Origin of the sequence: Nocardia sp. NPDC005366 (assembly GCF_040606855.1) — a bacterium.
GTDB lineage: Bacteria > Actinomycetota > Actinomycetes > Mycobacteriales > Mycobacteriaceae > Nocardia.
Window position 1 is genome coordinate 1 of sequence record NZ_JBEXFQ010000043.1, and the last position, 44,275, is coordinate 44,275.

General features: G+C 66.4%; 43 protein-coding genes and 1 pseudogene. 24 read left to right on the forward strand and 20 right to left on the reverse strand.

Features of this window, described 5'->3' with window-relative positions:
* Together ABZS43_RS32205 and ABZS43_RS32210 are read right to left on the reverse strand one after the other, a co-directional pair.
* Nucleotides 1–110, reverse strand: a 110-nt coding sequence (locus tag ABZS43_RS32205; protein WP_355039804.1) for an SDR family NAD(P)-dependent oxidoreductase, incomplete at its 3' end; no start/stop codon positions are given.
* 148 nt (nucleotides 111–258) lie between these two features.
* Nucleotides 259–1,725 (reverse strand): aldehyde dehydrogenase, encoded by a 1,467-nt coding sequence (locus ABZS43_RS32210; protein ID WP_355039765.1) that lies wholly within the window; start codon nucleotides 1,723–1,725, stop codon nucleotides 259–261.
* A gap of 387 nt (nucleotides 1,726–2,112) precedes the next feature.
* Between ABZS43_RS32210 and ABZS43_RS32215 the strand changes: the two genes are divergently transcribed.
* The 7 genes from ABZS43_RS32215 (at nucleotide 2,113) to ABZS43_RS32245 (ending at nucleotide 9,327) form a co-directional block, all read left to right on the forward strand.
* The gene (locus ABZS43_RS32215; protein ID WP_355039766.1) at nucleotides 2,113–2,337 is read left to right on the forward strand and encodes a ferredoxin; all 225 of its coding nucleotides are present in this window, start codon (nucleotides 2,113–2,115) and stop codon (nucleotides 2,335–2,337) included.
* Nucleotides 2,337–2,888, forward strand: coding sequence for a nuclear transport factor 2 family protein (locus tag ABZS43_RS32220; protein WP_355039767.1), 552 nt, complete (start codon nucleotides 2,337–2,339; stop codon nucleotides 2,886–2,888). The genes ABZS43_RS32215 and ABZS43_RS32220 overlap by 1 nt, the downstream gene beginning before the upstream one ends.
* 5 nt (nucleotides 2,889–2,893) lie before the next feature.
* Nucleotides 2,894–4,138, forward strand: a complete 1,245-nt coding sequence (locus ABZS43_RS32225; protein WP_355039768.1) for a hypothetical protein — start codon at nucleotides 2,894–2,896, stop codon at nucleotides 4,136–4,138.
* A 20-nt stretch (nucleotides 4,139–4,158) separates the two neighbouring features.
* Nucleotides 4,159–5,775, forward strand: coding sequence for an acyl-CoA synthetase (locus ABZS43_RS32230; protein WP_355039769.1), 1,617 nt, complete (start codon nucleotides 4,159–4,161; stop codon nucleotides 5,773–5,775).
* 3 nt (nucleotides 5,776–5,778) lie between these two features.
* A complete protein-coding gene (locus ABZS43_RS32235; protein WP_355039770.1) occupies nucleotides 5,779–6,897 on the forward strand; it encodes a dihydrodipicolinate reductase in 1,119 nt (372 codons plus the stop codon).
* On the forward strand, nucleotides 6,894–7,979 hold the full coding sequence (locus ABZS43_RS32240) for an S-(hydroxymethyl)mycothiol dehydrogenase (RefSeq protein WP_355039771.1): 1,086 nt from the start codon (nucleotides 6,894–6,896) through the stop codon (nucleotides 7,977–7,979). Before ABZS43_RS32235 ends, ABZS43_RS32240 begins: the two co-directional genes overlap by 4 nt.
* A gap of 121 nt (nucleotides 7,980–8,100) precedes the next feature.
* Nucleotides 8,101–9,327 (forward strand): cytochrome P450, encoded by a 1,227-nt coding sequence (locus tag ABZS43_RS32245; protein WP_355039772.1) that lies wholly within the window; start codon nucleotides 8,101–8,103, stop codon nucleotides 9,325–9,327.
* A 92-nt stretch (nucleotides 9,328–9,419) separates the two neighbouring features.
* Here the strand turns inward: ABZS43_RS32245 and ABZS43_RS32250 are convergent, their stop codons facing one another.
* On the reverse strand, nucleotides 9,420–10,787 hold the full coding sequence (locus tag ABZS43_RS32250) for a cytochrome P450 (protein WP_355039773.1): 1,368 nt from the start codon (nucleotides 10,785–10,787) through the stop codon (nucleotides 9,420–9,422).
* A 297-nt stretch (nucleotides 10,788–11,084) separates the two neighbouring features.
* Here ABZS43_RS32250 and ABZS43_RS32255 point away from each other — a divergent pair, with 297 nt between their 5' ends.
* Nucleotides 11,085–12,212 (forward strand): MCE family protein, encoded by a 1,128-nt coding sequence (locus ABZS43_RS32255; RefSeq protein WP_355039805.1) that lies wholly within the window; start codon nucleotides 11,085–11,087, stop codon nucleotides 12,210–12,212.
* Nucleotides 12,213–12,263: 51 nt separating this feature from the next.
* Here the strand turns inward: ABZS43_RS32255 and ABZS43_RS32260 are convergent, their stop codons facing one another.
* Nucleotides 12,264–13,019, reverse strand: a complete 756-nt coding sequence (locus ABZS43_RS32260) for a hypothetical protein (RefSeq protein WP_355039774.1) — start codon at nucleotides 13,017–13,019, stop codon at nucleotides 12,264–12,266.
* Between the two features lie 114 nt (nucleotides 13,020–13,133).
* Nucleotides 13,134–13,322: pseudogene (locus tag ABZS43_RS32265) on the reverse strand (cold shock domain-containing protein); the annotation flags it as partial.
* Between the two features lie 769 nt (nucleotides 13,323–14,091).
* Here ABZS43_RS32265 and ABZS43_RS32270 point away from each other — a divergent pair.
* The 3 genes from ABZS43_RS32270 to ABZS43_RS32280 all read left to right on the forward strand — a co-directional run bounded on the left by ABZS43_RS32270 (nucleotide 14,092) and on the right by ABZS43_RS32280 (nucleotide 16,546).
* Nucleotides 14,092–14,583, forward strand: coding sequence for a hypothetical protein (locus tag ABZS43_RS32270; RefSeq protein WP_355039775.1), 492 nt, complete (start codon nucleotides 14,092–14,094; stop codon nucleotides 14,581–14,583).
* A 274-nt stretch (nucleotides 14,584–14,857) separates the two neighbouring features.
* Entirely contained in the window at nucleotides 14,858–15,517 is a 660-nt protein-coding gene (locus tag ABZS43_RS32275) for a hypothetical protein (RefSeq protein WP_355039776.1), read from the forward strand.
* Between the two features lie 240 nt (nucleotides 15,518–15,757).
* Nucleotides 15,758–16,546, forward strand: a complete 789-nt coding sequence (locus ABZS43_RS32280) for a hypothetical protein (protein WP_355039777.1) — start codon at nucleotides 15,758–15,760, stop codon at nucleotides 16,544–16,546.
* A 210-nt stretch (nucleotides 16,547–16,756) separates the two neighbouring features.
* On the opposite strand, the gene ABZS43_RS32285 is transcribed toward ABZS43_RS32280, so the two are convergent.
* Nucleotides 16,757–17,254 carry a DUF6764 family protein gene (locus ABZS43_RS32285; RefSeq protein WP_355039778.1) on the reverse strand — a complete coding sequence of 166 codons (498 nt, stop codon included), beginning with the start codon at nucleotides 17,252–17,254 and terminating at the stop codon, nucleotides 16,757–16,759.
* Nucleotides 17,255–17,719: 465 nt separating this feature from the next.
* A complete protein-coding gene (locus ABZS43_RS32290; RefSeq protein WP_355039779.1) occupies nucleotides 17,720–18,049 on the reverse strand; it encodes a hypothetical protein in 330 nt (109 codons plus the stop codon).
* Nucleotides 18,050–18,501: 452 nt separating this feature from the next.
* Here ABZS43_RS32290 and ABZS43_RS32295 point away from each other — a divergent pair, with 452 nt between their 5' ends.
* The 6 genes from ABZS43_RS32295 to ABZS43_RS32320 all read left to right on the forward strand — a co-directional run bounded on the left by ABZS43_RS32295 (nucleotide 18,502) and on the right by ABZS43_RS32320 (nucleotide 22,747).
* Nucleotides 18,502–19,422 (forward strand): ABC transporter substrate-binding protein, encoded by a 921-nt coding sequence (locus ABZS43_RS32295; RefSeq protein WP_355039780.1) that lies wholly within the window; start codon nucleotides 18,502–18,504, stop codon nucleotides 19,420–19,422.
* 3 nt (nucleotides 19,423–19,425) lie between these two features.
* The gene (locus tag ABZS43_RS32300; protein ID WP_355039781.1) at nucleotides 19,426–20,379 is read left to right on the forward strand and encodes an amino acid ABC transporter permease; all 954 of its coding nucleotides are present in this window, start codon (nucleotides 19,426–19,428) and stop codon (nucleotides 20,377–20,379) included.
* Nucleotides 20,380–20,432: 53 nt separating this feature from the next.
* Nucleotides 20,433–21,185, forward strand: a complete 753-nt coding sequence (locus ABZS43_RS32305; RefSeq protein ID WP_355039806.1) for an amino acid ABC transporter ATP-binding protein — start codon at nucleotides 20,433–20,435, stop codon at nucleotides 21,183–21,185.
* Nucleotides 21,186–21,391: 206 nt separating this feature from the next.
* Nucleotides 21,392–22,276, forward strand: coding sequence for an SPFH domain-containing protein (locus tag ABZS43_RS32310; RefSeq protein ID WP_355039782.1), 885 nt, complete (start codon nucleotides 21,392–21,394; stop codon nucleotides 22,274–22,276).
* Between the two features lie 8 nt (nucleotides 22,277–22,284).
* Nucleotides 22,285–22,461: a hypothetical protein gene (locus ABZS43_RS32315; RefSeq protein ID WP_355039783.1), complete on the forward strand. Its 177-nt coding sequence runs from the start codon at nucleotides 22,285–22,287 to the stop codon at nucleotides 22,459–22,461.
* A gap of 85 nt (nucleotides 22,462–22,546) precedes the next feature.
* Complete coding sequence (locus ABZS43_RS32320; protein WP_355039784.1) at nucleotides 22,547–22,747, forward strand: cold-shock protein; 201 nt, start codon at nucleotides 22,547–22,549, stop codon at nucleotides 22,745–22,747.
* A gap of 229 nt (nucleotides 22,748–22,976) precedes the next feature.
* Here the strand turns inward: ABZS43_RS32320 and ABZS43_RS32325 are convergent, their stop codons facing one another.
* Entirely contained in the window at nucleotides 22,977–23,828 is an 852-nt protein-coding gene (locus tag ABZS43_RS32325; protein WP_355039785.1) for a class I SAM-dependent methyltransferase, read from the reverse strand.
* A 297-nt stretch (nucleotides 23,829–24,125) separates the two neighbouring features.
* On the opposite strand from ABZS43_RS32325, the gene rpsA reads away from it, so the two are divergent.
* Together rpsA and ABZS43_RS32335 are read left to right on the forward strand one after the other, a co-directional pair.
* The gene (gene rpsA / locus ABZS43_RS32330; RefSeq protein WP_355039786.1) at nucleotides 24,126–25,592 is read left to right on the forward strand and encodes a 30S ribosomal protein S1; all 1,467 of its coding nucleotides are present in this window, start codon (nucleotides 24,126–24,128) and stop codon (nucleotides 25,590–25,592) included.
* Nucleotides 25,593–25,738: 146 nt separating this feature from the next.
* Nucleotides 25,739–26,371 carry a TetR family transcriptional regulator gene (locus ABZS43_RS32335; protein ID WP_355039787.1) on the forward strand — a complete coding sequence of 211 codons (633 nt, stop codon included), beginning with the start codon at nucleotides 25,739–25,741 and terminating at the stop codon, nucleotides 26,369–26,371.
* Here ABZS43_RS32335 and ABZS43_RS32340 read toward each other — a convergent pair.
* Complete coding sequence (locus tag ABZS43_RS32340; protein ID WP_355039788.1) at nucleotides 26,343–28,580, reverse strand: MMPL family transporter; 2,238 nt, start codon at nucleotides 28,578–28,580, stop codon at nucleotides 26,343–26,345. The two genes, ABZS43_RS32335 and ABZS43_RS32340, sit on opposite strands and share 29 nt — an antisense overlap.
* A gap of 198 nt (nucleotides 28,581–28,778) precedes the next feature.
* On the opposite strand from ABZS43_RS32340, the gene ABZS43_RS32345 reads away from it, so the two are divergent.
* The gene (locus ABZS43_RS32345; protein WP_355039789.1) at nucleotides 28,779–30,167 is read left to right on the forward strand and encodes an SPFH domain-containing protein; all 1,389 of its coding nucleotides are present in this window, start codon (nucleotides 28,779–28,781) and stop codon (nucleotides 30,165–30,167) included.
* Between the two features lie 110 nt (nucleotides 30,168–30,277).
* Here ABZS43_RS32345 and ABZS43_RS32350 read toward each other — a convergent pair whose 3' ends face one another.
* The 4 genes from ABZS43_RS32350 to ABZS43_RS32365 form a co-directional block, all read right to left on the reverse strand.
* A complete protein-coding gene (locus ABZS43_RS32350; protein WP_355039790.1) occupies nucleotides 30,278–32,344 on the reverse strand; it encodes a copper-translocating P-type ATPase in 2,067 nt (688 codons plus the stop codon).
* Nucleotides 32,345–32,445: 101 nt separating this feature from the next.
* On the reverse strand, nucleotides 32,446–33,123 hold the full coding sequence (locus ABZS43_RS32355) for a DUF305 domain-containing protein (protein WP_355039791.1): 678 nt from the start codon (nucleotides 33,121–33,123) through the stop codon (nucleotides 32,446–32,448).
* Between the two features lie 88 nt (nucleotides 33,124–33,211).
* Nucleotides 33,212–33,667, reverse strand: coding sequence for a hypothetical protein (locus ABZS43_RS32360; protein ID WP_355039792.1), 456 nt, complete (start codon nucleotides 33,665–33,667; stop codon nucleotides 33,212–33,214).
* 107 nt (nucleotides 33,668–33,774) lie between these two features.
* Nucleotides 33,775–33,987 carry a hypothetical protein gene (locus tag ABZS43_RS32365; protein WP_355039807.1) on the reverse strand — a complete coding sequence of 71 codons (213 nt, stop codon included), beginning with the start codon at nucleotides 33,985–33,987 and terminating at the stop codon, nucleotides 33,775–33,777.
* A 316-nt stretch (nucleotides 33,988–34,303) separates the two neighbouring features.
* On the opposite strand from ABZS43_RS32365, the gene coaE reads away from it, so the two are divergent.
* The gene (gene coaE, locus ABZS43_RS32370) at nucleotides 34,304–35,494 is read left to right on the forward strand and encodes a dephospho-CoA kinase (protein ID WP_355039793.1); all 1,191 of its coding nucleotides are present in this window, start codon (nucleotides 34,304–34,306) and stop codon (nucleotides 35,492–35,494) included.
* A 13-nt stretch (nucleotides 35,495–35,507) separates the two neighbouring features.
* Here coaE and ABZS43_RS32375 read toward each other — a convergent pair whose 3' ends face one another.
* The 6 genes from ABZS43_RS32375 to ABZS43_RS32400 form a co-directional block, all read right to left on the reverse strand.
* A complete protein-coding gene (locus tag ABZS43_RS32375; RefSeq protein WP_355039794.1) occupies nucleotides 35,508–35,951 on the reverse strand; it encodes an SRPBCC domain-containing protein in 444 nt (147 codons plus the stop codon).
* Nucleotides 35,952–35,984: 33 nt separating this feature from the next.
* Nucleotides 35,985–36,509 carry a pyridoxamine 5'-phosphate oxidase family protein gene (locus tag ABZS43_RS32380; RefSeq protein WP_355039795.1) on the reverse strand — a complete coding sequence of 175 codons (525 nt, stop codon included), beginning with the start codon at nucleotides 36,507–36,509 and terminating at the stop codon, nucleotides 35,985–35,987.
* Nucleotides 36,506–36,844: a metalloregulator ArsR/SmtB family transcription factor gene (locus tag ABZS43_RS32385; RefSeq protein ID WP_355039796.1), complete on the reverse strand. Its 339-nt coding sequence runs from the start codon at nucleotides 36,842–36,844 to the stop codon at nucleotides 36,506–36,508. Before ABZS43_RS32385 ends, ABZS43_RS32380 begins: the two co-directional genes overlap by 4 nt.
* 95 nt (nucleotides 36,845–36,939) lie before the next feature.
* Complete coding sequence (locus tag ABZS43_RS32390) at nucleotides 36,940–37,464, reverse strand: DUF402 domain-containing protein (protein ID WP_355039797.1); 525 nt, start codon at nucleotides 37,462–37,464, stop codon at nucleotides 36,940–36,942.
* Nucleotides 37,465–37,520: 56 nt separating this feature from the next.
* A complete protein-coding gene (locus ABZS43_RS32395) occupies nucleotides 37,521–38,141 on the reverse strand; it encodes a hypothetical protein (protein ID WP_355039798.1) in 621 nt (206 codons plus the stop codon).
* 199 nt (nucleotides 38,142–38,340) lie between these two features.
* The gene (locus ABZS43_RS32400; protein WP_355039799.1) at nucleotides 38,341–39,645 is read right to left on the reverse strand and encodes a cytochrome P450; all 1,305 of its coding nucleotides are present in this window, start codon (nucleotides 39,643–39,645) and stop codon (nucleotides 38,341–38,343) included.
* A 190-nt stretch (nucleotides 39,646–39,835) separates the two neighbouring features.
* Between ABZS43_RS32400 and uvrB the strand changes: the two genes are divergently transcribed.
* Complete coding sequence (uvrB, locus tag ABZS43_RS32405; RefSeq protein WP_355039800.1) at nucleotides 39,836–42,025, forward strand: excinuclease ABC subunit UvrB; 2,190 nt, start codon at nucleotides 39,836–39,838, stop codon at nucleotides 42,023–42,025.
* Nucleotides 42,026–42,045: 20 nt separating this feature from the next.
* Here uvrB and ABZS43_RS32410 read toward each other — a convergent pair whose 3' ends face one another.
* Nucleotides 42,046–42,528, reverse strand: a complete 483-nt coding sequence (locus tag ABZS43_RS32410) for a VOC family protein (protein ID WP_355039801.1) — start codon at nucleotides 42,526–42,528, stop codon at nucleotides 42,046–42,048.
* A gap of 52 nt (nucleotides 42,529–42,580) precedes the next feature.
* Between ABZS43_RS32410 and ABZS43_RS32415 the strand changes: the two genes are divergently transcribed.
* Together ABZS43_RS32415 and ABZS43_RS32420 are read left to right on the forward strand one after the other, a co-directional pair.
* A complete protein-coding gene (locus ABZS43_RS32415; protein ID WP_355039802.1) occupies nucleotides 42,581–43,462 on the forward strand; it encodes a helix-turn-helix domain-containing protein in 882 nt (293 codons plus the stop codon).
* A 318-nt stretch (nucleotides 43,463–43,780) separates the two neighbouring features.
* Complete coding sequence (locus ABZS43_RS32420; protein WP_355039803.1) at nucleotides 43,781–44,233, forward strand: universal stress protein; 453 nt, start codon at nucleotides 43,781–43,783, stop codon at nucleotides 44,231–44,233.
* Nucleotides 44,234–44,275 lie beyond the last annotated feature (42 nt).

Below are 44,275 nucleotides of genomic sequence, written 5' to 3' on the forward strand. Positions count from 1 at the left end.
TCGGCGACGACGACGTGCGCGCCTTCGGCGGCGAGGGCTTGTGCGTAGGCCGCGCCGATGCCCTGTGCGGCTCCGGTGACGATGACGGATCTTCCGGTGAAACGAGACATGAACCAGCTCCTGCTGATCGGTGCGGCGAACGGGTGGGACCGGATCAACCGGCGGTGGTGATGGCCGGGATCAACCGGCGGTGGTGATGGCCGGGATCAACCGGCGGTGGTGACGAGCCGGATCAACCGGCGGTGGTGACGAGCCGGATCAACAGGCGGTGGCGATGAGTTTGGTTTCGAGGTATTCCTCGAAACCGGCGACGCCCATCTCACGACCGTTGCCCGATTGTTTGTAGCCGCCGAACGGCGCGTCGGCGGAATACCAGATACCGCCGTTGACGCCGAGTGTTCCGGTGCGAATACGGCTGGTGACGTGATCGATGCGGGCCGGATCGGTGCCCCAGACCGATCCGGACAACCCGTAGGGGGAGTCGTTGGCCAGGCGGATGGCGTCGTCGTCGCCGTCGTGCGGGATGACGACCAGGACCGGCCCGAAGATCTCCTCGCGGGCGGCGGTGGCCTGATTGTCGAGATCGGCGATCAGCGTCGGTTCGATGAAGAACCCCCGGTCGAGTCCGGCGGGCCTGCCGCCGCCGACGACGACGCGTCCGCCTTCGGCGCGAGCGAGCGAGAGGTAGTGCTCGACGCGGGAGCGCTGGGCCGCGGAGATGAGGGGACCGCAGATGGTGCCGGGTGCGGTGGGGTCGCCGGGGCGGATTCCGCCCATGGTGGCCGCCGCGGCCTCGATGGCCTGCTCGTAGGAGGCGCGGGGGACGAGCAGGCGGGTGGTGAGCGCGCATCCCTGTCCGGCGTGCACGCAGACCGAGAAGGCGGCGACATTCGCGGCGGTGGCGATATCGGCGTCGTCGAGGATGACGAAGGCGGATTTGCCGCCGAGTTCGAGGAAGGTCTTCTTGAGCGTGGCCGCGGCGTTGGTCATGACGGCGCGGCCGGTGGCGGTGGAGCCGGTGAAGCTGATCATGTCGACGCGGGGGTCGGTGGTGAGTCTGCTGCCGATCTCGTGGGCGGAGGAGGTGATGATGTTGACCACGCCCGCGGGGATATCGGTGTGTTCGGCGATGATCGCGCCGACCGAGGTGGCGCACCAGGGGGTGTCGGGCGCGGGTTTCAGGATGACGGTGTTGCCCGCGGCGAGCGCGGGTCCGAGTTTGGCGAAATTGATCTGGTGCGGGAAGTTCCACGGGGTGATCGCGCCGACGACCCCGATCGCCTCGCGGCGTATGACCCGTGAACTCTTGATGCCCATCGGCGTCGCGGTACCGAGATCGGTTTCCCAGGAATAGCTTTCGGCGAGTCCCGCGGCGTATTCGAGATCGTCTACGGGACCCTCGAGCTGCGGGCCTCTGGTGAGCATGAGGGGCGCGCCCGCTTCGGCGATGGTGATCTCGCGCAGCGCTTCGGCGTTGGCCTGCAGCGCGGTGCGCAGCTGGCGCAGGCAGTGGGCGCGAAAGGCGTGGTCGCGGGACCAGTCGGTGTCGTCGAAGGCGGTGCGGGCGGCGCCGATGGCGGCGTCGAGGTCCTCGGCGTCGGCGTCGGCGGCGTGGCCGAGGATTTCCTCGGTGGCCGGATTCACTGTCGCGAAGGTGCCGCCGCCTCCGGGCCGCAGCTCACCTCCGATGAGGAGCTGCGAACTATCGGCGGTCAGAAGGCTCATGGACTACTCCCACAGTGTCTGGACAGGTGTACGGAATATAGTCCGGACTTTTGGGGGTATGCAAGAACATGTTCTTGTTCCGCAGCGTATCGGATGGGCGGCGTTGCCGGTTTTCATCCGGACCACCCCCGTCTGTTCCATGATGTCTCGGACGGATTCCGGAAATTCAATGCTGGCCCGTTGTCCTGGATCATAGTCGGTGGTACCGTCCAGACACATGTCCAGCTACGTGTCTCTAGAGCGTCTCGCGGGGGCGCTCTCACTGGGGAACGTGTTATCGAAATCGGGGTGTGCGATGACAGCCGCTTCCTGGCATATGCGTAGACGCAGGCAGGTCGGCACGGGCTTCGCCGCACATGCTCGCACGGCGGAGGGCGGGTAGCCGTCGTGAAGGTTTCCGTCGACGTCGATCTATGCCAGGGGCATGCCGTCTGCCAAGCCGAAGCCCCGACCGTCTTCGCCGTACCCACACGCGGCCATGTCGAAATCCTCGATGCCTCACCGGGTTCCGATGTGAGCGCGGAAGTCGAGAACGCGGTCCGTTATTGCCCGACCCAAGCTCTCTCGCTCGCCGACGGCGGCGATGCCCCCTCCCCGAAAGGTACCGACTGATGCCCGATTTCGATCGCGCCGAACTCGACGAGATGATCGAGCGCTGGATTGCCGAGAACAAGCGCTGCGAGGAGAAAGGCGACTGGAAGCCGCTGGCGCAGATGTACACCGTCGACGCCACCTACGGCTGGAACTACGGCCCCACCCAGGAATTCATGGCTGTCGGCCGCGACGAGATCCGCGATATCGCCCTCGGCCAGGAAATGGACGGCCTCGAGGGCTGGACCTACCCGTATCAGGATTTCGTCGTGGACGATCGCAGCGGCAATGTCATCGGCCTGTGGAAGCAGATGAGCGACGCCACGCGGGCCGACGGGAGCCACTACACGGTCAACGGCATCGGCGGCAGCTGGTTCCGCTACGGCGGCGACTTCCAGTGGTCCTGGCAGCGTGACTTCTTCGACTTCGGCAATGTCTCGGCCTTGTTCATGGAGATGATCACGGCCAACGCGCTGTCCCCCGGAATGCACAAGCGCATCGAACGCTCGGTCTCGGGCAAGCGGCTGCCCGGCTGGTACCGCATCGGTGAAGCCCCGGTCGCCCTGTGGTGAGCGACGTGCCGACGAGCGGATATCAGGGGCTCTCGCGCGCGGACCTGGCGGTGCTCGTGCCCGAACTCCTGCTGTGCGGTCACCTCATCGACCGCTCCGGGATGGCGCATTCGATCGCCGCGTTCGGTCGCGACGGCATGGCCGAGGTCGCTATCGAGGAATGGCAACTGGCCAGTCCGGTCTACACCCGGCGCATGCAGCGAGCGCTCGGATTCACCGGGGACAGTGTGGAAACCATTTTCAAGGGGCTCCAACTCGATATCGGCGCGCCCCCGCAGTTCATGGATTTCCGCTTCCGTGTCGACGATCACGACCACGGCGAGTTCTGGCTCGATCACTGCGGCGCGCTCGCCGACGTGGAGCCGATGGGCGAGGATTTCGTCGTCTCGATGTGTCACGACATCGAGGATCCGACGTTCGACGCCACCGCTCTCGCGACCAATCCCCACGCGCAGGTTCGTCCGATCCACCGTCCACCGCGTCAACCGGCCGACCGCCACCCCGTATGCGCGTGGACCGTCGTCATCTCCGATTCGCATGTGCCGCCGCCGGTTCCGGCCAATGCCGCGCTCGTCGCCGAATCCGTCGCGGCGGGTGTGGAACTCGCGGACGTGGACACCTCCTCGGAAGGGATGTCCGACTACGCGGGCCCGCTGCTGAGCGATCTGCGCTTCCCCGATTTCTCCCACTCCGCACTCGTGCGGATGGCGGAGGAGGTCTGCCTGCAACAGCATCTGCTGACCCTGGGATTCATGATCGCCGTCCGGTCGCGCACCGATGCGGCCGCCGCGGCCGACATCGGTCGCAAGCAGTTCACCGGAATCGCGGGCCTGACCTCCGAACGCATTCGCGACAGCCTGCGCTTGGGCGAGGACACCCGCTCCCTCGCGCAGGTGCTGCGATTGCATCCGGCATTGAATCCGTTGTCCTACACGGGAGTCGAGATCACCGAGACGCCCGACGCGGTGCGACTGCGCGTACCGGCCGACACCGGCGCGCAGCGAGACGGCGCCTGGCCCGCCATGCTGACCCCGGAACATCCGGCCCCGCTGGAGGCGATGGTGCGCGGGGTGAATCCACGCTTCACCCCGCGAGTTCTCACCGCGTCCCCGGAGGGTTTCACCGTCGAGATCACCCTCGGCGAGAAGATATTCCGCGAGGCGTCGGAGGTGGCCATCACCCGGTTCAGCACCGGCGCCGATTTCGCCTTCACCGATCGTGGCATTCCCCTGCCCCTGACGGTCGTGTGACGGACCGGAGATGAATTGACATGGCCAACAACTTCGCCGACCTGTTCGAACATGCCGTCGACGCGATGCCCGATCGGGTGGCGCTGATCCACGACGATCGCCGGATCAGTTTCCGCGATCTGGACGCCAGGGCCAATCGGTTGGCCGACCACCTGGCCAGCGTTGGCGTCGGCAACGGCACCCACGTCGGATTCCAGATGCACAACAGCATCGAAACCATCGAAACGCTCATCGCCTGCTTCAAACTGGCGGCCGTCCCGATCAATATCAACTATCGCTACGGCGCCGCGGAGTTGTCCTACCTGTACGAGAACTCCGATATCGCTGTCCTCGTCTACCACGCCTGCTATGGCGATGCGGTCGCGCAGGCGCGTTCCGCCGCGCCGCTGCTGCGCTACGTCATCCAGGTGGACGACGATTCCGGCAGCGCCGTGCCCGCCGCGGAATCCGGTGTCGCGCACTATGACACCGTCATCGCGACGGGATCGCCGTCGCGGCCCGCCGTCGCACGCACCGGCGACGACCTGTTCATGATGTACACCGGCGGCACCACCGGAATGCCCAAGGGCGTGATGTGGCGCCAGGAGGATATGTGGCGGGTACTCGGCGGCGGAATCGATTTCTACACAGGAGAACCGGTCGCCGACGAGTACCAGCAGTCGCGTACCGGAGCGCAGAACGAACCGAGTACGTGGTTCGTCCTGCCGCCGCTGATCCACGCCGCGGCCATGATGCCCACCTTCACCGCGCTGTGGACCGGCAATGCGGTCGCTCTCGCCGCCAGATTCGACGCGAGAGCCATCTGGCAGGCGGTGCGGGCGAATCGGGCCCAGGTGCTGGTGATCACCGGCGACGCGATGGCCCGTCCCCTGCTCGACAGCTATACCAGCGAACCGGTCGACGCCTCCTCGCTCGTCGCGATCGCCTCGGGCGCGGCCCTGCTGTCACAGCCGGTGAAGAACGCGCTGCTCGAACTGTTTCCGTGGGCGGTGGTCTCCGATTCCATCGGATCGTCCGAAACCGGTTTCGGCGGTATCGGATTCGCCCAGAAGGATGACGATCCCGCACGCGGGCCGCGAGTGCAGACCGGGCGCGGCGCGGTGGTGGTCGACGGCGACGGCACCCCGGTCGCGCCGGGAACCGAGGGCTGGCTGGCCAAAACCGGCTCGGTGCCGATCGGCTACTACAAGGATCCGGTCAAGACCGACAAGCTGTTCAAAACTGTCGACGGCGCGCGCGTCGTGGTGACCGACGATCGCGCCCGCGCCGAACTCGACGGCACGATCACGCTGCTCGGACGCGGCAATATGGTGATCAACACCGGCGGCGAGAAGGTCTTCGTCGAAGAGGTCGAAGGCGTGGTGAAATCGCACGACGCGATCTACGACGCGGTCGTCGTCGGGGTCGCGCACGAGCGGTGGGGGCAGCAGGTCGCGGCGGTGGTGTCCACCGTCGAACGCGGTCCCGTCGAATTCGCCGCCGTCCTCGCGCATGTCCGGCGCCATCTGGCCGGATACAAAGTGCCGAAGAGGATCTGGATCACCGACGCCATCGTGCGCTCACCCAGCGGCAAACCCGACTACGGATGGGCCAAGGGCTACGTCGCCGCCCGTCCGCCGGATCACCAGGCGGACTGAGCGATGCTACGAGTCGTTCAGTGGGCGACCGGTGGACTCGGGCAAGCCGCGATCGGAGCCGTCCTCGACCATCCCGACCTCGAACTGGCCGGGGCGTGGGTGCACAGCGCGCACAAGGACGGCGTCGATCTGGGCGAGTTGATCGGCCGCGAGCCGGTCGGCGTCCGCGCGAGCACCGATATCGACGCATTACTGGCCCTCGACGCCGACTGCGTGCTGTACAGCCCGTTCATGGCCGATCCCGCGGTGCTGCGTGCCATCCTGTCCTCGGGCAAGAACGTCGTGACGCCGCTCGGCTGGTTCTATCCGCGTCGTGCCGAACGCGAACGCTACGACAGGATCTGCCGCGAAGCGGGAGTCACGTTGCACGGCACGGGTATTCACCCCGGCGGCATCACCGAGCGGCTCCCGCTGGTGATCTCGGGGCTGTCCGGATCGGTGAGGGCCGTTCGCGCCGAGGAGTTCTCCGATATCCGCACCTATGCCGCGCCGGAGGTGGTGCGGGACTGGATGCTGTTCGGCGCCACTCCCGACGAGGCCGCGACCAGTCCGATGGTTCAGGTGCTCGCGGGCGGCTACAGCCAATCGGTATGGATGATCGCCGACGAACTCGGCTTCGATCTGGATCCGGATCTGACCGTCACGCACGATATCGCGGTCGCCACCGCGCCGATCGAGTCGCCGATCGGGGATATCGCGCCCGGCCACGTGGCCGCCCAGCGGTACCGATGGCAGGGCACCGTCGACGGGCAGCCGGTGATCACCGCCGCGGTGAATTGGTTCATGGGCGAGGAGAATCTCGATCCGCCCTGGCGATTCGGCCCGACGGGCCAGCGCTACGAGATCGAGATCGTCGGCGATCCTGGATCGCTGACGACCTTCACGGGGATGCACGGGCACGGTCCGTCGGACGGATCGACCCGCAACCCCGGCATCGTCGCCACCGCGATGCATTGCGTCAACGCTATTCCCTACGTCGTCGCGGCCGAGCCCGGCCTGCGCACCTATCTGGATCTCCCGCCGGTGGCCGGACGTGCCGCGCCGGGGCTGCACCGGGCTCGGCGCGACGCGACGGCGCACGAGGCGGCCCCGTCCGCCGTCGAGACGAAAGGCTCTACATGACCTACGAGGTGCGCGGTGTCGTAGCCCGAGGAAAAGGCGAAACCGTTTCCGTCGAAACGATTCTCGTGCCCGATCCGGGGCCCGGCGAAGCGGTCGTCGATATCAGGGCATGCGGCGTCTGTCATACCGATCTGCACTATCGTGAGGGCGGCATCGGTTCCGATTATCCCTATCTGCTCGGCCACGAGGCGGCCGGAGTCGTCGATGCGGTCGGTCCCGGCGTCACCGAGGTGGCCCCGGGGGATTCCGTGATCCTCAATTGGCGCGCGGTCTGCGGGCAGTGCCGGGCCTGCAGACGCGGGCGACCGTGGTACTGCTTCGACACCGCCAATGCCACCGGGGTGATGACACTCGCCGACGGCACCCCGCTGAGTCCCGCACTCGGCATCGGGGCCTTCGCCGAGAAGACGCTGGTGGCCGCCGGACAGTGCACCAAGGTCGACCCCGCGGCCCCACCGCAGGTGGCGGGGCTGCTCGGCTGCGGTGTGATGGCCGGGCTCGGCGCCGCGCTCAATACCGGACATGTCTCGCGGGGCGATTCGGTCGCCGTCATCGGATGCGGTGGCGTCGGCGCGGCAGCGATCCTCGGCGCCTCGCTGGCGGGTGCGGCGAGGATCATCGCGGTCGATGTCGACGAGCGGAAACTGGTGTCTGCGCGGCGGCTGGGCGCGACCGATACCGTGCACGCGCCCGCCGGTGACGTGGTAACGGCCATCCAGGGGCTGACCGGCGGTTTCGGGGCCGACGTCGTGATCGACGCGGTGGGCAGGCCGGAAACCTACACCCAGGCGTTCTACGCCCGTGATCTCGCGGGCACCGTGGTCCTGGTCGGGGTGCCGACGCCGGAGATGTCGCTGGAATTGCCGCTGCTGCATCTGTTCGAGCGCGGTGGTGCGCTGAAATCCTCCTGGTACGGCGACTGCCTGCCGTCGCGGGATTTCCCGATGCTCATCGATCTGTTCCTCCAGGGCCGCTTGCCGCTGGACGCATTCGTCACCGAGACCATCGGCCTCGACGAGGTCGAGAACGCCTTCACCCGGATGCGCCACGGCGACGTGCTGCGTTCGGTGGTGCTGCTGTGACGCGCCGCGGTTCCCGACCGGGCGCCCTGCCGTACCCGGACGATCTCTCACGCGACGCCGCGGGTGTCGCGTCGCATCCGGTCGCGTTGTCCGCCGGTGCATTTCATCACAGGAGGTAGCTATGACAGCACCGTTGTTGCCCGCGGGATTCGACTTCACCGATCCAGGGCTGTGGGAGAACCGAAGGCCCGTGGAGGAATTCGCGCGGCTGCGGCGGACCGCTCCGGTGTGGTGGAACGCGCAGTCGGACGAGACCTCCGGCGGCTTCCGCGACGGCGGCTACTGGGTCGTCAGCAAACTCGCCGATATCAAGGAGATTTCGCGTCGGCCGGAATCCTTCTCCTCGGAGAAGAAGGGCGCCATCATCCGGCTGCCCGGTGACATCACACCGGAGCAGATGAATTCCACCGGGGCGCTGCTGGTCAATATGGACCCGCCGAAACATTCGAAGATCCGGCGCATCATCTCCAAGGGATTCACCCCGCGCGCGGTCGAGGGCCTGCGCGCGGCCCTGGCCGAGCGCGCCGCGCGAATCGTGCACGAGGCCAAGCGGGCCGGCAGCGGGGATTTCGTGGAGCAGGTCGCGGTCGAACTGCCGTTGCAGGCGATCGCCGAATTGCTCGGCGTGCCGCAGGAGGACCGGCGCAAGGTATTCGACTGGTCCAACCAGATGCTGAACTACGACGACCCCGAATACGGTGATCCCAGCCTCGCCTCGGCGGAGATCCTCGGCTACTCGTGGAATATGGCCGAACAGCGCCGGTCTTCCCCCGGCGACGATATCGTCTCCGAACTCGTGCAAGCCGATATCGACGGTGAGTCGCTGGCCTCCGACGAATTCGGATTCTTCGTGATCCTGCTCGCGGTGGCGGGTAACGAGACGACCAGGAACGCGATCACCCACGGGATGAAGGCGTTCGTAGACCACCCCGAGCAGTGGGAGATCTACCAGCGCGAACGGCCGAGGACCGCGCCCGACGAAATCGTGCGGTGGGCGACTCCGGTGACAGTGTTCCAGCGCACCGCCACCGAGGATCTCGTCCTCGGCGGTCAGAAGATCGCCGACGGGCAGCGGGTGGGATTGTTCTACGGCTCGGCCAATTTCGACGAAGAGGGGTTCGAGGATCCGTTCACCTTCGACGTGCTGCGCAACCCCAACCCGCACGTCGGTTTCGGCGGCACCGGGACGCATTACTGCGTCGGCGCGAATCTCGCGCGCCTGGAGATCGATCTGATGTTCAACGCGATCGCCGATGCCATGCCGAATCTGCGTCAGGTCGATGAACCGGTGCGCTTGCGTTCGGGGTGGATCAACGGCATCAAGAAATGGCAGGTCCGTTACGAATAGCGTCGCCGTCGCTTCGCTGAGCACGAGGTCGCCCCCTCCGATCCTGTCGGAGGGGGCGACCTCGGCCGGTTGCGTGGTCCGCGAGAGGCCGGTCAGCTTTCCTCGGCGGCACGCTGCCTGCGGCGGTAGCGGACGGTGCACGGCTTCTGCAATTGCACCACCATCTTGCTGTGGTCGTTGCGGTAGCTCTCCGAGGGCTGGGTCATCTCGAATTCCCAGTCCCGCAACAGGATAGAGAAGATCGCCTTGAGCTGCATGAGCGCGAAGGCGGCGCCGACACACCGGTGCCGCCCGGCGCCGAAGGGGATCCACGTCCACCGGTTGACCAGATCGGCCTGGTTCGGATCGATATAGCGATCCGGGTCGAACCGGTCGGGATCGGGGAAATCCTCGGGCAGGCGATTGGAAATCGCGGGGGTGGCCGCCACGTGGTCACCGGGTGCGATCCGATGCCCGCACACCTCGAAATCGCCCTGGGCGACGCGCATCAGGATGATCAGCGGCGGATGCAGGCGCAGTGTCTCCTTCAGCACCGCCTCCAGTCGCGGGATCTGGCGCAGCGCGTTGAAGCTGACCTCGGAGCCGTCGGCGAACAGTTCATCGAGTTCGGTCACCACCGATTTCAGCACCTCTGGATGGCGAAGCAGTTCGATGATCGACCAGGCGGCGGTGCCGGAAGTGGTGTGATGTCCGGCGAACATCATGGAGATGAAGATGCCGGTGATCTCGCTGGCGCTGAAACGCGGATTGCCGTGTTCGTCGGGAACCGAGACCAGCACGTCGAGCATGTCGCGATCGGCTTTGGTCGCGGGCGGTTTCGCGGCGCGGGCGTCCATGATGCCCTGCACCAACTCGACCAGTTCCGCGCGCGCGGCGTCGCGGCGGCGGAAACTCTCGATCGGCGCGTACGGATCGACATAGGCGAGGGCGTCGGTGCCGCGTTCGAGATCGTGGTACAGACGGGCGAAGCGATCATCGAGTTCGTTGCGGAATTTGGTTCCGATGAGGCAGGCCGAGGAGGTGTAGATGGTGAGTTCGGCGAAGAAGTCGAGTAGATCGATCTCGCCCTCGTCATCCCAGCCCGCCAGCATCTGATCGACTTCGCGGGCGATGGTCGCGGCGTGGCCGCGCATATGTTCGGCGCGTAGTGCCTGGTTGTGCAGCATCTCCTTGCGCCGTTCGGGGCTGGCGTCGAAGACGACGCCGTCGCCGAAGATGGGTTTCATGAAGGGGTAGGCCGCGCCCTGGTCCAGGTCTTCGTCGCCCGCCCGGAAGAAGAATTCGTTGGCCTCCGCGCCGGACAGCAGGATGACGTGGCGCCCGGCGAGTTCGAAAGATCCGACATCGCCGCATTCCTCGCGGACGCGACGCATCAGGGCGATGGGGTCGACACGAAATTCCTCGAGGTGGCCGTGCTCGTGCTCGCCTCCGGACACCCGCTTCGGTTTCAGCAGAGTCATGTGGAAATCCTTCCCCAAGATTACTGTCCAGACTTATGATGGACACGTGTCTGGACAGTACTATGGCTGACTGGGCTCGGGCAAGGGAACCAGCAGGAGATCCCGCCGCGGATCGATGGTGCCCGCAACGAACTGATGGCGCGTGCGAAACACTCCCGGCGCGCGTCGTTCTCTAAGAGGTGAGTAGTGACTTCACGACAGCGCACCGGCTCCGAATCACCGTCATCAGCCCACAGGCCGCAGACATGGGCCGGGTGGCTGTGGGCGTCGCTACGCCTCAAAGTCGCGGGCGCGGCGATGGTTCTCACGATCGTCACCGTGGCCGCGCTCGCCATGGTCGCCTTCGGGGGCGGATTCGCCTCGACCGTGACGGTGACGGTCGAGACGCCGAGGAGCGGTCTCGTGCTCGACCCGGACGCCAAGGTGCGCATGCGCGGTGTCGAGATAGGTCGCGTCGCCTCGGTCGACTATCGATCCGACCGTGTCGCGCTCCGGTTGGCGCTGGATCCGGAGGCGCTGCGCAGGGTTCCGGCAAACGCCCGTGTCGAAATCCGCTCCACCACCGTGTTCGGCGCGAAATACGTCGACTTCGTCGCGCCGTCCGCGCCGTCGACGACCTCGCTGCGCCCGGGTGCGCTCGTGCGGGCCGATGCGGTGACCGTCGAGTGGAATACCCTGTTCGAGCGATTGTCGACCATCCTGGCCAAGGTCGAGCCGGGGCAGCTCAATGCCACACTCGCCGCGCTCGGCACCGCGCTGGAGGGGCGCGGCGACCGACTCGGCGAATTGCTGGCGCGGACGGATTCGGTTCTGCGCGAGATCAATCCGAGTCTTCCCGCCTTTCAGCGTGATATGGCCTCGACCGGGCGGGTCGGCGACCTCTACGCCGATGCCGCGGCGGATCTGTTGCGCACCGTCGACAATGCGACACAGACCAGTGCGACCGTGGCCGACTATCAGCGTGAACTGGACGCGCTGTTACTCGATCTGATCGGGCTGGCCGGTACCGGCCGCGATGTCCTGTCGGAGAACGCGCGATCCTTCGGGACCGCGCTCGATCTGCTGCGGCCGACCGCCTCGCTGCTGCATACGTATTCGCCCGTGCTGACGTGCGTCATTGTCGGCATCGCGCAGGTGATGCCCGAAGCCGAGGGATTCGTCGGCGGTTTGCAGCCGGGGGCCGCGTTCAACACCAATTTCATGTTTCCCAGCGAGCCGTATCAATATCCGAACGATCTTCCGAAGGTGAATGCCACCGGTGGTCCGCACTGCGAGGGCGTCGTGGATCCGGTTCGCGGAAGCCACTCCGACTACCTCGTCACCGACACCAATCAGGGCGCGCCGTATGTGCCGCCGACCGTGAACAGCCCGAAAACCCCGCTGGTCTTCGAAATCCTGTTCGCCGGACTCGACTCGGGTTTCTAGTCCGTGGAACGCCGGTTGATCCCTGTGCGCTGATCGGCACAGGGGTCACCGTCATCTCGGGCTACGGCGTCGGAACGCGCGCAGACGGCACGGAATGCCGACGTAGGTCGGGTGGTGCGCCGCGGCGGCGATCTCCTCCCAGCCCCGCGCGAGTGTGGCGTGGAAGATCCGGCTCGCGGCGGTCGTCTCGTCACCGGCGAAGACCAGCAGATCGCCGTCGTAGAAGTCCAGCGCGGTCTGGGCCATGGACGATTCGTGCGGCGGGTGGATCAGCATGAGCGCACGATCGGCGTGCAGACTGGCGTCGGCGGTATTGCCGTAGTCGACGTCGGTCCACATGTGGTCCCATCGCGTCGACCTGTTGTCCACGGCGATCACGTCGATACCGGCCTGCCGCAGCTGCCATGCCCAGTATCCGCTGCCCGCGCCGACCTCCAGCAGGTCGCGGCCTGCGAGCAGATCGACGATCCAGCGGATATCCGCCGGCGAGGGTATCGATGACGCGTAGGTCCGCACCAGCAGATCGCGCACCGACGCGCTGAAGGCGACGGCCCACTGATCCTGCGGTTCGAGTCCGGCCCGCGGCATCAGGCGCAGGAACTGCCAATACGGGTTATCGATGGCGTGGTCGGGGTGGCCGTTGTCGGCCGGGGTCTCCGCCAGTCGGGGGAAGGGCGCGACTTCCCATTGCTCGACCAGTTTCTGCTGGATCAGAGCCAGACGCCGATCGACGGAACCCGACTCCGGTGCGGGGCCGGTCGCCACGTCGAGATCAGCCGTTACCGGGAGGGGGGCCGGATCAGGCATGTCGGCTCGAAATCAGCGGGGACCTCACGCGCACCGTGCCTGTGCCGCCGCGGCTTCCTCGGTGTCGGACGCCGGCGCGGCCGATGCGGGCTGGAACCGCACTCCGGTCGGCTGCACCTGCTGTGCCTGCGGGCCTTTCAGTCCGACCACGACTCGGAAATCGACCGGGCAGCCCTCTTCGATCAGATGGCGATATTCGTCGGGGATGTCCTTGCTCTCGACGAGTACGTCGGCGCTGCCGTCAGCGGCGGCGATGAAGCCGAAATGCTTGGTGTCGTCGAACCATTTCACCGTGCCCTGCATTGAATACTCCTGACGTGTACAGAGACATGACTTCGGAAATCGGAGCGGTCAATCTGTGTTCGGGGGTAGTTCGCGTGGCTCACGGTCACGGATTGCTCGAGCGGGCGGCCGTCGACCGCGAAAGGCCGGGCGGGGTCGGCCGGCAGTTCCTCTGCGTCGCTGCCGGGTGGAACAGCGTCCCGCAGCGTTGAAGGTACGCCATGGACAGGGCGGCGCTGCTGCTGATACCGGCGTCGGTCGTGGCGGCCCTCGGATTCGCCGATATCGCAATCGGTGTGCCCGCCTTTCGAGTGTCGACCGTGTCCCCGGCAACGCGCGTACGTCCAGACTTCGATAACGGCACGGCGCGGTGTTACGGTCGGCGAGCGAATGGGGGAGCGCAACGGGCATTCACCTCGCGGAAGACGCGATTTTCGGGATTTGAGTTTGTTAGGGTCGTGGCCGCCGTTGGACCGGAGGGTTGCTTTGCTCGCGCCTCGCGAATCGCTGGAAATAGATAGCTGAGAACCGACCGGTTGGGTTATCGCAAAAGAATAGCTACCTGAAAAAGCGTGGAGAAAAATTTGATTGATATCAATCCGGTAAATCCGTGAACAGTGCGGATCTCCTCGCTAGAGTCCACGGCTATGACCGATGGACCCATGGACGGCGGTCGGCGTGCCCGCGCGATCTGTGGGTAACCGAGCGGTCGCGGCTGTCGCGGTCGATACCCGGTGTGCTCACGAACGAGATCGCGGACGCGTTTCCTGCTACTTCCCGGAGGTATGCATTGAGAAGTGAACAGGCAGCATGTGCCCAACTGCCGCCCGTGTATTCCGCCCCGGCGGGCGATGCCGAATTCGCCGCCCGCCTCGACGGGCTCATCACCGCGTGGGAGTCGCGACACGGCCATCCCCTGCAGTACCGTTCGCTGGTCGCGGCCCTCGCCCGCAATGGCCAGGCGACATCCGCTTCCTATGTATCGATGCTGCGCCGCGGGCGGCGCCGACATCCCCGGCCCGAGTTGATCGAGGCGCTGGCCGATTTCTTCGGCGCGGACGCGCACTGGCTCAGGACCGGAATCCATCGGGGGGAACGCCGAACCGATGTCAGCGTGGTCGCCACCGTCTCGCACTATCCGCTGCGGCGGCTGCTGCTCGCGGCCATCGACCTTTCTTCACCATCGTTGTCCATGCTGACCGATCTCGCCGAGCGGATCCGGCCGGGCGACACGGACCTACCGACGCTGAGATATACGGCCCGATTGACGGATTCGTCGTAATCGGACATTTCGCGAGGAGCGCGAGGATCGAAAGCCGTGTCGCGCAGCATCATAATCCGACGTCCGATCGGATGTCCCGGGGTAAACAAACTTTCGGTATGCGCGTGTCAGTGTTTCCCGACATTTGCTCGCGCCGATCACCTATTTCTCCCGAGAAGCCGTTAACTCGATATCTGCTGTGGTTTGGTGGTCGCTCGGAGCGGCCGAACCTCGGCCGTGGACTGCACTGGTCCGATGTCCCGTGCCTCAACCGCGAAATCGAGAAGGATACTTCGTGATCGAAACCTCGCGCATCGCGTCGATCATTTGCGCTGTGGTCGCCGCAATCGTGCCGGTGACCGCCCATGCGGACGAATCCGCCGTACGTGACATCGAATACAAGGTCACTTCGTCGGATCACCTTGTGAAGGCCACGCTTACGGGAGGGAAGTTCGTTCTCGGCGAAGGCCGCCACTCCTTCACGGTCGTCGACCGGAGCGGCGCGCCGGTGCTGGTGGTGCCGACACGATTCACGATGGGAGACAGGGAGGTTACGGCCGAGCCCGCGCTCGGCGCGAATTCGAGCGAGTTGCTGTTGAGGCCGGGCGAAGTGAAGCCGTTGACCACGCCCGTCGTGAAACCCGTGGCGTCTCCGCTCGAGGACAATGCCGCGCTGAACGAGTTCTCCACCCGATTCGGGCTGGCCACCGCGGTCGGCGGAATGATCGGCAGCGCCGTCGGTCTCGTCATCGGGTGTGTGCTCGGCCTGCCGCTGTTCGGGGTGATGTGCCTGCCCGGTGCGGCGATGGGAGCGGGACTCGGCGGAATTATGGGAACCGTCGTCGTGGGTGGCCCGGTTATGGTGCTGGCCGCTGTAGAGTTGCTCAACACGCTCAACGCGCCCGCGGGTGCGAGCAAATGGGCGGACAATTTCTCCCTGCAACAGGCGAATTAGTCTGTCCGCCAAGCCTCGCTGTGGGTAGCATGATCGCGCTGATATCGAGTGGCGTCGGAGTTTCGCCACCGTGTTCCTTTCAGCTTCTCGATCGACCTACCCTCGTCGGAGTCGGGTTGTTTGCCGCCGATTCCGACGCGCTTCGTCATGCTGTGCGCGACAGCCGGATGCAGTGCGAGGTGAGCATGTACGGATATCGACCCACCGGATCCATTGTCGATGTATCAGAGAGGTTGAGTAATGCAAGGAAATCGTGACACGGCGGCCTGCCGGAAACTGGCCGCTCGTGCGGCGGTCGTGGCGATCGCGGGTGTGGCGCCGGTGCTGGCCCACTCCGTGGCTACGGCGGCGCCGATCGACAGCGCGGGCGCGGGGGCGCCCGCCCTGACGTCGGGCGAGGAGTCGACGTCGGCTCAGGACGGGGTTCAGTCCGCCGTGCGGGGATTGGATACTCGCGCGGCCCGCAACGACACCACGCGGAAACGGCAGGAACCATCCGCGTTCGAGTTGGTCCACGTCGACCCGACGCAGCTTCGCGTTCCCGATATCTTCGCGATGGCGCCCGCTGTCGCCCCGATCGAAGCGCCGCATGGACGCGTTCGCATCGGAAGTCTGCAAACGGATGTGCCGGAATGGCTGCCGTCCGAGCCCATCGATCAGATCAATGACGCCGCCGCGGGTGCTGAGGCAGGGTTGGCGCAGGTGCTCGATTCGGCAGGGTTCGATCCCGCCCGATCGGACCGTATCGCGGCCGATGTCCTCGGTTCGGCGGCGATGGGCGCCGCGATCGGCTCGACGGTGGCCAGCCCCATCGCCTCGGTCGGCGCCGTCATCGGCGCCGCGTCCGGTTTCGTCGCCGGAACTCCGTTCGCGCCCGCGGGGTGGCTGGTGGTGACACCGATCGGAGCGGGTATCGGTTACGGCATGATCGCGGCGCCTTTCATGCTCGTCGGTGCGGCGGCGGGCGCCGTGGTCGGTGCGGTCACGGGATACGTGGATAACTCGCCCGTGGCTCCGCGCGCCGAGTAGTCGACAACGCCCCCGGCCGGGTCCCCTTCGGATTGGTGCATCGAATGTGCGTCGATGCTATGAGCCTCGTCTCGCCAGGGAAGGGAGAGGGTTCGCGGGAGGTGCCGGTGACGTCCGCGCACGCGCTGTTCGACTGTGATGTGCGGGGTCGGCGGGGACTCGCCGGAGAAGGGCGTGTTCGGCCGGTCGCCGGTGGTTATCCTCCGATCGTCAGTTGAGCGACACGCAACCCTGCAGGGTCTGGAAATCCCCGGCGAATCCGACGCCGCCCGTGCAGGTCGGTCCCGCCGTCCCCGATACCGTCACCGTCGTGCCAGGCCCCGCGATACCGATGGCGAGTCCGGGCCGCACGCCCGCTGCGGTCACCGTCGCACCCGGTCCGAGCGCAATGGCCGCAGGTCCCGACAGTGTCGTCGACGTGGATGTCGCGGAGCCGCCGTTCTGGGCGATGGCAAGCGACAGGCTCGTCGGGCCCGCGGCGGCGGAGGCATCGCCGCCCAATCCGTAGGCCGCCGCCGCGCCGCCGCCTGAACTGGTGGCCGAGCACTGCGCGTCATCGACGGTGGCCGTCGTGGCGCTTGTGCCGGGGGCCGGGCAGGCCGCATTGGCGGCGGTGGCGTGCGGGGCGGTCAGCAGGCACAGGCCGATCGCCATCGGGCCGGCCGCGAGCAGTGTGGCGGCGGCTCGGGAGGTGAGGGGAATATTCATCGCGACTCCTGCCCGTGACCCCGCTGGTAGACGGGATCGGCCGATACGGGCCGCGCGACCACGGCGGCCACGGGAATTCGATGTGTGGATATCGGTTGCCGCGCCGACGCATCCCGGCGCGCATACGACCTACGGTACCGAATCTTCGATGCACTTTCGATGCAATCCATGGATAATCGATCTTCGCCGTCCTCGTGCCCGATGCTACGCCCGACCCGTCGGGTGCGGTGATATATCGCGACGTCGAAGTGTTCGGCCAGTGGACGCGACGTCTGCCCGGCGTCCACCGCCGATTGTTCGCAATTCGCTTCTGTACGGAACTGTCTTGGGCTACTATCTTCCGAGATGCTCACCGGCACTACGCAGGTGAGCATCGCCAATTCCGCGGCCGTCACACGTCACACGTCGGACGGTCCGGCGTGATCCCCGTCCGCTGAAGGCGCCCCGGCCGGGTGAGTGGTCAGGTCAGTGCACGCGGGCACGTATCGAGTCGGCGTGAGCGCGCATGACGGCGGGCAGATCGGCCAGATCCACGGTGTCGGCGCGATGTTCGATGACGCAGGTCTGAGCCCAGACGGCGAGGCTGTACCCGATGCGGGCTCGATCGAGGAGCAGCAGGGTCCGGGCAAGCGGGTCGATTCCGACGCGGACGGCGAGTTCGTCCAGCGCGGCGGCGATCTGCGCGCCGGTGCCGCAGTGACGCGCCCGCCACCACAGATGCCTGCTGGCAGGCCATGTCAATTCCACCAAGCAGTCCAGCTGCTCAGTGGGATCTGCTCCGGGCCGTGTGACCATCGAATGCATTTTGTCCTGCGAGTCGCCGATCGGTGTCGATCTTCCGGATCACACGGCGTTTCCTCAGGTGCGCGCAGCCGCGCCCACCGCGTGGAAGCGCCGTCGACGCTATGCGCGCGTTCGGCCACGGTGAGGCGGTGCGCGCGCACCTCATAGGAGTGCGGCACACCTCCCGCCGAGCGGCGAATGTCGATGACCGGTCCGGTTACCATCCGGAAAACTCCGCGCGGACCTGTGTCGGCCGCGCCGGGCGCATCCGGCTGCCCCGGAGATCACAAACGCACTGGTCAGGCCGTGAGGTGTCGACGTCTTTCGGTGAGGTTGGGCATATGGGCCGCCCGGCGCCGCGCAACGACTTCGTGTCGCTCTGGGCGCAGTGTCCAGCGCGAACCGACTTGTTCGCTTACATTGCCCGAAACGGGCTGTGACGCCCGGGGTTTCCCCTATCCGAAATGTGGAGGGTTGCTGTGTCTGTTCGAACGGTTCTCGACCGGAGCGTCCTGCGGGCGGTATGTGTCGTCGCGGGTGGTGCGCTGATACTGACGGGCTGTACCAACAACACCGAGGAATCCGGCCCCGCCGTGCCGAAGGTGTCGGTGGACAAGGTCGATGACATCGCGGCGACCCTTCCCGAGAAGATCGCGCAGTCCGGCAAACTCGTCGTCGGCGTGAACGTCCCGTATCAGCCCAACGAGTACAAGGACGCCGACGGCGATATCGTCGGATTCGACGTCGATCTCTTGGACGCCGTCGGCTCCGTCCTCGGTGTGAAGGTCGAGTACGTCGAGTCCGCGTTCGAGAAGATCATTCCGGCGATCCAGGCGGGCACCTACGACGTGGGCATGTCCTCGATCACCGATTCGAAGGAACGCCAGCAGCAGGTCGATTTCACCGACTATTTCAAGGCGGGCGTGCAGTGGGCGCAGCAGACAGGTAAGCCGGTCGATCCGGGTAACGCCTGCGGTAAGAAGGTCGCCGTGCAGGCCACCACCATCGAGCACACCGACGAAGTGCCCGCGAAGAGCGCCGCCTGCGTCGCCGCGGGTAAGCCCGCGATCGATATCAAACCGTTCGACGAGCAGAGCGCCGCGACCAATGCGCTGGTCCTCGGCCAGGTCGACGCGATGTCCGCCGATTCCCCGGTGACCGCGTACGCGATCAAACAGAGCAGCGGCAAGATCGAGGCCGCGGGTTCTGTCTTCGACTCGGCGCCCTACGGCTGGGCCGTGCCGAAGAATTCGCCGCTGGCGAAGGTGCTGCAGACCGCCCTCAACCATCTGATCAAGAACGGTCAGTACAAGACCATCACGGAGAACTGGGGCGTGCAGGAAGGCGCGATCACCGAGTCGGTCGTCAACGGCGCTGTGAGCTGATCGATGTCGGACTCCGTGACCGACACCGTGCCCGGCGAATCCGGGCACGGTGCGGGCGGGGACGAACCGGAGCCGATCAAGGCGGTTCCGTTACGCCGCCCTGGCCGCTGGATTGCCGCCGTCGCCGTCATCGTTGTGGTCGGGCTCTTCCTCTACGGCGCCGCCACGAACGACGCCTACAAGTGGAATACCTACGGCAAGTACCTGTTCGACACCCGGATTCTGGCGGGCGTGGTGGTCACCCTCGAGTTGACCGTGATCGCCATGGGCATCGCGATCGTGCTCGGCACCGTGTTGTCGGTGATGCGGCTTTCGCCGAATCCGGTGCTCCGCTCGACGGCCTGGGTGTATCTGTGGATCTTCCGGGGGACGCCGGTCTACGTGCAGTTGGTGTTCTGGGGCCTGGTGCCGTCGCTGTACCGGCAGATCGCCCTCGGTATTCCGTTCGGACCGCAGTTCTTCCATCTCGATGTGCAGGCGCTACAGGCCGCGTTCGCCTTCGCCGCCATCGGCCTCGGCCTGAACGAGGCCGCGTACATGGCCGAAATCGTCCGCGCCGGAATCAATTCCGTCGGCGAAGGGCAACGCGAGGCGTCCACCGCGCTCGGCATGTCCTGGACGCAGACCATGCGCCGCACCGTGTTGCCGCAGGCGATGCGGGTGATCATTCCGCCGACCGGTAACGAATTCATCGGCATGCTGAAGACGACCTCGCTGGTGACGGCCATACCGTTGAGCACCGACCTGTTCGGCCGGGCCCGCGATATCTATGGCGTGAATTTCCAGCCGATCCCACTCCTCATGGTCACCGCCACCTGGTATCTCGCGATCACCAGCGTGCTGATGATCGGGCAGTACTACCTGGAGCGGCATTACTCCCGCGGCATATCGAGACAGTTGACCGCCAGGCAATTACAGGAGTTGGCCGATGCGCACGGTGCGGTGAAACCGAAATGAGCGATGAGCTTTCGAAAGAAGCCGAACCGGCCGTCGAACCGCCCGCGCCGCCGATGATCCTCGCCGACCGGGTGTGCAAGAGTTTCGGTGCGCTGCACGTGCTCAGAGGTATCTCGCTGGAGGTGGCGCGGGGTGAGGTGCTGTGCCTGATCGGGCCATCGGGTTCCGGGAAATCGACCTTCCTGCGGTGCATCAATCATCTCGAGCGGGTCAATGCCGGACGACTGTATGTCGACGGCGATCTGGTCGGCTACCGGGAGAAGGGCGACAAACTCTACGAACTGCATCCGCGCGTCGCGGCAGCGCAGCGCCGCGAGATCGGGATGGTTTTCCAGCATTTCAATCTGTTCCCGCACCGCACGGCGTTGGAGAACATCATCGAGGCGCCCACCCAGGTCAAGAGAATCCGCAAGGCCGACGCCGTGGCACGGGCGCACGAATTGCTGGACCGGGTCGGTATGGGGGACAAGGCGAATGCCTATCCGGCCCAACTCTCCGGCGGTCAGCAGCAGCGCGTCGCCATCGCGAGAGCCCTGGCGATGGATCCGAAATTGATGCTGTTCGACGAACCCACCTCCGCATTGGATCCGGAATTGGTGGGCGACGTACTCGAGGTGATGCGCGAACTGGCCCGTGACGGGATGACCATGGTGGTGGTGACCCACGAAATGGGTTTCGCGCGCGAGGTCGCCGACCACATGGTGTTCATGGACGGCGGCGTGGTGGTCGAGAGCGGCACGCCTCGCGCGATGTTGGCCGACCCCAAACACGAACGCACGAAATTGTTCCTTTCGCGACTGCTCTGAGGGTTTCCGCCGAGGAATTCGCGCACGGCGACGGGCCGGGGCTATGGGCGCCCGGCCCGCGGTGCTATGCGTTCGATCATTCCTGTTCCGGTTCAACCGCAATATCCGTCCCGCCGACTGACGGTCGTGGGCCGGTGACTTCGCTGTTGGTCCATGCGAACGCGTGCGCTATCGTAGTGATATCACTCTGATACCGGGAGGATGTCATGAAACTCAGGTCCGCTTTCCACGTCAACGGCTTTCTCGTGCTGTTGGCCTGGTTGGTGCTCACCCTCTTCTTCGGCGCTGCGGCGGCGATCGGCTATGTCGCGGCGGCGGACGGCGGGAACGTGCCCGCGCTGATCGCCGCGATCGTGGCGACCGTCGTCGTCGTGGTGCTCCTGCTCCTGACGACCGGGTTGACGGTGGTCAACCCGAACGAGGCGAAGGTGGTGCAGTTCTTCGGTCGCTATATCGGCTCGATCAGCGAGCCGGGCTTCTTCTCGGTGGCGCCGTTGACCGACCGCAAGAGCATCTCGCTGCGGGTGCGCAATTTCGAGACCCAGAAACTCAAGGTCAACGACGCCGACGGCAATCCTGTCGAAATCGCCGCGGTGGTCGTCTACCGCGTGGTGGACAGTTTCAAGGCCGCGTTCGCCGTCGACGACTACGAGGAGTACGTGGAGACCCAGTCCGAGGCGGCCGTCCGCCATCTCGCCACCACTCACCCCTACGACGCGCACGACGCCGAGCGCACCAGTCTGCGCGACGGCACGGAAGTGGCCGAGGAGTTGACCGTCGAATTGCGCGAGCGCACCGAGTTGGCGGGTATCGAAGTGCTGGAGGCCCGCATCACCCATCTCGCCTACGCTCCGGAGATCGCCCAGGCGATGCTGGTGCGTCAGCAGGCTGCCCAGGTGGTCGCGGCGCGGACGCATATCGTCGAGGGCGCGGTAGGTATGGTCAGTCTCGCCCTGGATCGACTCACCACCCAGGGTGTCGTGCAACTCGATGAAGAGCGAAGGGCCGCAATGGTTTCGAATCTGCTGGTGGTGTTGTGCGGCGACCGCGCGACCCAGCCCGTCGTCAACGCCGGCACGCTCTACAACTGAGTCCCGGCATGGTCGAACGCAAGAAGCTACTGCTCCGTCTCGACCCCGCCGTCCACGAGGCCATGGCCAAGTGGGCGGCCGACGACCTGCGCAGTATCAACGCCCAGATCGAATTCGCGCTGCGGCGTGCGCTGGAGCAGGCGGGCCGCAGGACGACGCGATCGGGCGACGACGCCACGACATGAACGGCGGCAAATGCCGAGTTTCCGGGGTGGGAGCGGGCAGGATGTGTGGCGATCCATCAGCAATCCCCTACTTCAGGAGCGAGCGATGCAAGGCACTGTCAAATGGTTCAACGCGGACAAGGGCTTCGGCTTCATCGCCCCTGACGACGGAAGCGCGGACGTGTTCGTCCACTTCAGCGCCATCACCGGCAGCGGTTTCCGCAGCCTCGATGATGAGCAGCGCGTGGAATTCGAGGTGACGCAAGGTCCGAAGGGGCCGCAGGCCGATAACGTCCGGCTGCTCTGATCTCGAATTTCCTTCAGCGACGCCGAGGACCCGCGACAGCAGCGTCTGCCGGGTCCTTGTCTCGCTTTCGGCGTTCGCCTGCACATGGTCGTCGGTATCGCCGAGTCCGATCGGCGGTTACCCCTCGGCGGTTACCCATCGGCTACCGCCAGCCGCGTCGGGGACCACTCCGAGACATAACGACGGGACATAACGACGAGACATAACGACGACCGCGATCCGGCGGACCTCATGTCGTCGGTTTGGTGGTGACGAAGATGGCGGTCCCCGGGAACAGTTCGCCGCGCAGCGGACTCCACTGACCCCATTCCCGGTCGAGCCACTCCGGCCAGTCGGGTTCGACGATGTCCTCCAGGATCAGGCCCGCCGCGACGATTTCGCGGACCCGGTCGCCGATCGTGCGGTGGTGTTCGACGTAGGTGGGCACACCCTCGGCGTCCACCTCGACGTAGGGGGTGCGATCGAAATAGGGGATGGCGGCGGTCAGCCCGGCCTCGCCCGGATCGTCGGGGAAGATCCACCGGATCGGGTGGTTCACCGAGAACACCCAGCGCCCGCCCGGTCGCAGGACGCGGGCCACCTCGCGCATCACCCGGGCGGAATCGGCGACGAAGGGAATGGCCCCGAAGGCGGAGCAGGCCAGATCGAAGCTCGCGTCGCCGAAAGGCAGATCCTCGGCCCCGGCCTGCACGAGCGGGACCGTCGGTCCGCCGCGCGCCATCGCCGCCAGCCCGCGTTCGAGCATGCCCCGCGACAGATCGAGTCCGACCGGAAGGCCCCCGTGACCGGCGAGCCAGCGCGAACAGGGCGCCGACCCGCAGCCGATCTCCAGGATTCGCTTGCCCGCGATATCGCCGAGCAAGTGCATATCGCCCTCGTGCAGCCCCTCCGGGCACCATACGAATTCGCCGCCGGGGGAGTCGACGCCGAGGAACTCGGCGTGCGTCTCGTGGTACTGCGCCGCGTCGGCGTCCCACCAGCGACGGCTGGCGTGCTGACTGGCGGCGGAACCGATCCGGGTGCGCGCGGTTCCCGTGGTTCCGAGCAGTGCGTTTGCTTGCGCATGGCGATCTTCCGACACGCCGAAACCTTATCTCGGCGTGGCGTGGACGCCGGTTTGCCCGTGTCGACCAAGGTCGCGTACGCTGAACCGGCGAGTGCCTTCTGTACTGGCGTACCGATGTAGCCGAGGTAACGATCTGCCGACGGTTACAGTGTAGTGAGTAACAGGGGGCCCGTGCTGGGTTTCACGAGTGGTGAGTGCGGTACGTGCGGTACGTTTCCAATGTCCGTCGTCGCATCGTCGCGGTGATCTCGCAGCGTACCGAAAGTTCCAATGTCCGCAACCGACCACAATCCGTCCGGAGCAAACCGACATATGCCCACCACCGTCACCTCGCCGCAGGTAGCCGTCAATGACATCGGCTCCGCCGAGGACTTCCTCGCCGCCATCGATGCCACGATCAAGTACTTCAACGACGGCGACATCGTTGAGGGAACCATCGTCAAGGTCGACCGCGACGAGGTCCTGCTCGACATCGGTTACAAGACCGAAGGCGTCATCCCCTCCCGTGAACTCTCCATCAAACACGATGTCGACCCGAATGAGGTCGTTTCCGTGGGTGATGAGGTGGAGGCCCTCGTTCTCACCAAGGAGGACAAGGAAGGCCGCCTGATCCTGTCGAAGAAACGGGCGCAATACGAGCGCGCGTGGGGCACGATCGAGGAGCTCAAGGAGAAGGACGAGGCCGTCAAGGGCACCGTCATCGAGGTCGTCAAGGGCGGCCTGATCCTGGACATCGGCCTGCGCGGCTTCCTGCCCGCGTCGCTGGTCGAGATGCGTCGCGTCCGCGACCTCCAGCCGTACGTCGGCAAGGAGATCGAGGCCAAGATCATCGAGCTGGACAAGAACCGCAACAACGTGGTCCTGTCTCGCCGCGCTTGGCTGGAGCAGACTCAGTCCGAGGTACGCTCCGAGTTCCTGCACCAGCTGCAGAAGGGCCAGGTCCGCAAGGGTGTGGTCTCCTCGATCGTCAACTTCGGCGCCTTCGTCGATCTCGGCGGCGTCGACGGCCTGGTGCACGTTTCCGAGCTGTCCTGGAAGCACATCGACCACCCGTCCGAGGTTGTCGAGGTCGGCAACGAGGTCACCGTCGAGGTTCTCGACGTCGATCTGGACCGCGAGCGGGTTTCGCTGTCGCTCAAGGCGACTCAGGAAGATCCGTGGCGTCAGTTCGCCCGGACCCACGCGATCGGCCAGATCGTGCCGGGCAAGGTCACCAAGCTGGTTCCGTTCGGTGCGTTCGTGCGCGTCGAAGAGGGCATCGAGGGCCTGGTGCACATCTCCGAGCTGGCCGAGCGCCACGTCGAGGTTCCGGACCAGGTTGTCGCCGTCGGTGACGACGCGATGGTCAAGGTCATCGACATCGACCTGGAGCGTCGCCGGATCTCGCTGTCGCTGAAGCAGGCGAACGAGGATTACCACGCCGAGTTCGACCCGTCGAAGTACGGCATGGCCGACAGCTACGACGACCAGGGCAACTACATCTTCCCCGAGGGCTTCGATCCCGACACCAACGAGTGGCTCGAGGGCTTCGACAAGCAGCGCGAAGAGTGGGAAGGCCGCTACGCCGAGGCGGAGCGTCGCCACAAGATGCACACCGCGCAGATGGAGAAGATGGCGGCCGACGCCGCGGCCGAGGCCGCGAACGGTGGCGGTTCGTCGAACTACTCCTCCGAGAGCGGTGCGCAGTCGTCCTCCAGCCAGCCCGAGTCCGCAGGCGGCTCGCTGGCCAGCGACGCCCAGCTCGCGGCTCTGCGGGAGAAGCTCTCCGGCAACGCCTGATTCGAATGAGCACGGCGGAAGGCCCCGGTCCACACGGACCGGGGCCTTCCCCGTATGCGGACCCGGTCGAGGTGTCCGCGTCCCGGCATCGGTGCCCTGCGTCAACGCGGTCGTCGCGGCACTGCGGGCGAGTACCCTGAGCGGCGATGTCCGATATCAGCGTGGAGTCCTCGGCGGGTGTGTGGGAGCGCAGGAAGCGCGAGGCGATGAGCCGGATCCAGCGGGTGGCGCTGGATCTTTTCGAGGAACACGGCTATCGAGCGGTGACGATCGAGCGGATCGCGCACGAGGCGGGGGTGTCGGCCAGTTCGGTGTACCGGTATTTCGGCGTCAAGGAGATGCTGGTCCTCTACGACGAACACGATCTGCGGATCCTCGAGGCGGTCCGGGACGCGGGCGGCGGTGAGCCGATGCGGCCCGGCGATCTCATCGCCGCCGCGAGGATGCTCGCGCCGATACTGATCGATGCGATGCTGACGCCGGAGACCGAATTGCGCATGCGCAGACGCATGCGGTACGTGACGACCATCCCGGAGATCGCGGACGCGCAGAACCGACAGATGCGGGAGTTGGAATCGCAGTTCGTGTCACTGTTCGCCGAGCGCACCGGCGGCATACCGAACGATCTGCGCCTGCGCGTCGCTGCGGCCACCGCGGTCTGGGGTGCCACGGCCGCGCTGGATCACTGGGCCACAGCCGATTTCGTCCGACCGCTGCGCGCGGTGTATACCGAGGCGGTCGACGCGATCGTCAGCGCGATCGAACGGATTCTGCACTAGCGGAACCGAATCGCGGCAACCACCAGTTCCATCGGCCGAACAGCTGCATGGACGCGGGCACGAGCACAAGGCGCACGATCAGCGCGTCGATCGCGATCGCCACCGCGAGCGCGAATCCGATCTGCTGGAGTTCCAGCACATCCGCGGTGACGAAGCTGGCGAAAACCGCCACCATGATCGCCGCCGCCGCGGTGATGGGGCGGGCCGTGCGCTGTAATCCCTCGGCGACCGCGGCGGCGTTGTCCTGGTTCTGATCCCACGCCTCCTTCATCCGCCGGATGAGGAAAACCTCGTAATCCATGGACAGACCGAACAGGACCGCGAAGACCAGCATCGGCAGATAGACCTGGAGGAATCCGGTGCTCTCGAAGCCGAGCAGGGATTTCCCGATCCCGTGCTGGAAGACCGCGACCGTGATCCCCAGTGCCGCACCGGTAGCCAGCAGATTCAGCACGATCGCCTTGCACGCCAGCACGATACTGCGGAACGCGTAGACCAGGAAGGCCAGCGAGACCGCCAGCACCAGCGCGATCACCAGGAAGAGTCGATCGGTGATGCGTGCGGAGACGTCGGCGAAGGCGGCCGAGGTGCCGCCGACATGGATCCGCGCGTCGGCGACGGCGTTCGCCCCGGCGCGGATATCGGAGGTCAGGTCGGCGACGGCGGTGGAGTCGAAGGTGTCGCGGGGAACGACGGTCGCCAGCAGTCGGCCGTCGGCCTGTCGCGGCAGCACCCGGACCACCCGCTCGTCCCCGGAGAGGCCGTCGATGAAGGCGGTCACCCCCGGTCGCGCTGATTCGGCGAGCGGCCCGTCGTCCGGGCCGGTGGCGATGACCGTGATCGGTCCGAGCAGTCCGGGACCGAAATTGTCCTCGATGAGCGCGGTGGCTCGGCCGCTGGGTCGCTCCCCGAGGGAGCCGATGCCCATGTCGACGCCGTAGTGGATCCCCGTGATCGGGAACGCGGCCAGCAGGAGCGCGCCCACCCCGACAGCGCCGAACAGCACCGGCTTGCCCATCACGAGACGCGCCCATCGCGCCCAGCCGTTCGAGGCTTCCGCCGAACGGGTTTCGGCCGGTCGCAGCCGCGCCGGCAGCGCGCCGCGATTGACCGCGGGCCCCAGGACCGCGAGCAGCGCGGGCAGCAGGGTGAACGCGGCGGCGAGGGTGGCGAGCACCGCGGTGACCACGCCGATCGCGATGCCGGTGAGCATCGGTAGCCCTACCACGGCCAACGAGCACAGCGAGATCATCACGATGATCCCCGAGGCGAGAACCGTGCGGCCCGTGGTGTCGAGCGCGACGCCGATCGCGGCCTCGATATCGCTTCGGGCTCGCCGGTCTCGGACGCCGCGCCTGGTCAGTTCCTCGTTGAACCGGCTGACTATGAACATCGCGTAGTCGATCGCGGTGCCGGTCGCGATCATGGTCGCCACGGAGAGCACCAGAGAATCGAAGGTCGAGAAGGTGGTGAGGCCGAAGAGGACGCCGACGCCGAGCGCGATTCCGGCCACGGTCACCGTGATCGGGATGGTCGCGGCCACCACCGCGCCCAGCGCGAGAACCAGCACCGCCGCCGCGACCGGAAGGCCGATCCCTTCGGCGCGCTGCATATCGGCGGTCTCGATCGCCATCAGATCGGCCTGAATCGGCGCGTAGCCGGTGACCGTCACGTCGACACCGGCGGCCCCGAGGCCGGAACCCGGTGCGCCGGTCAGGGCGGCTTGCAGCCGGATCGCGACCTCCACCCGTTCGGCCATCGATCCGTTGAGGCCGACGATGCCGAAGGCGGTGTGACCGTCTGCGGAGATCTGGATCGACGGGATGCCCTCGAAAGGTCCGACCGCGCCCGCGACGCCCGTGATGCCGCGCGCGGTGGTGATGGCGGCATCGACGGCGGCACGGAACTCCGGCGTGTCGGCGCGATAGCGCGCGGAGTGGAAGACGATGACGTCCTGCTCGGCACCGAGCTGTGAGAAGTGTTCGGCAGCAAGATGTTCGACGCGACTCGACCCGGATTGCGGCACCGTGTAGTCGGGTGCGCCGAGGCGGTCGTGCAGGGCCGGATAGGCGGCCCCGCAGAGCACGACCAGCAGCAGCCAGCCGCCGAGCACGATGCGGCGATGGCGAGCCATGAACTCACCCCAACGGCCGACGGCGCCGGGGCGCGTGGTCGGCTGCGGCCGTTCCACGGTGGTGTGCGCTGTCATCGACCCTCCCGGAAGTGATACCTGGAAGTCACTGTCAGGTATCGGCTCAGTCTAGGAACTCGGGCGAGCGGGATGCAAGGGATCGCCCGGGATCGGCCTGTGGGCCAGCTCATGGTGTGTTCGCCAACCGCGCCACCGGGCCTTCGACAGATCGAAAGAGATTCGGGCCGAGGTGATTCGGCGGTAGTCTCCACCGTCATGGGCTCCAATTCGGGTAAGAACACCTATCTCGACCAGGTGGTGGCGCAGCAGGCCGCCCTCGAGGACGATCTGCGCACGCGCAAACCCGCTCTGGCGGCGGGCTCGATGCCGCCGCCGCCCGGCGCACCCGCCCCGCGCGGCGCCGTGGCCAAGCGGGCCGAGAGCGCCGGGCCGAGGCCGCACGGATCGGGGCCCGGTCCGGTCGAGGTGCGGGTCACCGGTTTCTGGCGTAGGCGCACGGTCCTCGTCCCGCCGAATGCCTTTGTCGTGCATACCCGTCGGGGTCGCAGCGAACCGTTGCATATCGGTCTGGGGGTGTCGTTCCGCTTCAATCCGGCGACCGACTCCTATCTCGTGGTGCCTGGCGCGATGCAGACGATTCTGATCAACGCCTACTGCATTTGCAGTGAATTGCAGGGTGTTCTCGTACAGGGGTATGTGCAATGGATCATCGAGGATTTCGGCACCGCCTACCGGAAGCTGGATTTCTCCGACGCCGATGATCCCATGCGGCTGGTCAATATTCAGCTGCGTGAACAGGCCGAAGCGGCTATCAAGGACAAAGTCTCCACCATGGGCGTGCGGGATGTGCTCAGCGATAAGCAGCCGATCATCGAGGAACTGACCGCCCGGCTGCGCGCGGTCGCCGAGGGTTCGGCGGATGCGGGGGAAGGGCGCAGCGACCGCGGACTCGGGCTGCGGATCGTCACCGTGCAGATCAAAGAGGCGGTGGTCAGTTCGTCGACGCTGTGGGAGAACCTGCAGAAGCCCTACCGCAGCGAACAGAATCAGATCGCCCGTCTCGCCGAATTGTCGGCGCAGGAGGTGATTTCGGCCAAGGAGACGGCCACGCACCGTACGGCGGAGGAACGGCGCATCGAGAACGAACGTGAACTCGCCGAACTGCGTGCCCGCCACGAGGCGTCTCGATTCGATCGGGAGACTTCCGAACAGTTGCGCCGCACCACCCGCGAACACGACGATCAGCGCACCGTAGCCGATCTGGTCCAGGAGACCGCACTGCACGCGCTGCGCCTCGAACGCGAGCAGCACACCGAACAGACCGAGAATCTGCGCAGGCGGCAGGAATTGCGCCGCGAGGAACTGGACGGTGAATTGGCGCTCGCCGATGCGCGCTCGCGGGCCGAGCACGAGACGAAATTGCGGCAACTGGAGCGAGATCGGGTGCGGGTGAATACCGCCAACGAGCAGGGCGCCGCGAATATTCAGGCCAGGTTGATCGACAACCTGCCGCAGATCGTGTCGCAGCTGCCCGCCCCCGCCGAGCTCAAGACCTACCAACTCGGCGGCGATCTTTCGGGCCTTGCCTCCTTGCTCGCACAGCTGACCGGTGTCATCGAAACGTGGTCCGTGCGGGATTCCTGACCTCGTCGATGATCGAGTCGGCTACCGGCAGGGCGCGTGCGCGCTGCGACCCGACGTATCCCCGTGTCCGACAATCGGGTTCGTATCGCGGGGATCACACCCGGCGCGGCTCACCCGTGCCCGAGCGCGCTGGGGCGCAGGTCGAGGCGGCGCAGGAGTTGGGCGTTGAGCGCGACGACGACTGTGGAGGCGGACATGAGCAGCGCGCCGATTTCCATGGGAAGGGTGACGTTCCAGTGGGCGAGGACGCCGGCTGCCAACGGTACGGCGGCGATGTTGTAGCCGGCGGCCCAGGTGAGATTCTGGATCATTTTGCGATAGGTGGCACGCGAGAGGGTGACGATCGACAGCACCGAGCGGGGGTCGTCGCTGGCGAGCACGACTCCGGCCGAGGCGATGGCGACGTCCGTGCCTGCGCCGATGGCGATCCCGACGTCGGCGCGGGCGAGGGCGGGGGCGTCGTTGACGCCGTCTCCGACCATGGCGACGATGCGGCCCGCGTCTTGGAGGGCTTGGACTTTGGCGCCTTTTTCCTGGGGCAGGACGTCGGCGAAGACTTGATCGATACCCAACTGGGTGGCGACGGTGCGGGCGACGGACTCGGCGTCGCCGGTGATCATGGCGACGTGCATGCCGCGGGCGTGCAGGGCATCGATGGCCTGGGCGGACTCGGGCCGGATCTCGTCGGCCAGAGCCACGGCGCCGACGACTGTGCCGTCGCGCAGGACGTGGAGCACTGTCGAGCCCTGCTCGGCCCATTCGGCCGCTTCCGCGACCGGGGTGAGTCGATGTTCGGTGAGCATGCCGGGTCCGCCGACGCTGATGCTGGCCGCGTCGACGGTGGCGGTGACGCCGATGCCGTTGCGCGCCGTGAAGTCGGTGGCAACGGGCACGTGTAGTCCACGGTCGGTCGCGGCGGTGACGATGGCGCGGCCGAGGGGATGTTCGCTGTCGGCTTCGGCGGCGGCGGCCAGCGCGAGAACCTCGTCCGCGCCGCTGGTGACGGCGATGACGGCGGGTTCGCCGCGCGTGAGGGTGCCGGTCTTGTCGAACAGGACCGCGTCCACGGTGCGCATCGCCTCGAGCGCGCGGCGGTCGGTGATCAGGACACCGGCTGCGGCGGCGCGCTCGGTCGCGATGGAGACCACCAGAGGGATCGCCAGCCCGAGGGCGTGCGGGCAGGCGATGACGAGCACGGTGATGGTGCGGGTGACCGCGGATTCGGGTTGGCCGAGCATCAGCCAGACCACGGCGGTGAGCACGGCGGTGCCCGAGGCGAACCAGAACAGCCAGCCCGCTGCGCGGTCGGCCAGGATTTGGGCGCGGGAGGTGGAGTTCTGCGCTTCGGTGACCAAGCGCTGGATGCCGGCCAGGGCAGTGTCGGCGCCGACGGCGGTGATCCGCACCCGCAGCGCGGAGTCGGTGGTGACTGTGCCGGCCACGACGCGGTCGCCGGGTTCGCGGCGCACGGGCCGGGATTCGCCGGTGATCATGGATTCGTCGAGGTCGGCGCTGCCGGATTCGATGGTGCCGTCGGCGGGGATCCGTCCGCCCGGTCGTACCACGACCAGGTCGCCGGTGCGCAGCTCGGTCGAGGCGATGGTGACGGTGCGGTCGGCGTCGATGCGTTCGGCTTCGTCCGGCAGCAGCGCGGCCAGTGACTCCAAAGCGCTGGAGGCCTGTCCGAGTGAGCGCATCTCGATCCAGTGCCCCAGCAGCATAATCACGATGAGTAGCGCGAGTTCCCACCAGAAATCCAGGTCGTGGGACAACACTCCGAGCGTGGCACCCCAGGAGGCGGCGAAGGCCACGGTGATCGCGAGCGCGATCAGCAGCATCATCGCTGGCTGCCGTTCTCGGATCTCGGTGACCGCGCCGGTCAGGAACGGACGTCCGCCCCAGAAGTACATGACGGTGCCCAGGACCGGCGACACCCACGACACCGCGTCGGGAAGGGTGTACCCGATCAGGTCGGCGAACATCATATTCGCGCCGACCACCGGCACCGCGAGCACCAGCATGATCCAGAACAGGCGCCGGAACTGTGCCACGTGTCCCGTGTGTCCGCCGTGTCCCGTGTGATCGGTACGGTGGCCGGCGGTCCGCGCCGCGGTGTCGGCATGGCGGTGTTCGTGAAGGTCGTGGTCGGTGCCGGGATGTGCGTGTTCGCTGGACATACCCGAAGAATTTACCCCTAGGGGGTATATATTCCCGCCGGACCGGCGCCGCGCGCCACGGCACCGACCCTCGATCGAGGGCCGATGCCGTGAGTCAGGGGTCAGCGCTGGGCGAGCATGGCCTGCATCTGGGTGATCTCGGTCTGCTGGTCGTCGATGATCTTCTGAGCCAGCTTCTTGGCGTCGGGGTTGGCGCCCTGGGCCAGTTCGGTGCGCGCCATCTCGATCGCGCCCTGGTGATGTTCGATCATCATCGTCAGCCACATCCGATCGAAATCCGTCCCACCGACCCCCGCGAGCCGCGACATCTGCTCGAGGCTCATCATGCCCGGCATCGCCGAATGGCCCATGCTCGGCATCGGAGTCGCCCCGTGACCCATACCCGGCATCGAGGTCGCCGTCGCGGTGACGGTAGCGGTAGCGCTGCCCCACGTCTGCAGCCAGCCCGTCATGGTCGTGACCTCGGGTCCCTGCGCCTGCTGTATGCGAACGGCCAGCTCGAGCACGGCTTGGTCGGTGCTGCGCCCCGGCGCCAGGGCTGCCATCTGAACAGCCTGGTTGTGGTGGCCGATCATGTCCTGGGCGAAGCGCACGTCGGCGTCGTTGTGCTCACCGGCGACCGCGGCGCCGCTCGACGGCGACGCCGAGATAGTCGCGGCGCTGGTGGTCACAGACGATGTGTCGGGTCCGTCGGAGTCATCGCTACAGCCGGCGAGCACGGCCGCCGATGCCAGGATCGTCAGCGCGGTCGCGGACACAGTCCTGATCGTGGTGTTCATCATCAACTCCTGAGATGTCGTGCGGTTGAAAGGGAGTGAGCGATCTGGCGCCGCGACCCGCCGCAAGGGCGGGCCCGGCGGGCGGCGATCACACCCGCAACACACACAGCGAGGCCAGGCGCCTCGACATCGCGACCGGAGGAGGCCGTGCCACCGCGATCACCCCAATGCCAGCGGCGGTGCCCGCCCACACCTGCTGCCACCAGTGCCGCCCCGTGACGATCCACATCAGCGCGAGTCCGGCCGCGGCCATGAGCACGGCCAGACACAGATGCAGCAGACCGTGGCCGGGACGGTGGCCGGGACCGTGGCCGTCAGTGCCGCTTTCGCCGACATGGGTGACCATGGGCATGGCGCAACAGTCGTGCACGGTGCTGCCGGTGCCCGATATGTCGGCCGGTATCGGCACGGCATGAGCGGCGGGATCGACGTGCACATGCCGGGATTGAGCGCCAGGACCTGCCAGATGATGCATGCCTACAACGGCCACCGCCATGGCGGCCAGGAGCAGCGAACGCACCCATCGAGCGGAAACCGACTGCACAGACGCCAACCTAGCAGCCCGTGGACGCCGAGGCCGGAAGACAGGTCAGGCGCGCACGACAGTGGCCCCGACCCGGTGCGGGTGGGGCCACGGCCGAAAAGGAGAGGTCAGCCGGCGGCGGCGGGTATCCAGCGCACGGACGCGAGAACGGGACGTTTCCGCATGGCCGCGAAACTGTGCCGAGCCGGATTGATCAATGCGGTGAACCATGAGCGGCGGTGCTCGGCGAGCGCGGCCGCGACAGCGGGGATCTGGATGCAGTGCACGCCTCCCGCCATACCCAGGCGGTGGCGACCCGACTGGTTGATTCTGGTGCCCAATGAGTTTCCTTTGCTAGCTGGTTCTGGCCTGGATCGCCACGGCGAAGATTAGCCGAAGAAAAGGGGGCGGCAGAGTATTTTGCGCGAGTAATTGCCTCGGCGTGTCGGAAAGTTGCCGTCGTTGTGTGGAGGTCGAACGGAAATGTTGCGAAATGGTCTCGGCGTCATCACGGATCGGGCAAATCCGGCGGGGGGTGGTGAATACGGCATCGGCGGTGGGTAGTCACGCGTCTTGGGGCCGGTCGAAGTCGCGACGGGCATCCGCCGCCGTGGGTGGTCGGCGGCGGCGGGAATCGCGAATGCGAGACTGGGGGACATGTTGCGGATCGGCCTCACCGGAGGCATGGGAGCGGGTAAGTCGACGGTGGCGCGGATCCTGGCCGAACGGGGCGCGGTGATCATCGACGCCGACGCGATCGCGCGGGAGGTCGTCGCCCCCGGCACCGAGGGCCTCACGGCATTGACAGAGGCTTTCGGCCCGGAGATCCTGGCCGAGGACGGCAGCCTCGACCGGCCCGCGCTGGCGGCGCGCGCATTCGCGAACGATGAATCCCGAGCGAAACTGAATTCCATCACTCATCCATTGGTGGGAAAGCGCACAGCGGAATTGATCGACGCGGCGGAATCCGACGCGATTCTGGTGCAGGATATTCCACTTCTGGTGGAGAGCGGAATGGCGCCGTACCTGCATCTGGTATTAGTGGTCGACGTCGAGGAGGAAACTCGAATTCGGCGGCTCGTCGAATTCCGTGGCGTTTCCGAAGCCGATGCGCGGGCTCGGATTTCAGCGCAGGCGACCGACGAGCAGCGGCACGCGGTCGCCGATGTGCTGCTCGACAACAGCGGCGGTCCCGGCGAGATCGAGCCGGTGGTGCATCGGCTGTGGGAGCAGCGACTCGTGCCGTTCGAGCGCAACCTGCGCGCGGGCACGGTCGCGCCGAGGGAATTGCGGCTGGTTCCCGCTGATCCGGAATGGGCGGCGCAGGCGCGGCGGCTGATCGCCCGGCTGGGGGCGGCCTGCGGTGGGGCGGCCTCCCGCATCGACCACATCGGCTCGACCGCCGTCGCGGACCTGCCCGCCGAGGATGTGATCGATATCCAGATCACCGTCCCGGACATCGCGACCGCCGATAGCTTGCGTGAGGCGCTGGGAGCGGCGGGTTTCCCCGCGAAACCGCATGGCGCTCACGAGTATCCGGAGCCGACCGAGGGTGACCCGACCGGTGCCGAGCTGTCGGCGACGAGGGCACATGGGAGCGCCGATCCCGGCAGGCCCGCCGACGTCTACATTCGCGTCGACGGGTCGCCGGGGGCGGTATTCGCACTCGCTGTGCGCGACTGGCTACGCGCCGACCCCGCCGCCCGTGCGGAGTACCTGGCCGTGCATCGCGAGGCCCAGGCCGCGGCGGCGGGTAGTTCCGGGGAGGCCGCCGCGAAGGCGTACCACTCGGCGAAGGAGCCGTGGTTCGCCGCGGTCTACGAGCGCCTGCGCGCGGCGCGGGGCTGACTCCCGGGCGCTGTCAGAACAGCGCGACCAATCGGTCCAGACTCTGGCCCCACCCTTCTTCCGCGCCGTCCTCCGGGCTGAGCGGTCCGGGGGCGAGCAGGTGGAATGTCATGGTGGTCTTACCCGCGTCGGTTTCGGCGAAGGTCACCGTGGCGACCGATTCGTGCTCGGCGCCGCCGTCGCCCGTCGGATCGCCCCAGGTGAACACCAGGCGTTCCGGCTCGACGATCTCCCGGAACACCCCGGCGCTGGGGTAGCGGGCGCCGTCGGTGTCGGAGACCATCACCGAGTCGTAGCGTCCGCCGACGCGCGGCTCGACGACGATGGTGTCGCGCGGGGTCGAAAATCCGTGCGGACCGGCCCACCGCACGAGTTGATCCGGATCGAGCCAGGCCCGGAATACCAGCTCACGGGGTGCGTCGAAGACGCGGACGATGGTGAATTCACGGTCGCTCATGTCGAAAGTCCTCTCGGGGGTGGTGGATTCGTGTCAGTCCTGGTGGCCGGGATGCGGCGTGCGGCTCCGCGGCCCCTTCATCCAGTCGGGCGCGCCTGCGGGGAAACGGTTCTGGAAGTCCAGGTAACCGACCCAGGTGGGGCGCACGACGATTCGCTCCATGCGAGGCCGCATCGCGCGGAGGAACTCGAGGTTGTCGGCGTTCGCCTCGGCTCCGCCTTTATTCATCGCCTGCGCGTACTCCGGCGCCAATCCGTCGATTTCGTGAATTTCGGCTCGGCCGCGTATCAGCAGCGCTTCCGGCGGCAGGGAATCGGTATCGATCGTGATCGCGACGTCGGGTCGCAGACGCAACATTCGCGCTTTCTTGGAAGGCGCGAAACCGGTCATGATCAATTCGGTTCCGTTCCACCAGAAATTGATCGGCAGCACTCTCGGGGTGCCGTCGGCGGCGGTGAAGGCGAGGCGCGCGGGCAGATTCGCCGCGAGCAGTCGCCGCGCGCCATCGGTCTCGAGTAGGCGCACGTCACCCTGGGGCAGATCGAGCAGTTCGGTCACTGGTCGCCCTCCTTTTTCTGTATGCGGTGCAGGTGTTCGTCCAGGCGGTCGAATCGGCCCTCCCAGAACTTCCGGTATCGGTCCAGCCAATCGGACGCGGGGCCGAGCGGCGCCGCGTCCAATCGGCACGGGCGCCACTGGGCGTGCTGCCCTCGGGTGATGAGCCCGGCGCGTTCGAGCACCTTCAGGTGCTTGGAGATGGCGGGCAGGCTCATCGCGAACGGTTCCGCGAGTTCGGTCACCGTGGCTTCGCCGTCGGCCAGGCGAGCGAGGATCGCCCGTCTGGTCGGATCCGCGAGTGCCGCGAAGGTTCTGCTGAGTTCATCGCCCGTCATGGCATTATTAAACCACCTAGCTAATTAACTGAATGGTTAAATGATGCACCGCACGATCGAGGTTGTCAATGGGTGGCGTTCGGGTGGGGCCGGAGCTATTTCCAGGTGAGGGTGATCCCGAGGGATTCCAGCCAGCGCTCCAGCGAATATCCGTTGGCCGCGATGCCGTCGATCGCGGCGGCGGCACGCTCGATCGCCGCCTGCGATTCGGCGGCGCCGAGCAGTCCGGCGGTATGCGCGGCCAGTAACTCGTCCACGTCGAGTAGTTCGGTCTCACGTCCGGTGCGCACCACGATGTCGAGGTAGTGGTCCACCGACTTCCATCGATCGGCGCTGACCCGGGTGAACTCGCCGAGATCGAGGTAGTAGTCCTGATCGCGCTGATGTTCCGGGTGGTAGTGGAAGACCGTCACCCGCAACGACAGGTCCGGCAGCAGCCACGATTCGATGTAGTGGAACTGCGGATGATCGGAGGTTCGCGCCATGTACAGGCCCCACGATTCCACGTGGTACCGCTCGACCGCCCGGATGAATCCCTTGGGGTCGGTGTTGGTCAGGCTCGCGATATCGAAGTACTCGACCTTCGGCCGGTGCACGTCCACTGCTGGTGCCTGTGTCATGTCCTCAGAATCTACCGGGGTATGGCCCGCGTCGAGTCCGGCAGGCGGAGAGTGGGCTACATCCAGGTGAGCGCGATGCCCTCGGACGCAAGCCACTGCTCGACATCGTGCCCGTGCGACGCGCATCCGTCCACCACCGCCGTCGCCCGATCGAAGGCCCACCGGGCCCGCGCGGCGTCGACGAATCCGGCGGCGTGCGCGGCGAGCAGTTGCTCGGCGCCATGTAATTCGGCGGGCCTGCCCTGGCGCACGACGATATCGAGGTAGAGGTCGACCGCACGCCAGCGTTTCGGCGTGACCTCGCAGAATTCGCCGATGTCGAGCCGGTAGTCGTGGTTGCCGAACCGGGCCTCTCGCCCGTGTTCCCTGGTGGCCCTGATCCCCGGATCGGGGAGCAGCCAGATCTCCGTGTGACGCCGTTTCGGTTGGTCGGCGGCGCGCGAGACGTAGAGACCCCACGGTTCCCGGTGGCAGCGATCCACCTGCGTGATGTAACCCCTGCTGTCGGTACAGGTCAGGTCCGTGAGGTCGAAATATTCGACGGCCGGTCTGCGTACCGGATTTCCCGGGGGATCCTGTGGCGCGATGACGTTGTTCGATCGGAGATCACGGGCCATATATCCCGCGATTCCGGTCATCGTCGGTGCGGCGACGAGCAGGGGAACCAGAGCGCTCATGGCGAGTCCTTCAGCAGGTTCGGCAACCAGATCAGGCTACACCCGGCGGGGTCGGCGCGGGTGGCGAAAAATTCGGTGCACCGGCGAATAGAGTTGCCGCCCGGTATGTTTCGCGATCCCGGGCGAGCGGTCTCGGTGTCCGCCGAGGTGCGCTGACCTCGAATCCCTGTTCCGGCCACGACCACATGGCGGGCGCGGGTCAGCCGATGGGCTGGCGGCCGCGGACGCGCTGACCGGTGTGCGCGGGGAGGCGCTCGTAACCGTGCAGGGTGAACAGGGGCCGCCGGGTGGGCGGATCGGTCAATCGCAGGTCCGGAAAGGCCTCGAACAGCGCGCGCAGGGCGTGGGCCGCTTCCATCCGGGCCAGACCGGCGCCGAGGCACACGTGGATACCGCTGCTGAAGGACAGATGATTCTTGGCGTTGGCCCGGGTGATGTCGAAACGGGCCGGGTCGGTGAACACGGCGGGGTCGCGGTTCGCGCCTGCCAGCGACAGCACCACGATCGACCCCTTGCGCAACCGGGTGCCGCCGATCTCCAGCGCCGTACGGGTGGTGCGAGCGGTGGTCTGCACCGGCGGATCGATCCGCAGGATCTCCTCCACCGCATTGGGCCAGAGTTCCGGTTCGGCGCGCAACCGGTCCAGTTGATCGGGGTGGCGCAGCAGCTGGATGATGCCCTTGCCGATCAGATTGACCGCGGTCTCGAAACCCGCGGCCATCAGCAGGGTCGCCGACGCGCACAGTTCGTAGGTGGACAGATCGCCCGCGGTGACCAGGCTGCTGAGGATGTCGTCGCCGGGTTCGGCGCGGAGACGTTCGACGTGCTCGACGAGATACCGGTGCAGCCGCTCCGAGGATTCCATCGCCCGCTGATGCGTCCGCCAGGAGATCCCGATGTCGAGCAACGGACTGATGTCGTCGCCCCAGCGCAGGAACATCTCGCGGTCGGAGTCGGGGAAGCCGAGCATCTCGGAGATGATGGCGATGGGCACCTGCGCCGCGTACCGCGCCACCAGATCGGTGGGCCCGTCGTCGGGGAGCGCCGCGAGCAGTTCCTCCGTGACCGTCTCGATCCGGTCGCGCAGCCGGGCGACGGCACGCGGGGTGAAGGCCGCGGTGACCGGTTTACGCATCCGGGTGTGCTCGGGCTGGTCGATCACCAGCATCGACGGCGGATCCACCGGGTTCGGCGGGAGGGGTCGGCGCTCCAGCGCGCGCAGCACGGGCCGTGTTATGCCGAACACGGTCGGTATACCGACACCGAAACGGTTGTCGCGCAGTATCTCCCGGACCATCTCGTGATCGAAGGTGGTCCATACCGGAAGGGTCCGGTGCAACCCGCCCTCCCCGCGCATCTCCTCGATCAGGGCGTACGGATTCTCGATGCCCTCCGCGCTGCCGTTCAACCGCGCGAACAGATCACCGCGACGGAGTAGCGTCTTCTTGAACAGGCGGATCACACCGTGATTGTTGACCCACCGATACATGTACTGCGGTTTCATCGAGCCCCTCCATCGTCGAACCGTCGCGTCCCTGTGGACGTTACGAATATCACAGGCCTCGCGCAGCTCCCGGAGTGGGATCTCCAGACCTGTCGTGGTATGCGACGTAGCGCTCAGAGCGTGCGGGTCACCCGCTCGGCCGCCACGCGCGGGAGGAAATCTGTCGGTGGCGAGGCTTAGGCTGGTGACCATGGCATTCGCAACCGAGATTCCGGCCGAGGGCTACGAGAGCCGATCCCACGGCGAGACGCCGCTCGCGCATTCGGAGTTCAGGCCGGTCGGTGCGATCGAGCGTGCCGACGGCCGTTTCCAGGTGGTCAGCGAGCATCGTCCGGCGGGCGACCAGCCCGCCGCCATCGCCGAATTGCAGCGCAGGATCGAGGCGGGGGAGCGCGATGTCGTGCTGCTCGGCGCCACCGGCACCGGCAAGTCGGCGACCACCGCCTGGCTGATCGAGAAATTGCAGCGGCCGACGCTGGTGATGGCGCCGAACAAGACGCTGGCCGCGCAGTTGGCCAACGAGCTGCGGGAGATGTTGCCCAACAACGCCGTCGAGTACTTCGTCTCGTACTACGACTATTACCAACCCGAGGCGTATATCGCCCAGACCGATACCTATATCGAGAAGGACAGCTCGATCAACGACGATGTCGAGCGGCTGCGTCACTCCGCGACGTCCAGCCTGCTCTCGCGGCGTGACGTGGTGGTTGTCGCCTCGGTGTCGTGCATCTACGGTCTCGGTACCCCGCAGTCCTATCTGGATCGGTCGGTGCAACTCGAGGTGGGCGGGGAAATCGACCGTGACGCGCTGCTTCGCCTGCTGGTCGACGTGCAGTACACCCGCAACGACATGTCCTTCGCGCGCGGCTCGTTCCGGGTGCGCGGCGATACCGTCGAGATCATCCCCTCCTACGAGGAGCTCGCGGTGCGCATCGAATTCTTCGGCGACGAGATCGAGGCGCTGTACTACCTGCACCCGCTCACCGGTGATGTGGTGCGTCAGGTGGATGTGCTGCGGATCTTCCCCGCCACCCACTACGTGGCCGGCCCCGATCGGATGGAACGCGCGGTCGGCGATATCGAGCGGGAACTCGAGCAGCGGCTGGCCGAACTGGAACGGCAGGGCAAACTGCTCGAGGCACAGCGATTGCGGATGCGCACCCAGTACGACCTCGAGATGATCCGGCAGGTCGGCTTCTGCTCCGGCATCGAGAACTATTCGCGCCATATCGATGGTCGTCCGGCCGGATCCGCCCCCGCCACCCTGCTCGATTACTTCCCCGAGGATTTCCTGCTCGTCATCGACGAATCGCATGTGACGGTCCCGCAGATCGGCGGCATGTACGAGGGCGATATGTCGCGCAAACGGAATTTGGTCGAGTTCGGTTTCCGGCTGCCGTCGGCCATCGACAATCGGCCGCTCACCTGGGAGGAATTCGCCGATCGCATCGGCCAGACCGTCTACCTCTCGGCGACCCCCGGCCCGTACGAGCTGGGTCAGGCGGGCGGCGAGGTGGTCGAGCAGGTCATCCGCCCGACCGGTCTCGTCGATCCGCACGTGGTGGTGAAACCGACCAAGGGCCAGATCGACGATCTCGTCCACGAGATCCGCGTGCGCACCGACAAGAACGAGCGGGTCTTGGTCACCACCCTGACCAAGAAGATGTCGGAGGATCTCACCGACTATCTACTCGGCCTCGGCGTCCGGGTGCGGTACCTGCATTCGGAGATCGACACCCTGCGCCGCGTGGAATTGCTGCGTCAATTGCGTCTGGGCGAATACGACGTGCTGGTCGGCATCAATCTGCTGCGCGAGGGTCTCGATCTACCCGAGGTGTCGTTGGTGGCGATCCTCGACGCGGACAAGGAGGGGTTCCTGCGCAGCAGCACCAGCCTGATCCAGACCATCGGCCGCGCGGCTCGCAACGTATCCGGCGAAGTTCACATGTACGCCGACAAGATCACCGACTCGATGCGGCACGCGATCGACGAGACCGAACGCCGCCGGGCCAAACAGGTCGCCTACAACGCGGAGAAGGGGATCGACCCCCAGCCGTTGCGCAAGAAGATCGCCGACATCCTGGATCAGGTGTATCAGGAGGCCGACGACGAGGTCGCGGTCGGCGGCTCCGGTCGCAATGCCAGTCGCGGCAGGCGTGCCCAGGGCGAGCCGGGCCGGGCGGTGAGCGCGGGAGTGTACGAGGGGCGCGATATCAAGTCGATGCCGCGCGCCGAACTCGCCGACCTGGTCAAGGAACTCACGGCGCAAATGATGAACGCCGCAAGGGAATTGCAGTTCGAGCTGGCAGGTCGGTTGCGCGATGAGATCGCGGATCTGAAGAAGGAATTGCGTGGCATGGACGCGGCCGGGCTCAGTTGAGCACCGGCCGGTCCCAGTGCTCAGCCCTGCGTCGCCATCCATTCGTTCACGCGCCGCTCGGCCTCCTCGCGCGACACGTCCTCGACCCTGGTCATCACCACCCATCGGTGGCCGAAGGGGTCGATGACCACGCCGTAGCGGTCACCGGTGACGAACGTCTGCGGCGATTCCACGCTGCGCGCGCCGTGCTGGATCGCACGCTCGATGACGGCGTCGACGTCGGGGCAGTAGTGCACCATCGAGGTGTGCACCCACTCGCCGTTGGGAGCGAGCACGCCGTTCTCCGGAATGGGCATGCCCATCTGCAGGGTCGAGTCGCCGATCTTCAGCTCGGCGTGGGCGGGCTGCCCGTCGGGCATATCGTTGCGGCTGAGCACCTGTGCGCCGAAGACGGCGCTGTAGAACTCGATCGCTTTCCCGCCGTCGGGAACGGCGAGGAAACAGGTGATCGAGTGGTAGCCGTCGGGGATGGGATTCACCGTCGAATTCGCTGTATCGGTCATGGGAACAACTCTCGTCGACCGCCGCGGCGTGGTCTTGTAAGAATGCGACACCGTGTCTGACGCGCTCGGGACCCTCGGCCGCGTCCCCGGGCCGGACGACGTCAAGGGGATCCTGCACCCGGATGAGCAGGCCAGGCACCGGACGCTGGCGCGACTGTCCGCCGGACCGGCGGTCGAGCGCTTCATCGAGTGGTATTGGTCGGTGCGCTGGGATCTGCGCGGACGTTCGCCGTATTTCGCCGAGGTGCTGTCCTATCCGTGCGTGAACATCACTTTCGAACGCACGCGGACCCGTACCGGCGGATTCGTCAACGGGGTCGCCACCACCAAATACATTCGGGAACTCAGCGGCGTCGGGGAGACATTCGGCATCCGTTTCCGCGCCGGAGGTTTCGGCGCCTATACCGGATTGGATGTCGGCGCGTTCCGCGATACCGCCGTCGAGCTGCCCGATGTAATACCCGAGTCCGCCGGGCTGACCGAACGTGTGCTGGAGGCATCATCCGATGCCGAACGCCGGACCCTGGTCGAGGAATTCTTCGCCTGCCGTCCGTTCCTGGACGACCCGACCTACCTACTCGTGCTGCGCGTCGTCGCGGCGATGGAACACGATCTCGAGTTGACGCGGGTCGATCAGGTCACCGCCCGGTTCGGTATCCCGGTTCGCACACTGCAGCGCATGTTCCGGCGCTATGTCGGGGCCGGACCGAAATGGGTGCTGCGCCGCTACCGCCTGCAGGACGGCGCGGACCTGCTCGCCCGCGGCCGAACCGAGGATCTGGCCGCGCTCGCCGCCGAACTCGGCTACTTCGACCAGGCGCATTTCTCCCGTGAGTTCACCGCGGAGGTCGGAATGGCGCCGTTGGAATACGCGAAGAATTCGGTACGATCGCGTAACGAAGTTACTGCAAAAGTCTTTCCGGTCGGGAGGTAGTCCGGCCGGTCGGCAGCGGTCTCTCCGAGTCGCCGCTGTGATGAATATCCCAGTGCGGCAACCGGGTTCGCCGAGTCTGTGATGGGTCACAGAATTGGCTCCCGGCAATTGAATCGGCCCTGGTAGTTCGGGCCGTGTGGATTCCGTCGATGAACTGTCGGCGAGGAAAGCCGCGACATCGGCAAGTGTGATGTGTTGCGATTTTTGAAATTTCCGGGTGTTTTGCCGCTAGGGTCGAGCGCAGTCGCCGCACCGGTGCCCCCCGACTCGTCCGGGTAGCGCTGTTGCAGGCACCCGACCCGCATAGTTGGAGGACTTATGACCGCCTACCGGACCATTGTTGTCGGTACCGATGGCTCGGACTCGTCGTACGTCGCCGTCGAGAAGGCCGCTTCGCTGGCCGGCGACGCGGGCGCGACCCTCGTCGTGGCCTGTGCCTTCTATCCGACCGACGACCGTGACGTGGCCGCCGCCGCCGACGTGCTCAAGGACGAGGCATACCAGGTGCGCGGCTCCGCGCCCACCAGCGAGATCCTGCGGATCGCGCGTGACCGCGCGACCGCGGCGGGTGCGAAGGAGATCGTCGAACGCGCCATCGTCGGCGAGCCCGTCGACTCCCTGCTCGACCTCGTCAAGGAGGTGCAGGCCGATCTGCTCGTGGTCGGCAACCGCGGGCTGAACACCCTCGCGGGACGGCTGCTCGGTTCGGTGCCTTCGGATGTGGCGCGCAAATCGCGCTCCGATGTGCTGATCGTTCATACCGTCCGCTAGACGGACAAGCGAAAAGCCCCGCATCCCACCGGTACCGGTGGG

What these genes read in the sequence shown, in the direction of transcription:
- ABZS43_RS32210 (WP_355039765.1), bottom strand. Translation starts at nt 1,725, where the DNA reads ATGAGCCTTCTGACCGCCGATAGTTCGCAGCTCCTCATCGGAGGTGAG.
- ABZS43_RS32220 (WP_355039767.1), top strand. Translation starts at nt 2,337, where the DNA reads ATGCCCGATTTCGATCGCGCCGAACTCGACGAGATGATCGAGCGCTGG.
- ABZS43_RS32230 (WP_355039769.1), top strand. Translation starts at nt 4,159, where the DNA reads ATGGCCAACAACTTCGCCGACCTGTTCGAACATGCCGTCGACGCGATG.
- ABZS43_RS32235 (WP_355039770.1), top strand. Translation starts at nt 5,779, where the DNA reads ATGCTACGAGTCGTTCAGTGGGCGACCGGTGGACTCGGGCAAGCCGCG.
- ABZS43_RS32240 (WP_355039771.1), top strand. Translation starts at nt 6,894, where the DNA reads ATGACCTACGAGGTGCGCGGTGTCGTAGCCCGAGGAAAAGGCGAAACC.
- ABZS43_RS32245 (WP_355039772.1), top strand. Translation starts at nt 8,101, where the DNA reads ATGACAGCACCGTTGTTGCCCGCGGGATTCGACTTCACCGATCCAGGG.
- ABZS43_RS32250 (WP_355039773.1), bottom strand. Translation starts at nt 10,787, where the DNA reads ATGACTCTGCTGAAACCGAAGCGGGTGTCCGGAGGCGAGCACGAGCAC.
- ABZS43_RS32255 (WP_355039805.1), top strand. Translation starts at nt 11,085, where the DNA reads ATGGTTCTCACGATCGTCACCGTGGCCGCGCTCGCCATGGTCGCCTTC.
- ABZS43_RS32260 (WP_355039774.1), bottom strand. Translation starts at nt 13,019, where the DNA reads ATGCCTGATCCGGCCCCCCTCCCGGTAACGGCTGATCTCGACGTGGCG.
- ABZS43_RS32280 (WP_355039777.1), top strand. Translation starts at nt 15,758, where the DNA reads ATGCAAGGAAATCGTGACACGGCGGCCTGCCGGAAACTGGCCGCTCGT.
- ABZS43_RS32285 (WP_355039778.1), bottom strand. Translation starts at nt 17,254, where the DNA reads ATGAATATTCCCCTCACCTCCCGAGCCGCCGCCACACTGCTCGCGGCC.
- ABZS43_RS32290 (WP_355039779.1), bottom strand. Translation starts at nt 18,049, where the DNA reads ATGGTCACACGGCCCGGAGCAGATCCCACTGAGCAGCTGGACTGCTTG.
- ABZS43_RS32295 (WP_355039780.1), top strand. Translation starts at nt 18,502, where the DNA reads ATGTGGAGGGTTGCTGTGTCTGTTCGAACGGTTCTCGACCGGAGCGTC.
- ABZS43_RS32300 (WP_355039781.1), top strand. Translation starts at nt 19,426, where the DNA reads ATGTCGGACTCCGTGACCGACACCGTGCCCGGCGAATCCGGGCACGGT.
- ABZS43_RS32305 (WP_355039806.1), top strand. Translation starts at nt 20,433, where the DNA reads ATGATCCTCGCCGACCGGGTGTGCAAGAGTTTCGGTGCGCTGCACGTG.
- ABZS43_RS32310 (WP_355039782.1), top strand. Translation starts at nt 21,392, where the DNA reads ATGAAACTCAGGTCCGCTTTCCACGTCAACGGCTTTCTCGTGCTGTTG.
- ABZS43_RS32315 (WP_355039783.1), top strand. Translation starts at nt 22,285, where the DNA reads ATGGTCGAACGCAAGAAGCTACTGCTCCGTCTCGACCCCGCCGTCCAC.
- ABZS43_RS32320 (WP_355039784.1), top strand. Translation starts at nt 22,547, where the DNA reads ATGCAAGGCACTGTCAAATGGTTCAACGCGGACAAGGGCTTCGGCTTC.
- rpsA (WP_355039786.1), top strand. Translation starts at nt 24,126, where the DNA reads ATGCCCACCACCGTCACCTCGCCGCAGGTAGCCGTCAATGACATCGGC.
- ABZS43_RS32335 (WP_355039787.1), top strand. Translation starts at nt 25,739, where the DNA reads ATGTCCGATATCAGCGTGGAGTCCTCGGCGGGTGTGTGGGAGCGCAGG.
- ABZS43_RS32340 (WP_355039788.1), bottom strand. Translation starts at nt 28,580, where the DNA reads ATGACAGCGCACACCACCGTGGAACGGCCGCAGCCGACCACGCGCCCC.
- ABZS43_RS32345 (WP_355039789.1), top strand. Translation starts at nt 28,779, where the DNA reads ATGGGCTCCAATTCGGGTAAGAACACCTATCTCGACCAGGTGGTGGCG.
- ABZS43_RS32350 (WP_355039790.1), bottom strand. Translation starts at nt 32,344, where the DNA reads ATGTCCAGCGAACACGCACATCCCGGCACCGACCACGACCTTCACGAA.
- ABZS43_RS32355 (WP_355039791.1), bottom strand. Translation starts at nt 33,123, where the DNA reads ATGAACACCACGATCAGGACTGTGTCCGCGACCGCGCTGACGATCCTG.
- coaE (WP_355039793.1), top strand. Translation starts at nt 34,304, where the DNA reads ATGTTGCGGATCGGCCTCACCGGAGGCATGGGAGCGGGTAAGTCGACG.
- ABZS43_RS32375 (WP_355039794.1), bottom strand. Translation starts at nt 35,951, where the DNA reads ATGAGCGACCGTGAATTCACCATCGTCCGCGTCTTCGACGCACCCCGT.
- ABZS43_RS32385 (WP_355039796.1), bottom strand. Translation starts at nt 36,844, where the DNA reads ATGACGGGCGATGAACTCAGCAGAACCTTCGCGGCACTCGCGGATCCG.
- ABZS43_RS32390 (WP_355039797.1), bottom strand. Translation starts at nt 37,464, where the DNA reads ATGACACAGGCACCAGCAGTGGACGTGCACCGGCCGAAGGTCGAGTAC.
- ABZS43_RS32395 (WP_355039798.1), bottom strand. Translation starts at nt 38,141, where the DNA reads ATGAGCGCTCTGGTTCCCCTGCTCGTCGCCGCACCGACGATGACCGGA.
- ABZS43_RS32400 (WP_355039799.1), bottom strand. Translation starts at nt 39,645, where the DNA reads ATGAAACCGCAGTACATGTATCGGTGGGTCAACAATCACGGTGTGATC.
- uvrB (WP_355039800.1), top strand. Translation starts at nt 39,836, where the DNA reads ATGGCATTCGCAACCGAGATTCCGGCCGAGGGCTACGAGAGCCGATCC.
- ABZS43_RS32410 (WP_355039801.1), bottom strand. Translation starts at nt 42,528, where the DNA reads ATGACCGATACAGCGAATTCGACGGTGAATCCCATCCCCGACGGCTAC.
- ABZS43_RS32420 (WP_355039803.1), top strand. Translation starts at nt 43,781, where the DNA reads ATGACCGCCTACCGGACCATTGTTGTCGGTACCGATGGCTCGGACTCG.